This window comes from Arenimonas sp., assembly GCF_044348765.1.
Classification (GTDB): Bacteria; Pseudomonadota; Gammaproteobacteria; order Xanthomonadales; family Xanthomonadaceae; genus Arenimonas.
The window spans coordinates 1-55,781 of the sequence record NZ_JBIKSE010000008.1; the positions used below are offsets into that span (position 1 = coordinate 1).

General features: G+C 59.1%; 55 protein-coding genes and 1 other RNA gene (1 of these 56 running past the window's edge). 23 read left to right on the forward strand and 33 right to left on the reverse strand.

Annotated features, from left to right (window positions below; translation table 11 throughout):
* The coding region (locus tag ACIQ0Q_RS02495; protein WP_395771368.1) for a hypothetical protein at positions 1–180 on the reverse strand (180 nt) is incomplete at its 3' end.
* A 138-nt stretch (positions 181–318) separates the two neighbouring features.
* Here ACIQ0Q_RS02495 and ACIQ0Q_RS02500 point away from each other — a divergent pair.
* The 4 genes from ACIQ0Q_RS02500 to ACIQ0Q_RS02515 are packed head-to-tail and all read left to right on the forward strand — an operon-like array spanning position 319 to position 4,833.
* The gene (locus ACIQ0Q_RS02500) at positions 319–1,851 is read left to right on the forward strand and encodes an aldehyde dehydrogenase family protein (protein ID WP_395771369.1); all 1,533 of its coding nucleotides are present in this window, start codon (positions 319–321) and stop codon (positions 1,849–1,851) included.
* Positions 1,851–2,882, forward strand: a complete 1,032-nt coding sequence (locus ACIQ0Q_RS02505) for a quinone-dependent dihydroorotate dehydrogenase (protein WP_395771370.1) — start codon at positions 1,851–1,853, stop codon at positions 2,880–2,882. The genes ACIQ0Q_RS02500 and ACIQ0Q_RS02505 overlap by 1 nt, the downstream gene beginning before the upstream one ends.
* Positions 2,882–3,919, forward strand: coding sequence for a UDP-N-acetylmuramate dehydrogenase (gene murB, locus ACIQ0Q_RS02510; RefSeq protein ID WP_395771371.1), 1,038 nt, complete (start codon positions 2,882–2,884; stop codon positions 3,917–3,919). Before ACIQ0Q_RS02505 ends, murB begins: the two co-directional genes overlap by 1 nt.
* A gap of 44 nt (positions 3,920–3,963) precedes the next feature.
* Complete coding sequence (locus tag ACIQ0Q_RS02515) at positions 3,964–4,833, forward strand: DMT family transporter (RefSeq protein WP_395771421.1); 870 nt, start codon at positions 3,964–3,966, stop codon at positions 4,831–4,833.
* 12 nt (positions 4,834–4,845) lie between these two features.
* On the opposite strand, the gene ispG is transcribed toward ACIQ0Q_RS02515, so the two are convergent.
* Entirely contained in the window at positions 4,846–6,075 is a 1,230-nt protein-coding gene (gene ispG / locus ACIQ0Q_RS02520) for a flavodoxin-dependent (E)-4-hydroxy-3-methylbut-2-enyl-diphosphate synthase (RefSeq protein WP_395771372.1), read from the reverse strand.
* Positions 6,076–6,215: 140 nt separating this feature from the next.
* On the opposite strand from ispG, the gene xseA reads away from it, so the two are divergent.
* The 4 genes from xseA to ACIQ0Q_RS02540 all read left to right on the forward strand — a co-directional run bounded on the left by xseA (position 6,216) and on the right by ACIQ0Q_RS02540 (position 10,701).
* A complete protein-coding gene (gene xseA, locus ACIQ0Q_RS02525; protein ID WP_395771373.1) occupies positions 6,216–7,568 on the forward strand; it encodes an exodeoxyribonuclease VII large subunit in 1,353 nt (450 codons plus the stop codon).
* Entirely contained in the window at positions 7,561–9,324 is a 1,764-nt protein-coding gene (locus ACIQ0Q_RS02530; RefSeq protein WP_395771374.1) for an ABC transporter transmembrane domain-containing protein, read from the forward strand. Before xseA ends, ACIQ0Q_RS02530 begins: the two co-directional genes overlap by 8 nt.
* Positions 9,325–9,389: 65 nt before the next feature.
* Complete coding sequence (locus tag ACIQ0Q_RS02535) at positions 9,390–9,818, forward strand: META domain-containing protein (RefSeq protein ID WP_395771375.1); 429 nt, start codon at positions 9,390–9,392, stop codon at positions 9,816–9,818.
* A 19-nt stretch (positions 9,819–9,837) separates the two neighbouring features.
* Complete coding sequence (locus ACIQ0Q_RS02540) at positions 9,838–10,701, forward strand: neutral zinc metallopeptidase (protein ID WP_395771376.1); 864 nt, start codon at positions 9,838–9,840, stop codon at positions 10,699–10,701.
* A 65-nt stretch (positions 10,702–10,766) separates the two neighbouring features.
* Here the strand turns inward: ACIQ0Q_RS02540 and ACIQ0Q_RS02545 are convergent, their stop codons facing one another.
* From ACIQ0Q_RS02545 to hrcA, 5 genes are all read right to left on the reverse strand, one after another.
* Positions 10,767–11,459 (reverse strand): murein L,D-transpeptidase catalytic domain family protein, encoded by a 693-nt coding sequence (locus ACIQ0Q_RS02545; protein WP_395771377.1) that lies wholly within the window; start codon positions 11,457–11,459, stop codon positions 10,767–10,769.
* Positions 11,460–11,648: 189 nt separating this feature from the next.
* Complete coding sequence (gene dnaJ / locus ACIQ0Q_RS02550; protein WP_395771378.1) at positions 11,649–12,770, reverse strand: molecular chaperone DnaJ; 1,122 nt, start codon at positions 12,768–12,770, stop codon at positions 11,649–11,651.
* 74 nt (positions 12,771–12,844) lie between these two features.
* On the reverse strand, positions 12,845–14,752 hold the full coding sequence (gene dnaK, locus ACIQ0Q_RS02555) for a molecular chaperone DnaK (protein WP_395771379.1): 1,908 nt from the start codon (positions 14,750–14,752) through the stop codon (positions 12,845–12,847).
* Positions 14,753–14,830: 78 nt separating this feature from the next.
* Positions 14,831–15,361, reverse strand: coding sequence for a nucleotide exchange factor GrpE (gene grpE / locus ACIQ0Q_RS02560; protein WP_395771380.1), 531 nt, complete (start codon positions 15,359–15,361; stop codon positions 14,831–14,833).
* 57 nt (positions 15,362–15,418) lie between these two features.
* Positions 15,419–16,453 carry a heat-inducible transcriptional repressor HrcA gene (hrcA, locus tag ACIQ0Q_RS02565; RefSeq protein ID WP_395771381.1) on the reverse strand — a complete coding sequence of 345 codons (1,035 nt, stop codon included), beginning with the start codon at positions 16,451–16,453 and terminating at the stop codon, positions 15,419–15,421.
* Between the two features lie 111 nt (positions 16,454–16,564).
* Here hrcA and recN point away from each other — a divergent pair, with 111 nt between their 5' ends.
* Positions 16,565–18,235 carry a DNA repair protein RecN gene (gene recN / locus ACIQ0Q_RS02570; RefSeq protein WP_395771382.1) on the forward strand — a complete coding sequence of 557 codons (1,671 nt, stop codon included), beginning with the start codon at positions 16,565–16,567 and terminating at the stop codon, positions 18,233–18,235.
* A gap of 14 nt (positions 18,236–18,249) precedes the next feature.
* Here the strand turns inward: recN and fur are convergent, their stop codons facing one another.
* Positions 18,250–18,657 carry a ferric iron uptake transcriptional regulator gene (gene fur / locus ACIQ0Q_RS02575; RefSeq protein ID WP_395771383.1) on the reverse strand — a complete coding sequence of 136 codons (408 nt, stop codon included), beginning with the start codon at positions 18,655–18,657 and terminating at the stop codon, positions 18,250–18,252.
* Between the two features lie 76 nt (positions 18,658–18,733).
* On the opposite strand from fur, the gene ACIQ0Q_RS02580 reads away from it, so the two are divergent.
* Positions 18,734–19,117: an outer membrane protein assembly factor BamE gene (locus ACIQ0Q_RS02580; RefSeq protein WP_395771384.1), complete on the forward strand. Its 384-nt coding sequence runs from the start codon at positions 18,734–18,736 to the stop codon at positions 19,115–19,117.
* Between the two features lie 46 nt (positions 19,118–19,163).
* On the opposite strand, the gene ACIQ0Q_RS02585 is transcribed toward ACIQ0Q_RS02580, so the two are convergent.
* Both ACIQ0Q_RS02585 and ACIQ0Q_RS02590 read right to left on the reverse strand, forming a co-directional pair.
* Positions 19,164–19,457, reverse strand: a complete 294-nt coding sequence (locus ACIQ0Q_RS02585; protein ID WP_395771385.1) for an RnfH family protein — start codon at positions 19,455–19,457, stop codon at positions 19,164–19,166.
* 1 nt (position 19,458) lies between these two features.
* Positions 19,459–19,884 carry a type II toxin-antitoxin system RatA family toxin gene (locus ACIQ0Q_RS02590; RefSeq protein ID WP_395771386.1) on the reverse strand — a complete coding sequence of 142 codons (426 nt, stop codon included), beginning with the start codon at positions 19,882–19,884 and terminating at the stop codon, positions 19,459–19,461.
* Positions 19,885–19,923: 39 nt separating this feature from the next.
* Between ACIQ0Q_RS02590 and smpB the strand changes: the two genes are divergently transcribed.
* Together smpB and ssrA are read left to right on the forward strand one after the other, a co-directional pair.
* A complete protein-coding gene (smpB, locus tag ACIQ0Q_RS02595) occupies positions 19,924–20,424 on the forward strand; it encodes an SsrA-binding protein SmpB (protein WP_395771387.1) in 501 nt (166 codons plus the stop codon).
* Between the two features lie 124 nt (positions 20,425–20,548).
* Positions 20,549–20,901: a transfer-messenger RNA gene (gene ssrA, locus ACIQ0Q_RS02600) on the forward strand.
* 119 nt (positions 20,902–21,020) lie between these two features.
* Here the strand turns inward: ssrA and ACIQ0Q_RS02605 are convergent.
* The 5 genes from ACIQ0Q_RS02605 to ACIQ0Q_RS02625 form a co-directional block, all read right to left on the reverse strand.
* On the reverse strand, positions 21,021–21,518 hold the full coding sequence (locus tag ACIQ0Q_RS02605; protein ID WP_395771388.1) for a hypothetical protein: 498 nt from the start codon (positions 21,516–21,518) through the stop codon (positions 21,021–21,023).
* A 92-nt stretch (positions 21,519–21,610) separates the two neighbouring features.
* A complete protein-coding gene (locus ACIQ0Q_RS02610; protein WP_395771389.1) occupies positions 21,611–22,597 on the reverse strand; it encodes a zinc-dependent alcohol dehydrogenase family protein in 987 nt (328 codons plus the stop codon).
* A 55-nt stretch (positions 22,598–22,652) separates the two neighbouring features.
* On the reverse strand, positions 22,653–23,231 hold the full coding sequence (locus tag ACIQ0Q_RS02615) for a TMEM165/GDT1 family protein (RefSeq protein ID WP_395771390.1): 579 nt from the start codon (positions 23,229–23,231) through the stop codon (positions 22,653–22,655).
* A gap of 8 nt (positions 23,232–23,239) precedes the next feature.
* Positions 23,240–23,665, reverse strand: coding sequence for a hotdog fold thioesterase (locus ACIQ0Q_RS02620; RefSeq protein ID WP_395771391.1), 426 nt, complete (start codon positions 23,663–23,665; stop codon positions 23,240–23,242).
* A gap of 26 nt (positions 23,666–23,691) precedes the next feature.
* Positions 23,692–23,955, reverse strand: a complete 264-nt coding sequence (locus tag ACIQ0Q_RS02625) for a DksA/TraR family C4-type zinc finger protein (protein WP_395771392.1) — start codon at positions 23,953–23,955, stop codon at positions 23,692–23,694.
* 140 nt (positions 23,956–24,095) lie between these two features.
* Between ACIQ0Q_RS02625 and ACIQ0Q_RS02630 the strand changes: the two genes are divergently transcribed.
* The 3 genes from ACIQ0Q_RS02630 to ACIQ0Q_RS02640 all read left to right on the forward strand — a co-directional run bounded on the left by ACIQ0Q_RS02630 (position 24,096) and on the right by ACIQ0Q_RS02640 (position 27,514).
* Positions 24,096–25,784 carry a hypothetical protein gene (locus ACIQ0Q_RS02630; RefSeq protein ID WP_395771393.1) on the forward strand — a complete coding sequence of 563 codons (1,689 nt, stop codon included), beginning with the start codon at positions 24,096–24,098 and terminating at the stop codon, positions 25,782–25,784.
* A gap of 63 nt (positions 25,785–25,847) precedes the next feature.
* Positions 25,848–25,988 carry a DUF2256 domain-containing protein gene (locus ACIQ0Q_RS02635; RefSeq protein WP_395771394.1) on the forward strand — a complete coding sequence of 47 codons (141 nt, stop codon included), beginning with the start codon at positions 25,848–25,850 and terminating at the stop codon, positions 25,986–25,988.
* On the forward strand, positions 25,985–27,514 hold the full coding sequence (locus ACIQ0Q_RS02640) for a cryptochrome/photolyase family protein (protein WP_395771395.1): 1,530 nt from the start codon (positions 25,985–25,987) through the stop codon (positions 27,512–27,514). The genes ACIQ0Q_RS02635 and ACIQ0Q_RS02640 overlap by 4 nt, the downstream gene beginning before the upstream one ends.
* A gap of 60 nt (positions 27,515–27,574) precedes the next feature.
* Here the strand turns inward: ACIQ0Q_RS02640 and mnmH are convergent, their stop codons facing one another.
* Positions 27,575–28,666 carry a tRNA 2-selenouridine(34) synthase MnmH gene (gene mnmH, locus ACIQ0Q_RS02645; protein ID WP_395771396.1) on the reverse strand — a complete coding sequence of 364 codons (1,092 nt, stop codon included), beginning with the start codon at positions 28,664–28,666 and terminating at the stop codon, positions 27,575–27,577.
* On the reverse strand, positions 28,663–29,700 hold the full coding sequence (gene selD / locus ACIQ0Q_RS02650; RefSeq protein ID WP_395771422.1) for a selenide, water dikinase SelD: 1,038 nt from the start codon (positions 29,698–29,700) through the stop codon (positions 28,663–28,665). The genes mnmH and selD overlap by 4 nt, the downstream gene beginning before the upstream one ends.
* 98 nt (positions 29,701–29,798) lie before the next feature.
* On the opposite strand from selD, the gene ACIQ0Q_RS02655 reads away from it, so the two are divergent.
* The 3 genes from ACIQ0Q_RS02655 (at position 29,799) to ACIQ0Q_RS02665 (ending at position 33,418) form a co-directional block, all read left to right on the forward strand.
* Positions 29,799–31,991 carry a DUF5916 domain-containing protein gene (locus tag ACIQ0Q_RS02655; protein ID WP_395771397.1) on the forward strand — a complete coding sequence of 731 codons (2,193 nt, stop codon included), beginning with the start codon at positions 29,799–29,801 and terminating at the stop codon, positions 31,989–31,991.
* A gap of 106 nt (positions 31,992–32,097) precedes the next feature.
* Positions 32,098–32,568 (forward strand): LEA type 2 family protein, encoded by a 471-nt coding sequence (locus tag ACIQ0Q_RS02660; RefSeq protein WP_395771398.1) that lies wholly within the window; start codon positions 32,098–32,100, stop codon positions 32,566–32,568.
* 4 nt (positions 32,569–32,572) lie between these two features.
* Complete coding sequence (locus ACIQ0Q_RS02665; protein WP_395771399.1) at positions 32,573–33,418, forward strand: S1/P1 nuclease; 846 nt, start codon at positions 32,573–32,575, stop codon at positions 33,416–33,418.
* A gap of 3 nt (positions 33,419–33,421) precedes the next feature.
* Here ACIQ0Q_RS02665 and ACIQ0Q_RS02670 read toward each other — a convergent pair whose 3' ends face one another.
* Both ACIQ0Q_RS02670 and msrA read right to left on the reverse strand, forming a co-directional pair.
* On the reverse strand, positions 33,422–33,583 hold the full coding sequence (locus tag ACIQ0Q_RS02670) for a dienelactone hydrolase family protein (RefSeq protein WP_395771423.1): 162 nt from the start codon (positions 33,581–33,583) through the stop codon (positions 33,422–33,424).
* A 49-nt stretch (positions 33,584–33,632) separates the two neighbouring features.
* A complete protein-coding gene (gene msrA, locus ACIQ0Q_RS02675) occupies positions 33,633–34,262 on the reverse strand; it encodes a peptide-methionine (S)-S-oxide reductase MsrA (RefSeq protein WP_395771400.1) in 630 nt (209 codons plus the stop codon).
* Positions 34,263–34,390: 128 nt separating this feature from the next.
* On the opposite strand from msrA, the gene msrP reads away from it, so the two are divergent.
* Together msrP and msrQ are read left to right on the forward strand one after the other, a co-directional pair.
* Positions 34,391–35,344 (forward strand): protein-methionine-sulfoxide reductase catalytic subunit MsrP, encoded by a 954-nt coding sequence (gene msrP, locus ACIQ0Q_RS02680; protein ID WP_395771401.1) that lies wholly within the window; start codon positions 34,391–34,393, stop codon positions 35,342–35,344.
* A complete protein-coding gene (gene msrQ, locus ACIQ0Q_RS02685) occupies positions 35,341–35,946 on the forward strand; it encodes a protein-methionine-sulfoxide reductase heme-binding subunit MsrQ (protein WP_395771424.1) in 606 nt (201 codons plus the stop codon). Before msrP ends, msrQ begins: the two co-directional genes overlap by 4 nt.
* Positions 35,947–36,061: 115 nt before the next feature.
* Here the strand turns inward: msrQ and ACIQ0Q_RS02690 are convergent, their stop codons facing one another.
* On the reverse strand, positions 36,062–36,781 hold the full coding sequence (locus ACIQ0Q_RS02690) for a pirin family protein (protein WP_395771402.1): 720 nt from the start codon (positions 36,779–36,781) through the stop codon (positions 36,062–36,064).
* 95 nt (positions 36,782–36,876) lie between these two features.
* Between ACIQ0Q_RS02690 and ACIQ0Q_RS02695 the strand changes: the two genes are divergently transcribed.
* Both ACIQ0Q_RS02695 and ACIQ0Q_RS02700 read left to right on the forward strand, forming a co-directional pair.
* Positions 36,877–37,752, forward strand: a complete 876-nt coding sequence (locus ACIQ0Q_RS02695; protein ID WP_395771403.1) for a LysR substrate-binding domain-containing protein — start codon at positions 36,877–36,879, stop codon at positions 37,750–37,752.
* 12 nt (positions 37,753–37,764) lie between these two features.
* The gene (locus ACIQ0Q_RS02700; protein ID WP_395771404.1) at positions 37,765–38,859 is read left to right on the forward strand and encodes a succinylglutamate desuccinylase/aspartoacylase family protein; all 1,095 of its coding nucleotides are present in this window, start codon (positions 37,765–37,767) and stop codon (positions 38,857–38,859) included.
* Between the two features lie 115 nt (positions 38,860–38,974).
* Here ACIQ0Q_RS02700 and ACIQ0Q_RS02705 read toward each other — a convergent pair whose 3' ends face one another.
* Positions 38,975–40,846, reverse strand: coding sequence for an ATP-binding cassette domain-containing protein (locus tag ACIQ0Q_RS02705; RefSeq protein WP_395771405.1), 1,872 nt, complete (start codon positions 40,844–40,846; stop codon positions 38,975–38,977).
* 75 nt (positions 40,847–40,921) lie between these two features.
* On the opposite strand from ACIQ0Q_RS02705, the gene ACIQ0Q_RS02710 reads away from it, so the two are divergent.
* Positions 40,922–42,451 carry a DUF4080 domain-containing protein gene (locus ACIQ0Q_RS02710; protein WP_395771406.1) on the forward strand — a complete coding sequence of 510 codons (1,530 nt, stop codon included), beginning with the start codon at positions 40,922–40,924 and terminating at the stop codon, positions 42,449–42,451.
* A gap of 113 nt (positions 42,452–42,564) precedes the next feature.
* Here the strand turns inward: ACIQ0Q_RS02710 and ACIQ0Q_RS02715 are convergent, their stop codons facing one another.
* The 12 genes from ACIQ0Q_RS02715 to ACIQ0Q_RS02770 form a co-directional block, all read right to left on the reverse strand.
* Positions 42,565–43,326: an SDR family oxidoreductase gene (locus ACIQ0Q_RS02715; protein ID WP_395771407.1), complete on the reverse strand. Its 762-nt coding sequence runs from the start codon at positions 43,324–43,326 to the stop codon at positions 42,565–42,567.
* Positions 43,323–44,255 carry an alpha/beta hydrolase gene (locus ACIQ0Q_RS02720; RefSeq protein WP_395771408.1) on the reverse strand — a complete coding sequence of 311 codons (933 nt, stop codon included), beginning with the start codon at positions 44,253–44,255 and terminating at the stop codon, positions 43,323–43,325. Before ACIQ0Q_RS02720 ends, ACIQ0Q_RS02715 begins: the two co-directional genes overlap by 4 nt.
* Positions 44,239–45,714, reverse strand: a complete 1,476-nt coding sequence (locus tag ACIQ0Q_RS02725; protein WP_395771409.1) for a flavin-containing monooxygenase — start codon at positions 45,712–45,714, stop codon at positions 44,239–44,241. Before ACIQ0Q_RS02725 ends, ACIQ0Q_RS02720 begins: the two co-directional genes overlap by 17 nt.
* A gap of 67 nt (positions 45,715–45,781) precedes the next feature.
* Positions 45,782–47,062: an amidohydrolase family protein gene (locus ACIQ0Q_RS02730; RefSeq protein ID WP_395771410.1), complete on the reverse strand. Its 1,281-nt coding sequence runs from the start codon at positions 47,060–47,062 to the stop codon at positions 45,782–45,784.
* Between the two features lie 84 nt (positions 47,063–47,146).
* The gene (locus ACIQ0Q_RS02735; protein ID WP_395771411.1) at positions 47,147–47,776 is read right to left on the reverse strand and encodes a 4'-phosphopantetheinyl transferase family protein; all 630 of its coding nucleotides are present in this window, start codon (positions 47,774–47,776) and stop codon (positions 47,147–47,149) included.
* On the reverse strand, positions 47,766–49,127 hold the full coding sequence (locus tag ACIQ0Q_RS02740; RefSeq protein WP_395771412.1) for an NAD-dependent succinate-semialdehyde dehydrogenase: 1,362 nt from the start codon (positions 49,125–49,127) through the stop codon (positions 47,766–47,768). Before ACIQ0Q_RS02740 ends, ACIQ0Q_RS02735 begins: the two co-directional genes overlap by 11 nt.
* A 10-nt stretch (positions 49,128–49,137) precedes the next feature.
* Complete coding sequence (locus tag ACIQ0Q_RS02745; protein ID WP_395771413.1) at positions 49,138–49,983, reverse strand: ABC transporter permease subunit; 846 nt, start codon at positions 49,981–49,983, stop codon at positions 49,138–49,140.
* Positions 49,980–50,897: an ABC transporter permease subunit gene (locus ACIQ0Q_RS02750; protein WP_395771414.1), complete on the reverse strand. Its 918-nt coding sequence runs from the start codon at positions 50,895–50,897 to the stop codon at positions 49,980–49,982. The genes ACIQ0Q_RS02745 and ACIQ0Q_RS02750 overlap by 4 nt, the downstream gene beginning before the upstream one ends.
* Positions 50,894–52,039 (reverse strand): ABC transporter ATP-binding protein, encoded by a 1,146-nt coding sequence (locus ACIQ0Q_RS02755; protein WP_395771415.1) that lies wholly within the window; start codon positions 52,037–52,039, stop codon positions 50,894–50,896. Before ACIQ0Q_RS02755 ends, ACIQ0Q_RS02750 begins: the two co-directional genes overlap by 4 nt.
* A gap of 58 nt (positions 52,040–52,097) precedes the next feature.
* The gene (locus tag ACIQ0Q_RS02760; RefSeq protein ID WP_395771425.1) at positions 52,098–53,216 is read right to left on the reverse strand and encodes a polyamine ABC transporter substrate-binding protein; all 1,119 of its coding nucleotides are present in this window, start codon (positions 53,214–53,216) and stop codon (positions 52,098–52,100) included.
* 64 nt (positions 53,217–53,280) lie between these two features.
* Positions 53,281–54,639: an aspartate aminotransferase family protein gene (locus ACIQ0Q_RS02765; RefSeq protein ID WP_395771416.1), complete on the reverse strand. Its 1,359-nt coding sequence runs from the start codon at positions 54,637–54,639 to the stop codon at positions 53,281–53,283.
* A 14-nt stretch (positions 54,640–54,653) separates the two neighbouring features.
* On the reverse strand, positions 54,654–55,781 hold the 3' portion of the coding sequence (locus ACIQ0Q_RS02770; RefSeq protein WP_395771417.1) for a glutamine synthetase family protein. 369 nt of this gene lie beyond the right edge of the window; only the last 1,128 of its 1,497 coding nucleotides appear in the window; the start codon falls outside the window, past its right edge — the gene reads right to left on this strand; its stop codon occupies positions 54,654–54,656.

Below are 55,781 nucleotides of genomic sequence, written 5' to 3' on the forward strand. Positions count from 1 at the left end.
CAGATGCACCGCCCAGTGGATGCCGGCGATGAACGCGGCGATCACCGCGCCATAGGCCGCGGTCCATGGCTGCCAAGGCGCGGCCGCGGGCGCAAACAGCTGTCCGGCCAGGCCGATGGCAAACGGCAGAATGCCGGCGTAGGTCAGCAGACGTGCGGTGGCAGTCGAATTCGGCGACATGGCTTCTCCTTGGCAATGCTTAAGCATAATTCAGGCCGATGGGATTCGGCGTGAACCCCGGCGCAGCGGCGCTGAAGGATCGGAAAAGGCGGTCAAATCGGGTAAAATAGCGGTTTATTGCCCCTGTTTGGAGTTGTCATGACGCACCCCGTTCTCGCTGCCCTCGGCCTTTCCGACACCGAATCCGGCACCTACCTCGGCCGCGGCGAATGGTCCAAAACCACCGATGCCGGCGTGCTGGAACCGGTCAACCCGAGCACCGGCGAAGTCATCGGCCGCGTTTACGCCTCCAGCCAGAGCGATTACGACACCCTCATCGCCCGCGCCGAAGAAGCCTATGCCATCTGGCGCAGCACCCCGGCCCCGAAACGCGGCGAAGCCATCCGCCTGTGTGCCGACGCCCTGCGTGCCCACAAAGACGCGCTTGGTTCGCTGGTGGCCTTTGAAATGGGCAAGATCAAACCCGAAGGCGACGGCGAAGTGCAGGAAATGATCGACATCGGCGATTTCGCCGTGGGTCTGTCGCGCCAACTGTACGGCCTGACCATGCACTCGGAGCGTCCGGGCCACCGCATGTACGAGCAATACCATCCGATCGGTCTGGTCGGCATCATCTCGGCCTTCAACTTCCCGGTCGCGGTCTGGGCCTGGAATGCTTTTCTCGCCGGCGTGTGCGGCGATATCTGCATCTGGAAACCGTCACCGAAGACGCCGTTCTCGGCCATCGCCGCGATGAAGATCTGCAACGAGGCCCTGAATAAAGCCGGCTTCCCGGATCTGTTCTTCCTGTTCAACGATGCCGGCACCGAAATCGCCCAGAACTTCGTGGACGATAAACGCGTGGCCCTGATCAGCTTCACCGGTTCGACCCACGTCGGCCGCATGGTCGGCGAGCGCGTGGCGCGCCGCATGGGCCGTTCCCTGCTGGAACTGGGCGGCAACAACGCCATCATCGTCGACGACAGCGCCGATCTGAAACTGGCGATTCCGGCCATCGTGTTCGGTGCCGTCGGCACCGCCGGCCAGCGCTGCACCACCACCCGCCGCCTGTTCGTGCATGAAGCCCTGCGCGATGTGGTGGTCGAAAAGCTGGTCGCCGCGTACAAACAAATCGAAACCAAAATCGGCGATCCGACTCTGGCCACCACCCTGATGGGTCCGTTGAACTCGAAAGAAGCCGTGGCGCAGTTCCTGAAAGCCATCGACGGCGCGAAAGCGGCCGGCGGCACCGTGCTGACCGGCGGCGCGGCCATTGAAGGCCGCGGCAATTTCGTGCTGCCGACCATCATCGGCAACATCAAAAATTCCGATGCCGTGGTGCAGGCCGAAACCTTCGCCCCGATCCTGTATGTGATGACCTTCAAGACCCTGGATGAAGCCATCGCGCTGCAGAACGCCGTGCCGCAAGGCCTGAGCTCCGCCATCTTCACCCAGAACCTGAAAGCCGCGGAAGCCTTCCTGGCCGCCAGCGGCTCCGACTGCGGCATCGCCAACGTCAACATCGGCACCTCCGGTGCCGAGATCGGCGGCGCCTTCGGTGGTGAAAAAGAAACCGGCGGTGGCCGCGAGTCCGGCTCGGATGCCTGGAAGGTGTACATGCGTCGTCAGACCAACACCATCAACTATTCGGATTCGCTGCCGCTGGCCCAAGGCATCAAGTTCGACTTCTGATGTATTCCCTGGCCCGGCCCCTGCTATTCTGCATGGACGCCGAGCGTGCGCACACGCTCGGTCTGGCGGCGCTGGAAACGGCCTATCGCACCGGCTTGAACCCGCTGTTGGCAGTCAAACCCAAGCCGCTGCCGACCCAAGCCTTCGGCATCAGTTTTCCGAACCCGGTCGGCTGCGCTGCCGGGCTGGATAAGAACGGCGAGCACATCGATGCGCTGATGGCGCTGGGTTTCGGTTTCGTGGAAATCGGCACGGTCACTCCGCGCCCGCAGGCAGGCAACCCCAAGCCACGCATGTTCCGCCTGAAAGACGAGATGGGCCTCATCAACCGGCTCGGCTTCAACAACCACGGCGTCGATGCCCTGGTCAAAAACGTCGCGCGTTCCAAACGCGAAGGCATCCTCGGCATCAACATCGGCAAGAACAAAGACACGCCGAACGAGCGCGCCATCGACGACTATCTGCATTGTCTCGAGCGCGTGTACGACTACGCCGACTACATCACCGTCAACATCTCCTCGCCCAACACCCAGGGCCTGCGTGATCTGCAGGGCGAAGAAGCCCTGCGCGTGTTCGTCCACGAACTGCGTGCCGCGCAGGAAGCTCTGGCCGCCGTGCGCGGCCGCCGCGTGCCGATGCTGGTCAAGATCGCGCCGGATCTGTCGGAAGCGGAAATCGAAGGCATCGCCGGCGTGTTCAACGCCGCCAAACTCGATGGCGTGATCGCCGGCAACACCACGATCGACCGCAGCATGCTCGGTCCGAACCCGATTGCCGGCCAGGTCGGCGGCCTGTCGGGTAAGCCGCTGTACGAAAAGGCCACGCACACCCTGCGCCGGCTGCGTCTGCACTTGGACAACAGCATTCCGATCATCGGCGTCGGCGGCATCACCGAAGGTGCCGATGCGCTCGGCAAAATCTCGGCCGGCGCGTCCTTGGTGCAGATTTATACCGGTTTCATCTACCGCGGTCCGGAACTGATCGGCGAGTGCGTCAATGCCATGCGCCGCCACCGTCTGGGTGCAGACTGATGCAGCCCCTGCCATGGGCCGATGACGTCTCGCTGGCCGGCCGCAACACCCTGCACATCGCCGCACGCGCGGCGGCCATGTGCGATGTCCGCGATCCGTCCCGTATCGGTGAGGCTTTCGATCTGGCTGCGATGAAAGGCCTCGAGGTGCTGGTGCTGGGCGAAGGCAGCAATGTGCTGTTCGCCGCCGACTACCCGGGACTTGTGCTGTGCCTGAGCGGTGATGACTGCAGGATCCTGGAACAGAACGACAGCCAAGCGCTGATCCGCGCCGAAGCCGGCATGCTCTGGAACGAACTGGTGCATTGGACCCTGGCCCGCGGCTGGAACGGTCTGGAAAACATGGCATTGATTCCCGGTACGGTCGGTGCCTGCCCGATCCAGAACATCGGGGCCTACGGCGTAGAGGTGGGCGAGTTCATCGAGACCGTGGAAGCTTTCGACCGCGTCAGCGGGCGCATCAAACGCCTGAGCCATGCCGAGTGCGCGTTCGGCTACCGCGACTCGCGCTTTAAACGCGAACGCGATCAATGGGTGATTACCGCCGTCGAGTTCCGTCTGGATAAAACCCGGCCCTTGAAAATGGCTTACGCCGGCGTACCGGAAGAGCTGGCCGCGATGGGCATCAGCGAACCGAAAGCGCTGCATCTGGCCGAGGCCATCAGCCGCATCCGCACCCGCAAGCTGCCGAATCCGGCCCTGATCGGCAATGCCGGCAGTTTCTTCAAAAATCCGATGCTGTCCGATGCCGACGCCGATGCCCTGAAGACCACGCATCCGGAGTTGCCGGTGTTTCCCTCTGGCGTGGACGGTCATAAAAAACTCTCGGCCGCCTGGTTGATTGAAAAATCCGGCTGGAAAGGCTACCGCGAAGGCGACGCCGGCATTGCCGAACAGCACGCGCTGGTGCTGGTCAATCACGGCAAAGCGACCGGCGCCGAACTGCTGGCGGTGGCCCGCAAGGTGGTGGACTCGGTGCAGGCGCAATTCGGTGTGGCATTGGAACCGGAACCGCGCATTCTCGGTGCCGATTTTTGATTCCCGACAAACACACGCATCCGACCGCCCGTGCGGTGCTGTTGATGCTGTTCAGCACGCTGTTGTTCGGTTTGATGGCGGTGGTCATCCGCCTGGCCTCTGAAACGCAACATCCCTTCGAGATCGCGTTCTTCCGCAACCTGTTCGGTCTGCTGTTCACCCTGCCGCTGCTGTTCAAGCACGGCCCAAGCCTGCTGAAAACGGCCAAACTGCCCTTGTATCTGTTGCGTTGCGCGATCGGCACGGTCGGCATGCTGTCCGGGTTCTGGGCCATCGTGCATCTGCCGCTGGCGCAGGCCGTGGCGATTTCCTACTCGACCCCGCTGTTCGTGACCATCGGAGCGGTCTGGGTATTGGGCGAAACCGTCCGTGCCCGGCGCTGGGCGGCGGTCCTCATCGGTTTCATCGGCGTGCTGATTCTGCTGCAGCCCGGCGCCGACAGCTTCACCGGTGCCAGTCTGGTCGCCTTGCTGGCAGCGCTGATGAGCGCGAGCGTGGCGATCTCCATCAAATTCCTGACTCGCACCGAAAGCCCGGATGCCATCGTGGTGTTCACCACCGCCTTGTGGGTGCCGATGTCGCTGGTGCCGGCTCTGCTGTTCTGGCAAACGCCCTCGGGCATCACCTGGCTGTGGCTGGTGCTGGCTGGATTATTCGGCACCGTGGCGCACATGTGCTGGACCCGCGCCCTGCAGCTCGGCGATGCCTCCATCCTGACTCCGATCAGCTTCATGCAGGTGCTGGTGGTCGCCGTGTTCGGCTGGTGGCTGTTCGACGAAGGCGTTGATCACTACACCCTGATCGGTGCGCTGATCATCTTCGGATCCAACCTGTATCTGGCGCACCGGGAAATCACCCGCGCTAAACCGGCGGTGACCGATCCCGAGATCTTCTCGGACACGCTGCAGCGTTGACGGTGCTGAAGATTATCCGCGTTTGTATTTATGTTCGACGTAGGCATCGATCAGCGCGGTGAATTCCTGGGCGATGTTGTCGCCGCGCAGAGTCAGTTTCTTTTCGCCATCGATGAACACCGGCGCCGCCGGCGCTTCGCCGGTCCCCGGCAATGAAATGCCGATGTCGGCATGCTTGGACTCGCCCGGTCCATTGACCACGCAGCCCATCACCGCCAACGTCAGATGTTCCGCGCCCGGGTGGCTGATTTTCCATTCCGGCATTTTCGCACGCACGTGCTCCTGCACCGATTTGGCCAATTCCTGGAAGAACTCCGAGGTGGTCCGGCCGCAGCCCGGGCAGGCGGTCACCAGGGGTGTGAAGGCGCGCAAGCCCATGGTCTGCAAAAGCTCCTGGGCCACAATCACTTCCTGGGTGCGTGAAGCGCCCGGTTCCGGGGTCAGCGAAATGCGGATGGTGTCGCCGATGCCCTCCTGCAGCAATACCGCGAGCGCGGCGGTGGAGGCCACGATGCCCTTGCTGCCCATGCCGGCCTCGGTCAGGCCCAGATGCAAGGGATACGCGCAGCGTTTGGCCAGATCGCGGTACACCGCGATCAGCTCCTGCACGCCGGAAACCTTGGCCGACAGCAGGATGCGGTTGTGCGGCATGCCGAGCTGTTCGGCCCGTGCCGCCGAATCCAATGCCGAGCGCACCAGGGCCTCCTGCAGCACCCGGGCTGCACTCCAGGGCTCGGAGCGCAGTGCGTTTTCATCCATCATCTGCTGGGCCAGCGCCTGATCGAGCGAACCCCAGTTGACGCCGATGCGCACCGGTTTTTCATAGCGGTTGGCCAGATCGATGATGGCGCCGAACTGGCTGTCGCGTTTTTTTCCGAAGCCGACATTGCCCGGATTGATGCGGTACTTGGCCAGACGCTCAGCACAGGCCGGCTCGTCAGTGAGCAATTGATGGCCGTTGTAATGGAAGTCACCGACAAGCGGCACATCGATGCCCATCATCGCCAGTTTGTCAGCGATTTGCGGCACGGCTTTGGCCGATTCCGGATTGTTGACGGTAACCCGCACCACTTCCGAGCCGGCACGCCAAAGCTCGGCGATCTGCTTGACGCTGGCGGCGATGTCGGCGGTGTCGGTATTGGTCATCGACTGCACCACGATCGGCGCACCGCCACCGACGGTGGCGCGACCGACTTTCACGGCATGGCAGGGGCGACGGGGGATCGGGGAATCACTCTGCATGGAAATACCTGTTCAGCCCGGCTCGATGAGCAGGATGCAATCGCGGTTGACGCCCGGAGCTGCAGATTCCGTCAACGTCTGCTCAAGCCGATAGTCTAATGGAAATCGCGGAATTCCGTGCAGTCAGGTATCCTATACCGGTGATTTCTGCCCTTTCTCCCGCCACCGAACGCCGCATCTTCAAGCCGGCACAGCTCAATGCCTTGGCCCGCGATTTACTTGAATCCAACTTCAGCCAGATCTGGCTGGAGGGCGAAATCAGCAATCTGTCCCGGCCGGCCTCCGGCCACCTGTATTTCAGCCTGAAAGATGCATCGGCCCAGGTCCGTTGCGCCATGTTCCGCAACCGCGCCATGCTGTTGTCGGCACCAATCAAAGACGGCCAGTTGGTGCTGGTGCGGGCACGCGTGACGCTGTATGAAGCCCGCGGCGAATACCAGTTGTCGGTCGAGTCCATCGAGCCGGCCGGACAGGGCGCATTGCAATTGGCCTATGAGCGCCTGAAAGCCAAATTGGACGCTGAGGGTCTGTTCGCCACCGACCGCAAACGGCCGCTGCCACGCTGGCTGAAACGGCTGGGCCTGATCACCTCGCCCCGCGGCGCCGCTGTCCACGATGTGCTGTCGGTACTGGAGCGGCGTTTTCCGCTCCTGCCGGTGGAGCTGTGGCCGGTTCCGGTCCAAGGTGCCGAAGCTGCTGCCGAAATCCGTATCGCCCTGCAGGCCGCTCTCGCCAGCGGCCGCTACGATGCCATTTTGATTACCCGGGGCGGCGGCTCACTGGAAGACCTGTGGCCATTCAACGATGAAGCCCTGGTGCGCCTGGTGGCCAGCGCCCCGATTCCAGTGATTTCGGCCATCGGCCACGAGGTGGATTTCAGTCTGCTGGATTTCGCCGCCGATCTGCGGGCACCGACACCGTCGGCAGCGGCGGAGTTGCTGTCGCCGGATGCCGGGGAACTGCAACGGCGCCTGAATTTACTGGCACAAAAACTGCAGCAGGCCATGCGCGGCAGATTGCAGTCCGCAGCACAGCGCAACGACACCGCCCTGCTCCGTCTTCAGGCAGTCCGGCCGGCACAGCGTCTGCACAATGGCAGCCAACAGCTGCAGGCCCTGCGCGTACGTCTGCAACATGCCATGCAACAACGCCTGCTCAGTCCCGCCCAGCGGCTGCGCCTGGCCACGCACCGCCTTGACCGCGCCGGACCGCAGAACCGCATCGCCCTGCAACGCGCGGGCATCACCGCGCTGCAACAGAGCCTGCATCGCAATCTGCAACGTCAGCTGGACCGACGCATCGATCGTCTGAAACAGGCCGGCATCGGCCTCAATGCACTCAGCCCGCTGGCCACGCTGGCCCGGGGTTACAGCATCCTGCGCGATCACGACAGCCGCGTGATCCTGCGTCCGCAGCAGGTCAGGCCGGGTCAATCCTTGAACGCACAGCTCAGTGAAGGCCGCCTGCGCCTCCGAGTAGACCCCGATGAATGACAAACCGGCATCGGCCAGTCGGCCGATCAACACCCTGAAAGGCCTGCTGCCATTCCTGAAGCCGCATCGGCGCTTATTGCTGTTCTGGTTGCTGGCCTTATCGGTGTCATCGAGTGCAACCCTGTTTTTTCCGGTCGCCCTCAAACATCTGGTCGATCAGGGCTTTTCCCGGGACGGTGACATCGACCGCTGGTTCCTGCTGCTGTTCGCCGTCGCCTCCCTGCTGGCTCTGGCCACGGCCGCCCGCTTCTATTTCGTATCCCTGCTGGGCGAACGCGTCATCGCCGATCTGCGCAAGCAGCTGTACGCCCATCTGATCCGGCTCGACCAGCGCTTCTTCCATGAAACCCGCTCCGGCGAACTGATCTCGCGGCTGTCGGCCGATGCCGAGCTGCTGCGCACGGTGCTCGGCTCAAGCATGTCCATTGCCTTGCGCAGCGCCATCACCGTGGTCGGCAGTGCGGTGATGATGGTGATCACCAATCCACGGCTGGGCGCCTATGTCCTCATCGGCATCCCGTTGATGGTATTGCCGATGGTGCTGTCCGGCCGCAGTGTGCGCGGCGCCTCCAAAAACAGCCAGGACCGTCTGGCCGATGCCAACGCGCGTGCCAGTGAAACCTTCAATGCCGTGCACACCGTGCAGAGCTTCGTACGCGAAAATTATGAAACCGGACGCTTCACCGCCGCCATCGATTATGCCCTGGCGGCCGCGCGTAAACGTATCGGGCTGCAGTCGGCACTGACCGCATTTGCCATTCTGATTATTTTCGGAGGCATCACCCTGATTCTCTGGTCGGGGGCACGCAGTGTGGTCTCCGGCAGCATGAGCGCCGGCACGCTCACGCAATTCGTGTTCTACGCCATGATCGGTGCCGGCTCGGTTGGCGCCTTGGCGGAGGTCTGGGCGGAAGTGCAGCGGGCGGCCGGCGGCATGAGCCGCATCGCCGATCTATTCGCGGAGCACAGCGCACTGACGGTCGCCGAAAACCGGGCTGTCCAGGACGGCAAACAGGCGATTCATTTCGAACAGGTCGCATTCAGCTACCCGAGCCGGCCGGATGACAAAGCCCTGCAGGATTTCTCGCTGGCGATCCGTCCGGGTGAAACCGTGGCGCTGGTCGGGCCTTCGGGCGCCGGCAAGAGCACGGTGTTCCAGCTGCTGTTGCGCTTCTACGATCCGCAGCATGGCACGATCCGTCTCGGTGATGCGCCACTGGCGGCACTGGCGGTCGATGATCTGCGTCGGCAGATCGCGCTCGTGCCGCAGGACCCGGTGATTTTCGGCGGCAGCGCCCGCGACAACATCCGCTACGGCCATCTGGATGCCGATGACGACGCGGTCAAACGCGCCTGCATCGCCGCCGAAGCCTGGGAGTTCATCCAGGCTCTGCCCGAAGGACTCGACAGCGCGCTTGGCGAACATGGTGCCCGCCTTTCCGGCGGCCAACAACAGCGCATCGTCATCGCCCGTGCCCTGCTCAAAGATGCACCGATTCTGCTGCTCGACGAAGCCACCAGCGCGCTCGATGCACAGTCCGAACGGGCGGTACAGGTGGCGCTCGAACACCTTATGCAAGGCCGCACGACACTGGTCATTGCCCACCGGCTTGCTACCGTGCTGAAAGCCGACCGCATCGTAGTGATGGATAAAGGCCGCGTTATCGCCACTGGCACCCATCAGAGCCTGATGGCCGAGAACGGTCTGTACGCGGAACTGGCGCGCTTGCAGTTCAACGACTCCCATGCCGGCTGAGTCTCGCCTCATGGGAGTGTCCGTGGCATCATAAGACTGGGTTATCGAGAACTGGAGAGAACAGTATGCGTGGATTTATTTTTTCCATGATGATGTTGCTATTACCCGCCTGCGCCGGCACCACGATAACGACGCTGCCCGTACCCGATCCGCTGCGCGATACCCAATGGCAGTTGCTGGATATCCAGTACTTGGACGATACCGTGCTCAAACCCGATACGGCCGGCAAATATATCCTTCGTTTCACGAGTGATGGCAGCGTCAGCATCAAGGCCGACTGCAATATGCTCGGCGGCAGCTATACCTACACATCGCCGTCCGGCCTTGAATTCGGGCCACTGCGCAGCACCATGGCGTTCTGCGGCGAAAAATCCCTCTACAACCGATTCACCAAGGACATGCCGTTCGTGCGCTCGTTTGTGATCAAGGACGGCAACCTGCATCTGGCCCTGATGGCTGATGGCGGTATTTATCAATTCTCCCCGTTGCCCTGAGTCGGGCTGAGGACTTTTCATGAAATGGCGTGGGCAACGTGAAAGCAGCAATGTCGAAATCGGAAGCAGCAGCGGTCGCGGCAGCAGTATGAAAATGGGTCTGGGCGGCGCTGTGCTTGTCATTATTCTCGGCCTGATCATGGGCAAGAATCCGATGGAAATGCTTGGCTTTCTGGCGCAGATGCAAAGTGCCGCGCCACCGGCAGCAAACATACCGATTGATTCGAACGCTCCGGTCACCGAAGAACAGCAATTTTCAAAAGTGGTGCTGGCCTCCACCGAAGACGTCTGGGGCCGAATTTTCAGCGCCAGTGGCCAGCAGTATCCGGCACCGACCATGGTATTGTTCAGCGGTTCGGTTCAATCGGCCTGTGGCGGTGCCACCAGCGCTGTGGGCCCGTTTTATTGTCCGGGCGATCGCAAGGTCTATCTCGATACCCAGTTTTTCGATGAAATGACCGCCAAACTCGGCGGTGGCGGCGATTTCGCGCAAGCCTATGTCATTGCCCACGAAGTCGGCCATCACATCCAAACCCTGACTGGCGTCTCCGACCAGGTGAATAAAGTCCGCGCCAGAGGCGGTACCGTCGAAGGTGACGGCGGCCTTTTGGTGCGTCAGGAACTACAGGCCGATTGCTACGCCGGCCTTTGGGCGCATTACGCCCAACAGGAAAAACAATGGATGGAGTCCGGCGACCTGGAAGAAGCCATCAACACCGCCCAGGCCATCGGCGACGACACCCTGCAGCGTCGGAGCCGGGGCATGGTGATGCCTGATTCTTTCAGCCATGGCAGCGCCGAACAGCGCATGCACTGGTTCCGCCGGGGCTTCGATAGCGGCGATCTGGGCCAATGCGACACGTTCAGAGCCAGAACAATTTGATTGATTGCTCAACGGAACTGTAATCGCTTCCAGATCAGCGGGTAATCGGTTCCGAATGCCTTATCTCAGCGAGCACTTTGTGACGTACTATCCGGAGGCAGGGCCAACAGCGCCAGATTCTCGGTCTTGCACAGCGAGAGCTTCTCGGTGCCTGGACCGTGGGAATAGATGAATTGCCCCTGTTTGAGGGTGTCAATCATCGGTTGGGCGACTTCACGACGTACCGCCGGACAGCCCCAGGACCGACCCAGACGACCCATGGCCATGGCGGCGATGGGGTTCACATACGGCGCACCATGCATCACGATCAGACGCCGCAGCGCCGATTCGTTGAAGCCTTTGCTCAGGCCATGCAGTCGCAGGGAATAGCCGTTGCCGCCCTGATAGGTGCTGTCGGTCAGGAACAGGCCAAGACTGGTCTGGTGACTGCCTTCGCGGTCGGAGAATACATTGGGAATGTCATGTCCGGATCCTTGACCATGGGCGACGTGTTCTTCGAACAACAGTTTCTGCTGTTTCAGATCCAGCACCCACAGCCGCGGCAGGCGCGAGGGAATGGTGTAATCGATGATGGCGACCCTGCTGGCATTGATGCCAACCCCGTTCTTGCGGGCACAATTCATTGCGGAAACGGCTTCGTTGATGACTGAGGGTTTGATTTTCGGGGCCAGACGCGCGATTAACGAAGCGTCGATGGACTGGGCGTGGACTGGAATGGCGGAAAAAAGACCGAGGGCTAACAGGGACAGAAATCGCATCGGGTGCTCCAAAGGCTGAGAGACATCGCGAGAGTTTATCCACCTTAACGAAAACCCAGACTGAACACAAGTCCATTTAATGAACTAAAAATGAATCAATTCATAAAGATATGTTCAAATCCTGTTAAGTAACTGCAAGCTTGAGCGCAGCAGTAGAGCGGCTCTCCATCTTGGGCGCCATAATGCCCGCTAGGAAATGATCCGATCCAGAAAGGACTTCACACCATCGAAGAAGCTGCTGGACTTCGGGGAATGCTTGGCACCGGCGTCACCCTCGAAGGTTTGTTCGAAAGTTTCCAGTAATTCGCGTTGCTTTCCGGTGAGATTGACCGGGGTCTCCACCACCACCCGACACAAGAGATCACCGGTACCTTGGCTGCGCACCGATTTCACACCCTTGCCGCGCAGACGGAACACCTTGCCGGTCTGGGTTTCGGCGGGCACATTCACGAGGGCTTCGCCCTGAAGAGTCGGTACGCTCAGTTCGGCACCGAGCGCGGCCTGACTGAAACGAATCGGTACTTCACAGTAAAGGTCATTGCCTTCACGCTGGAAGATCGGATGCGGCCGGACATGGACTTCCACATACAGATCACCGGCAACACCGCCGGCCGGCGCGGCCTCGCCTTCGCCTTGCAGACGGATCCGGTCATCGGTATCGACGCCGGCCGGAATTTTGACCTGCAGGGTTTTCTGGCTCTGCTTACGGCCCTGACCATGGCAGGACTTGCAAGGCTTGGCGATGGTTTCGCCGCGACCGCCACAGGACGGACATGGCTGCTCCATGGCGAAGATGCCCCGCTGCATACGGACCTGGCCCCGACCCTGACAGGTTTTACAGGTGTCGCTCTTGCCATCTTCAGATCCCGAGCCTCTGCAGGGTTCACAGGCAATCAGAGTCGGGATGTCAACCTGCTTGTCGACACCGAACACCGCTTCTTCCAGGTCCAACTCGAGTACATAACGCAGGTCATTGCCTCGCCGGGGACCACGCTGACCGCGTCCGCCGCCGAAAATGTCACCGAAGATGTCACCGAAGATATCCCCCATGTCGGCATAACCGGCTCCGCCGCCACCCATGCCATGTTCGAATGCCGCATGGCCGTGGGCATCATAGGCGCGGCGCTTGGTGACGTCGCTCAACACCTCATAGGCTTCTTTGGCTTCCTTGAACGCGTGCTCAGCCTTGTCATCGCCTGGATTGCGGTCCGGGTGATGCTTCATCGCCAGACGGCGGTAGGCTTTCTTCAGGTCTTCCTCACTGGCATTCTTGGCTACACCGAGGACTTCGTAAAAATCACGCTTGCTCATGACGGACAATCCGGTTCTACTTCACGGAAAAACCCACACCGGCAACAGACCGGTGTGGGTCGGAATCAACATGCTTACTTCTGGTCGTCTTTGACTTCGGTGAATTCGGCATCCACCACGTCATCACCGGCTGGCTGCGCCTGGGCCGGACCTTCCGGCTGGGCAGCGGCTGAAGCAGCGGCATACAAGGACTGCGCGGCCTGACTGAGGGCCTCGGTCTTGGCCTCGATCTGGGCCTTATCGTCACCCTTCATCGCGGTTTCCAGATCGCTGAGCGCGGTTTCAATCGCGCCGAGCTGATCACCCGGCACTTTGTCGCCGTGCTCCTTGATGGCGGAGCGGGTGCTGTGCACGGCAGCATCAGCCATGTTGCGGGTGGTCACCAGCTCATGGAACTTCTTGTCATCTTCGCGGTGCGCTTCAGCATCCTGCACCATCTGCTGGATTTCCGCTTCCGACAGACCGGAACCGGCCTTGATCTCGATGCGCTGCTCTTTGCCGTTCTTCTTGTCCTTGGCCGAAACATGCAGGATGCCGTTGGCATCGATGTCGAAGCTGACTTCGATCTGCGGCATGCCGCGCGGCGCGGCATCGATGCCGGCCAAATCGAAGCGGGCCAGAGACTTGTTGTAGCGGGCCTGTTCGCGCTCGCCCTGCAGCACGTGCACGGTCACCGCCGACTGGTTGTCCTCGGCGGTCGAGAAGGTCTGCGAGGCCTTGGTCGGGATGGTGGTGTTCTTCTCGATGATCTTGGTGAACACGCCGCCCATGGTTTCGATACCGAGTGACAGCGGGGTGACGTCGAGCAGCAACACGTCTTTCACGGTACCGGCCAACACACCGCCCTGCACGGCGGCACCGATGGCGACGGCTTCGTCCGGGTTGACGTCTTTACGCGGTTCCTTGCCGAAGAATTCGGCCACGGCCGCCTGCACTTTCGGCATGCGGGTCATGCCGCCGACCAGGATCACGTCGGACACATCGGCGGCGCGCAGGTTGGCGTCTTTCAAGGCGATACGACAGGGCTCGATGGTCTTCTTGACCAGATCATCGACCAGGGCTTCCAGCTTGGCGCGGGTCAGCTTGATATTCAGGTGTTTCGGGCCGGAAGCGTCGGCGGTGACGTACGGCAGATTGATGTCGGTCTGCTGCGAGCTCGACAGTTCAATCTTGGCACGTTCGGCGGCGTCTTTCAGGCGCTGCAGGGCAAGCGGATCCTTGCGCAGGTCGATGCCCTGCTCCTTGTTGAACTCTTCCACCAGGAAATCGATGATACGGTTGTCGAAGTCTTCGCCGCCGAGGAAGGTGTCGCCGTTGGTGGCCAGTACTTCGAACTGCTTCTCGCCGTCGATTTCGGCGATTTCGATGATCGATACGTCGAAGGTGCCGCCACCGAGATCGTATACGGCGATCTTGCGGTCACCGCCTTTCTTGTCGAGGCCGTAGGCCAGAGCGGCCGCGGTCGGCTCGTTGATGATGCGCTTGACTTCCAGACCGGCGATACGGCCGGCGTCCTTGGTGGCCTGGCGCTGCGAGTCGTTGAAGTAGGCCGGCACGGTGATGACCGCTTCGGTGACCGCTTCGCCCAGATAGGCCTCGGCGGTTTTCTTCATTTTTTCCAGAACACGTGCGGAAATTTCCTGGGCCGCCATTTTCTTGCCTTCGGCGGTCTGCACCCAGGCGTCGCCGTTGTCATGCGCGACGATGCCATACGGCACCAGATCAATGTCTTTCTTGACTTCAGCGTCGGTGAATTTGCGGCCGATCAGGCGCTTCACTGCAAAGAAGGTGTTTTTCGGATTAGTCACGCCCTGGCGTTTGGCCGAGGCGCCGACGATGACTTCACCGTCCTTGGTGAAGGCCACGATGGACGGCGTGGTGCGATCGCCTTCCGCATTCTCGATGACTTTGGCAACGCCGCCTTCCATTACGGAAACGCAGCTGTTGGTGGTGCCCAGATCGATGCCGATGATTTTACCCATGTCTGTTTCTCCTCAGGATGTGTTGATTGGAGGCGTTATCGCCGTCTGTTTCAGGATGTGTGGGGCTTTTGCCGGATTTCAAGCGCCGGCGACCACGACCAAGGCCGGGCGCAGCAGGCGTTCATTCAGCAAGTAACCTTTCTGGAACACCTGCACCACGGTATCGGGTGCGGCATCGCTGCCGTCCTGCCGGCTGATGGCCTGGTGCTGATCCGGATTGAACGGCTGGCCGACCGGGTCAATCAGCTGCAGGCCGTTGTCGGCGGCGACTTTCAGCAGTTGTTTATAAGTCAGGTCAAGTCCTTCACGCAGCGGGCTGTCGTGACTGCCGGCCGTACTTAAACCGGCATCCAGGCTGTCGAACACCGGCAGCAGATCACCGAGCAGACGCTCGTTGGCGAACTTGCGGGCCATGTCCACGTCACGCGCCAGACGCTTGCGCTGGTTGTCGAGCTCGGCGCGTTCGCGCAAACGCTCTTCCTGCATCTGGGCCACGGCGGCCTTGAGCTGCTCGAAATCGGCCAGCAGTTGCTGCTGGGCATCGATTTCCGGGGTTTCAGGGCTGTCGGGAGTTTCCGGAGATTCCGGAACGGGATCGTTCGTATGCATGAGCCTTGTCCATGAAAAACCGCCCGAAATCCGGGCACAAGGCAGATTTGGGGATGCTCAGTCCAGTTTCAAGGCATCGCCGAGCAAATCGGCGGTGGCTTGGACAATCGGGATGACCCGTTCATAGGGCATCCGGGTCGGTCCAATCACACCCAGCACACCCAACACCTGACCCTGGCTGGAGTACGGCGCGGTAATCACCGTACAGGCCTGCAGCGGCGCCAGGCCACTTTCTTCGCCGATGAACACCCGCACGCCCTGGGCATCGGCGCAGGATTCGAGCAGGCCGAGGATTTCGCGCTTGCGGGAAAAGGCTTCGAACAAGCTCCGCAGACGGTCCATGTCGGACAGGCCCTGGGCGCCCATGAGCTGGGTCTGGCCGGAAAGCACCATGTCTTCCGGGCGCGGCTCGGCGGCGAGCAGCTGCTGGGAGATGTCAAGGGCGGCGCTCAGCAAGGTGTCCATTTCCGATTTGGCCTGCTGCATTTCGGCGACCAGTTGCCGGCGAATCTGGGCAAAGCCCTGGCCCGCGAAATGGCGGTTGAGATAATTGGCGGTCTGCTCCAAGGCCTCAGGGGAAAACGGGCGCTGCAACTGGACGATGCGGTTCTGTACCTCGTTGTCGGGAAAGACCAGGATGACCAGTACCCGATTGTCATCGAGCGCGAGGAAATCGATGTGCTTGAATGCCGACTGCCCGCGCTGTGGTACGGTCACCACGCCGACGAACCGGCTCATCGCCGACAGCATCTCGCTGGCCTGTGCCAACAGCGCCTGGGTTCCCGTACCGGGTGCCATCTGTTCGCGCAGACGTTCCAGCTCGGGTTCGCGCAAGGGCGCCACCTCCAGCAGGGAGTCGACGAACAGGCGGTAAGCCTGCGCCGTCGGTACCCGCCCGGCCGAGGTATGCGGGGCCGCCAGCAGACCGACATCCTCGAGGTTGGCCATGATGTTGCGGATAGTGGCCGGGCTCACCTCCAGACCCGCCTGCTTGGCCAAGATGCGGCTGGGCACCGGCGTGCCCTCGCGGATATGCTGGGCGATCAGGGTGTGCAACAAACGACGGGCGCGCGGGTCAAGCGGAAAATTCATGCCGTTAGCATAGGACAAAGCGGCCGCCGGGCATAGCATTGGCATGCATTCCGATTCAAAATTCGGAGATGCCTGCGTTATTGCCGGTACAAATCGGGCAAAATAGCCGCTATGTTGACGCAATTGCAACTCACCAATTTCGCCGTGGTCTCGGCCAATGATCTGGCTCTGTGCGCCGGCTTCACCGTCGTCACCGGCGAGACCGGTGCCGGCAAATCCTTGATGGTGGATGCCCTGCTCTGCCTGACCGGTGCCCGCGCCGACTCCGGCATGGTCCGCTTTGGCAGTGAACGCGCAGAACTCTCGGCCGTGTTCGATCTGGCCGATGCTCCGGAAGCCCTGGCCTGGCTGAAGCAAAACGACTGCGACGAAGACGGCGAATGCCAACTGCGCCGGGTCATCCGCGCCGATGGCGGCTCCAAAGCGTGGATCAATGGCCGTAACGCCACATTGTCCCAATTGGCGGAGTTGGGTGGGTTGCTGTTGGAAATCCATGGTCAGCATGAGCAGCAGAATCTGCTCGAACGCCGCAAACAGCTTGGTCTGCTGGATGAATTCGGCCAAGCCGGCAATCATCTCGCCCAGGTTCAGGACCTGACGCGCCGTTGGAATGCCTTGCAGCAGCAGATCGACCGGCTGCAAAGCCAAGGCGATGTCAGCGCACGCATTGCCGATCTGGAGCACCAGTTGCAGGAGCTGAACCGACAACCGATCGATCCAGCAGGCATCGCTGAAGCCCTTGCCCGGCACAAGCGCCATAGCCAATCCCAACAACTGCTTGCCGCCACCGCTTCGGCATTGGCGCAACTGGATGGAGATGAAGCCAGCAATGGTTTGGCTCTGCTGCAGTCCGGCGCCGCTCAGCTCGGTCGTTGGCAGACGGAAGAGCCGGCACTGGCGGGGGTCGTGGAACTGCTCGAATCTGCCAGTATCCAGGTCAAGGAAGCGGTATCCCAACTGCAGCAATGGCAGGATGGCATCGAACTGGATGCCGGCGAATTGGCCACACTGGAATCCCAGCTCAGCTATTGGCACGAACTGGCCCGCCGTCACCGCATCCCGATGGAATCACTTCGGGAAAAAGCCGATGCCCTGCAGCAGGAACTGGAGAGCTTGCGCGGTGCCGGCGAGACTCTGGAGGCCCTTCTGTCTGAACGCAAAACCGCCGCTGCCGAATGGCAGCAGGCCGCTATTATCCTGTCTGCAAAACGGCAACAGGCGGCTGATCGTCTGGGCGCCAATGTCAGTTCTCTGATGACGGAACTGGGCATGGCCGGGGGACAATTCCTTGTTGAACTCGAAACCAATGCCGATGCGCAACCCCAGCTTCATGGTGGCGAGCGTTGCGAATTCATGGTCTCGGCCAATCCCGGACAGCCGCCCCGGCCGCTGCGCAAAGTGGCTTCCGGCGGTGAGTTGGCACGTATCAGTCTGGCCATCGAAGTGGCCACACTCGGCCTTGACCCGATACCGACCATGGTGTTCGACGAAGTCGATGCCGGCATCGGCGGCGCGGTCGCCGAAGTGGTCGGGCAGAAGTTACGGGCCCTCGGCAAAGCCTGCCAGGTCCTGTGCGTAACGCACTTGGCGCAGGTGGCCAGCTTGGGCAACCAGCATCTGCGCGTGGCCAAACACAGTGACGGCAGCTCGACGCAAAGCCAGGTCATGCCGCTTGTGGGCGATGCCCGCGTACAGGAAATTGCACGCATGATGGGCGGTAAAACCCTTACGGCACAGACTCTGGCGCACGCCGCCGCGATGCTGGATCACGGACAAGCGTAAGCGCGGTTTGACGATTATTTTTTCGGACGCACGTACAGGACCAGACTGTGGTCCTCGATGTCATAGCCGTGTTCAGCGGCGATCTGTTTCTGCAGACGCTCGATCTCCGCGTTGCTGAACTCAATGACTTTGCCGGTTTCGACGCAGACCATATGATCATGATGCTGACCGCGGTCGAGTTCATAGACCGCGGTACCCCCTTCGAAGTTGTGCTTTTCGACCAGACCGGCGGCCTCGAACTGGGTCAGCACGCGGTAAACCGTCGCAAGGCCAATGTCTTCGCCGTCCGCCAACAGGCGGCGGTAAAGATCTTCGGCACTCAGGTGGCGCACCCCTTCCGAACCCAGAATTTCCAGAATCCGGATGCGCGGGTGGGTCACTTTCAGTCCCAGTTTCTTCAGGTCGCTGCTTTGTACAGGCATGGGCGTGCAACTTTTTCCGTCTACGGCGGTCGTAAGCTAGTGTATCATTGAGGTCTGAACAATTGTGAAGAGTGCCATGCGTAAGCTACTCCCCCTCGCCGTTGCCGTACTGCTGCTGAGCGCTTGCCGCTTCGTCTACAAACAACCGGTGTTCCAAGGCAATCTTCTGGACAAAGCCAGTGTCGAACAGTTGGCTCCCGGCATGACCCGTCCGCAGGTCTATGCTCTGCTCGGCTCTCCGGCAGTCGAAGACCCTTTCCACAAGAACCGCTGGGATTACATCGCGACCCAGCGCCGCGGTCACGGCCAGACCGACATCAAAACCTTCACCGTGCATTTCGACGGCGACACAGTGGCGCGCTGGGAAGGCGAATATTTCGCCGAACAGGATGCCCAGTTGGCCGCGGAAATGGCCAAGTTCGGCAATCTGCCGAAAGACGATAAAAAGAAGAAGCGCTGAGCGGCGCGGATTCCCAAATCAGGCGGCTGCGGCCGCCTTTTGCGTTTCAGCGTTTGGATTTCTTCACTGGATTGTCGGCAGCACGCAGGCGGCGGGTATCTTTCGGGTCACGGATGAGCGGACGCAACAACTCGATGCGGTCATTCGCATGCAGGGGTTCGTTCACGCGAACCATGCGGCCATACACGGCCAGAAATTCCGGCAATACCTTGAGGTTCGGTGGAAACAGACCCGGGTCCATGGCCGACAGGGCCTGCTGCACACTGGCGCCGGCCGGAAGCTGGAGCTCCTGACGCCAAACCCGATCCGGCTCGGCATAGACGATTTCGATTGCAATCATCTCAGTCATCGTGGTCGGCCTGCCGGCAGAAATCATCGACCATGCGGTCGGCCAAACCCTGGAAGCCCAAGGCGAAGGCGGGTGACAGCAGGCTGTTGGCCTCGAAATCGAGGCTCAGGCTGACCTTGCAGGCATCTTCGGCCAATGCGTGGAAAATCCATTCTCCGCGCAGATGACTGAACGCCCCCTCCTCCAACCGCATCTGGATGCGGCGGGGTGGCGCCAGGGTGTTTCGGGTGGTGAAGGCACTGCGGATGCCGGCAATGCGCAGCTCCAGACGCGCGCGCATCACGAATTCGGTATGTTCCAGCACTTCCGAAGCAGTGCACCAGGCGAACCAGTCCGGATAGCAGTCGACGGCGTTGACCAGCTCGTACATACGTTTCGCTGAATGACGAACCAGCGCGTGGCGTTGGATTTTCGGCATGACGTTCCTGCGTTCGGCAAAATCGGCGACAATAGCCGAATGGTGAAGAAGAATACCGACAAGAATAGCGCAAGCCAAGGTCAAAAGACGATTGCCCTGAACAAAACCGCGCGCCACGAATACCATCTGGAGGCACGCTTTGAAGCCGGCATCAGTCTGCAGGGCTGGGAGCTCAAGGCCATCCGTGCCGGCCGGCTGGCCATGAGCGAAAGTTACGCGGTAGTCAAAGGCGGCGAGATCCTCTGGTTTGGTGCGCAAATTACCCCGCTGCTATCGGCCTCGACGCATGTGATTGCCGACGACCGTCGCACCCGCAAACTGCTGCTGCACCGCCATGAAATCGACAAACTGGTCGGCAAGGTCGAGCGCGACGGCTATACCTTGATTCCGACCGCTTGCTACTGGAAAGGCAACAAGGTCAAACTGGAGATCGCGCTGGCCAAAGGCAAGCAGGCCCATGACAAGCGTCAGGCCAGCAAGGACCGCGACTGGCAGCGCGAGCAGCAGCGCGCGATGCGCCGCCACAATAAGAACGCCTGATCCGTCGAATGCGCCCAGGATCATATCGGCGATGATTTTTATGAATGCCGGTTCATCGGCCATTGAAAAAGCTATCGGGAAGCCGCATACTGGAGAGGTTGAATGAATTTGTTTGACCGCTTTCGGGGGTGTTCTGGCTTCGACGGGGGTTGCAAAGTTATTTGGCGCATGCCGAGGGGGCGACTTTCCTCGTTAATCCAGTAGCAAAACTCTAGTTGCCAACGACGACAACTACGCTTTAGCCGCTTAAGGCTTCGCCCCGAACCCACTTGTGTCCATGCTCGTCGGTGTAGGGTCATTATCATGGAACCGTTCCAGGTGGCGACCCGTCAGCCCGGAATCAACTAAAGCGGGTATGTTTGCAGGTGTGCTTCGTACGTTGTGTTGCCTGCCGACGAGACTGAACAACGGACTAAGCATGTAGTGCTGGAAATGGCGCGCTTTCGGACGCGGGTTCAACTCCCGCCACCTCCACCAATCACCCCCCGCCCCGGCGGGGGTTTGTTTGGAGGCTCCCGGTAAGTCATGACTCGTGGCAATCCGGCACAGAAACTCGTGCTACCCATCTGAAAAAGCAAGAACTGCGTCTCTAGGATTTATTTTTCGGAATCTTTTTTCATTTCACTGGCGATGACATTGGCTTGATGCGCCAAGCGTACCGCTTCCGCCGCAGCTTCAGCGGCAATACGTGAGGCATCCGAGGCTTCAGCGGAGGCCTTGAGCGATGCAGTCTCTGCTTGATGGGAAACGGCAGCGGCGGCGGCAGCGGCGGCAGCAGCGGCGGCGGCGGCGGATTCAACTGCAGCCATGGCGGCCATGGATGCAGCGGTGGCCGCTACCTGTACCGCGAGCATGATTTTCTCCGAGCGCGCTTCCTTGACCACTTCATTGGCATTCATAGCAGCAATACGGGACTGCTCGCAGGAACGGGCGGCTCGTTTGGCGGCTTCCGAAGCATGCATAGTCAGCAAGCTCAGACTGCTCAAGGATTCCTGGTAACGCGCATTGATACCCGTATAGATAGCGCGCAGGTCGGATAGCTCTCGCTCGAATTCTGCAAACTTGTCATCAATTGACTGAGGCTGTTCTTTCATTTGCGACCCTAATTGCGATATCGATTGAACTCTGTCGATTACCCTGACTTACCGAAATCATACACCCTGCTGAGATTAAAACATAATTCAGCTTATCCGTTCGGCACCAGCAGAATTTTGCCCTTGCGCTCGCCGGCTGCAGCGGCAGCTACGGCGTCTTTGATCTGATCAATGGGGTAAGTGGCCTGAATACGCGATTTCAGCCTGCCGGATGCGATCAAGCTGGCCACTTCATCGAAAACGACCGTGCGCTGGGCCGGCGTAGCGCGGATGAACCATTTCGACAGCCAGAAACCGCGCAGACTTAGGTCACGAAACACGAATGAGGCCGGCGACACCTGGCAGGGTTCGCCGCTCATCGCGCCGTAATTCACCAATACACCGCCATCGGCCAGGGCCATCGCCAGACGATCTGTGCTGGCACCGCCGACGGCATCGATGCCGAGCCGGATGGCAGCAGCGCCGGTAGCTTCCCGCACGCGCTTGGCCAGATCCGGTGCATCCACCAGCACCACATCGCCGCCGATCTCGCACACACCGGCCACCGCCGATTCGCGGCGCACTACATTCACCGTTTTCAGGCCACGTGCTTTCGCCAACTGGATCAGATAGGCACCGACGCCGGAATTGGCTGCATTCTGGATCACCCATTCGCCCGGTTGCAAGTCAACGAATTCACGCAACATCAGCAAAGCGGTCGGCGGATTGACCGTCATCATCGCCAGCTGCAGCGGATCGGCATCGTTCGGCAAAGGCATCAGGGATTTGGCATCGGCCAGAACATGCGTGGCCCAGGTGCCGCAGCCGACCGGCAACAGTACGGTCTGCCCGATCGCAGGCCCCTGGGTATCCGGCCCGAGTGCGAGCACCCGGCCTACACCTTCATTGCCACCTACTGCCGGCAACGCTGGCAACATGCCATACAGGCCGGTCAGGGTCAGTACATCGGAAGGATTGATCGGTGCTGCCAGTACCTCCAGAAGGGCCTGGCCGCTGGCCGGTTCGGGCGTCGCCGATTCAACCATGGTAATGGACGCCTGCGGATCGGGACCGCGTTCGGTGTATTGGGCTCGCTTCATGATTTGCTTCCTGTATCGGTGATGAGCACAGTCTAACGAAAACCTGGCGGTGGCATTAGAAGCCGAAGGATACCCCCATGCCGAACAGCGTCGCCAGTCCCATCACCGCGAACATGGCGGCGGCAATACCATGTACCAGCTTCATTGGAATCCTCGCGGCAAAGCGGTCCCCGATGAACACCGCCGGAACATCGGCAATCAGCATGCCGAGGGTGGTGCCGATGACCACCAAAACCGGATCGGGATAATGCGCCGCCATGGCCACGGTCGCGATCTGGGTTTTATCGCCCATTTCCGCCAGAAAGAAAGTAATCAACGTGGCGCCGAACACACCGAACTTCCGGGCAACCTGCATTTCCTCTTCTTCGATTTTGTCGGGGATCATGGTCCAGACTGCCATCCCGAGGAAGGACAGACCGAGAATCCAGCGCAGGATGTCCGGACTCAGAACCGCAGTAATCCAGGCACCAAGCGCACCGGCCAGTGCATGATTGAGGATGGTCGCCAGCAGAATGCCGGCAATGATCGGAACCGGCTTCTTGAACCGGGTGGCCAATAGAAAAGCCAGCAATTGGGTCTTATCGCCGATTTCGGCAAGGGCGACCACGCCGGTTGAAACGAACAGGGACTCCATGCGCTAATTCAGCCGACTTTGGGAACGACCATCACGGTCAGCCGCCCGGTGCAGACCAGTTTTCCGGTGGCTTCATCATGGATATCAACCTGCCACAGGTGCGTGCGTTTGCCGCCATGCACCAGTTTTCCGGTGCCGCGGACGTAACCCTGGGTCACGGCACGCACATGATTGGCGTTGATTTCCACACCGACCGGCTGTTCACGGTCCAGATCCAACAACAGACTGGACCCCATTGAACCGATGCTCTCGATCAAGGCCATGCTGGCGCCGCCGTGCAGCAGACCCATCGGCTGGTGCGTGCGGGCATCGACCGGCATGCGCGCCACCAGATAATCGCTTCCGATTTCAACGCACTCGATAGCCAGCGTCTGCATCAGGGTATTCCGGCTCCAGCCGTTGATGATTTCAATCGGAAGTTGTTTCAGGGTCATGGGGAATCCAAATAAGGATGGAAGAATCAACGCAACTGGCTGTCTTTACTGCCACGTCGGTTATAGCCGCCGTGCGAGCCATCGGCATCCTGGGCACACTGGCACTCAATGCAGAGACGTACGCCGGGGACGGCTTTACGGCGGGCTTCCGGAATGACGGCATCGCATTCCCCGCAACGCTTAAGGCTTTCACCGCGCGCCAGTTTTCCGCGCGCACGGGCAATCGCCTCTTCGACGCTAGCGTCGATTTGATCCTGCACCGCACCATCCCGGCTCCAACCTCCAGCCATGACACCCTCGCCGACCCCTCGAATATGTCAGTTTAAATCATCCCGACGCGTTATGTAAGTTTGCATCAGGCGATGGTCGGCCGATCGAAGCGAAGCTGAGGATGCTGTAGGATGATCCTTTCCGCTCAAGACCAACTCACGTGAAATCCGCCAGCACTGCCCTGCTCCTGTTCTTTTCCGTCTGCAGCCGCGCGGCCGAGCCGCCCACGCTGATTCTGATGGGCGGATCCTACCGCACCTGCTCGAGCCTGCTCGCCGATGATTGCCGGGTCGATCAACGTGATTTTCCCGGAGCACGCGGCGCTCCGGAATATCGTCTCGATACCGGGCGTTTTTCCGAAATCCTCGACCCGTCCTACTGGCAAGTCCAGCACGGGGCTCCTGGATTGGACGCTTTGCAGAGCATGCTCGAGAAAGCTCATGCGGTTTCAGGAAACAACCTGCTCGATGCCAAATCACTCAGTCGTGCATTCGAAAATGCCGACGCTGAAACTTGGAATCAATTATTGCGCGGTGAACAGGATCTGATTCTTTCGGCCTTCGAGCAGTTGCAGCAGGACAGCGGTGTGCGCAAACGCGAGCAGGTCCGATTGCATGGTGGTAATCGCCCATATGATGCGGCATTATTTCGACAACTGGTGGCCGAAGCTGGCAAGCGCAGCCCGGGCCGAAAACCGCGCATCGCATTTACAACCTCCGCCTCCATAAACGGTTTCGATGCCGTCGATTTTTACCGGGAATTGCTGGCCCAGGCGGGTGCTGAACCGGTCTGGTGGCCGGTGGATGCCGCAATGGCCGAGGCGCGCTTTAGCGGCGCCGGCAGCTGTATCTTGCTGCAGACGATGCGGCGCAATGCGTTTTCCATGCTGGGCCGCGAGCGGGTATTTCCCGATCTGGACGCAGAACAAAAAACCTCCTGCGCCAAGCCGACGGCCTTGGATGAAGTTCCGAACACCGTCCACGCCCTGTTTCTGGATGGCGGTGATCAATGGCTGCACCGTCAAACCTTTTTTACCCGCGACGGCACGCCGAATCCCTGGCTAAGAACGGTGCGTGCGGCGTTTCTGCGCGGCGATCTGGTCGTGGCCGGCACCAGTGCCGGGGCCGCGGTGCAGTCCGGTACAGCCGGCATGATTACCAACGGCACCAGCGTCAATGCCCTCGCCTATGGCGCCATCGCGTTCCATGGCAGCATGCCCGAAGGCTGTGAACGCGCCAAGCGCTGTCCGATACCGCTGCGGGAAGATGATCTGACCTGGTGGAAAGGCGGTGGACTCGATCTGTTCGGTAACTATCTGGTAGACAGCCATGTCTCTGAGCGTCGGCGCGAATTGCGTCTGATAACGCTCATGGAGGCGCTCTCCAGCAGCCAGGGCAAGGGGCCGATCGCCGGAATCGGCGTCGATGAAACCAGCGCACTGACCGTGCGACTGCTTGAAGGCGGTCTTGATCTGGAAGCCAGCGGTCAATCCGGCGTCTGGTGGTTTGAACGCCCCAGGTCGAGGACCGCATCCGGCGGCTGGTCTGTTCGCGGTCATTATCTCGCACCGGGTGCGCGCCTGTTCTGGCACAATGAGCATATGCAGGTGGAAACCGCATCGGAAGCGCTCTCGCCGAATGCAATCGCCAATACCGGTGGCGATGCGCTGCAACCGAAAATGCTCCGCGATGCGGTATGGCGTCTGGCGCGTGATGGTGCACAGAGTGCCGAGTTGGATGCACTCGATTTCAGATTGCGGATCAAGGTACTACCGGTTTCGCGCCGATGGCAGGGCCCGCAAGCCCAACAGGGCATCACCGACCTGGAGTTCACGCTGATCCGCCCCTGATAGGCGTTCATCCGGGCACCACCGGTGGATGCATAAACTGGATGCCCGTTTTGGAGTGTGTTGATGCATCGGAAACCCTTATTGCCCGGTAAGACCTGCCTGCATTGCAACCGGCCGTTTTCCTGGCGAAAAAAATGGGAACGCGATTGGGCTCAAGTCAAATATTGTTCCGAACGCTGCCGGCGTGAATCGAAAAAGCCATGAACATCATCCGATTGGTACTGGGCGACCAACTGAATCCGCTGCATCCCTGGTTCGACCGAATCGACCCGGGCGTGCTGTACGTGTTCATGGAAATCCGGCAGGAAACCGATTATGTGCTGCACCACGCACAGAAGATTCTGGCTATTTTTGCCGGTATGCGCGAGATGGCATGCAGACTTCGTGAGACCGGGCACGGCGTACACTATATTGCCATCGATGATGTCAGCAACTGCCAGAGTTTGACCGGTAATCTCGAGACCCTGATTGCCGAAACCGGCGCCAAGAGCTTTGAATGGCAGGCGCCGGACGAATACCGGCTGGATTACCAGATCGATCAGTGGTTCAAGGAATCCGGCTTAGCCGGCGGCAAGACCTCCAGTGCACATTTTCTTGCCAACCGATTCGAGGCCAGGAACCTGTTTGCCGGGAAAAAAAAGTGGCGCATGGAGAATTTTTACCGGCACATGCGCCGGAAACATGGCGTCATGCTGGAGCCCGATGGCAGCCCTGTTGGCGGACAGTGGAATTTCGATGCCGAAAACCGCAAGCCCTGGCGCGGGCAGCCACCCGAACCTGATGACCGTCGGCCGTATCATGACCACACCCTGCTCTGGCAAACCATATGCGATTCTGGGGTGCAGAGTCTCGGAGAGGATGCATCCGCTGATTTTCGCTGGCCCTTGCATCGGGACGAGGCCTTGGACATGCTCGAGGCTTTCATCCGCGATGCCCTGCCGCATTTCGGCGACTACCAGGATGCCATGAGTGCTAGCGCACCAAGACTGTTTCATTCACTGCTGTCGTTCGCGCTGAACGTGAAGATGCTGAATCCACGCGAGGTCATCGCCGCCGCTGAAAATGCCTGGCGCATCGGCCATGCCCCGCTGGCTGCCGTAGAAGGGTTCATCCGGCAGATTCTGGGCTGGCGCGAGTACATCCGCGGCGTTTACTGGGCGCATATGCCGGGATATGAAACCGCGAATGCACTGGAACACCAATTGCCGCTGCCCGACTGGTTCTGGACCGGAAAGACGAACATGCGCTGCCTGGCTGAAAGCATCGGTAATTCACTGGAATATGCGCACGCCCATCATATCCAGCGCTTGATGGTCATCGGTAATTTCGCCCTGCTTGCCGGCCTTGATCCGCATGCCCTGCACCGCTGGTATCTGGGCATCTATATCGACGCCTTCGAATGGGTGGAGCTACCGAATACGCTCGGGATGAGCCAATTTGCCGATGGCGGCCTGCTGGCCAGCAAACCTTATGCAGCCAGCGCCGCCTACATACATCGCATGAGCGATTACTGCCGCGGCTGCACATACAAGCGCGACCGGCGAACCGGGCCGGAGGCCTGCCCCTACAACGCACTGTACTGGGATTTCCACCTGCAGCATGCCGATCGCCTTTCCGCAAATCCACGCATCGGCATGGTCTACCGCAATCTGGCAGCCATGGATGCGTCTGAAATCGAAAACATCCGCTCCCATGCAGCCAATCTACGCGCCGATCTGGACGTGCTCTAGACCGAATGACCCGACAGGCAAGCGACGCACGCTGGCGACCAGAAAACCGGTATTGCGGAATTAGCGCTCCTCGCCAAGATAGGCGGCAACCTCGGCATAGCTGCCACGGAACACTACCCGCTCGGCCTTCAGGCCAAGCTGATAGGCATACATCGGATCGTAGTAATCACGCAACAATGGTTCGATCCAAAATCGGTGCGCGTCCGGATTGCCACGTGCATGCTCTGCCAAGGCTGCGTTCATTTCGGCCAGTAATTGGCTGTGGCGGTACCCTCCCAATCGCCGCTGGAGCGTGGCCAGATTTTGCCGTAGTTCTTCCGCAAACGTCGCGAAACCGGAAAGCTCACCGGCATATGCTTGCCAATCGGCAAGATTACGCAGGATGTAATTGTGGAAGGTATGCTCCACGCGCTCTGGCAATGGCATTTGTACCACCACTAGGGGCGCCTGCCTCAGGCTTTCACGCAGCACCTCGGGCACGGCGATGCGGCCGATCAGCCGACTTTCATCTTCCAGCACGATGGCCGCCTGCGGCGCGGCATGCCGGCGCTTCAGCAGAGCGATGGACAACGCATTCTCGAATCCGATTTGCGTCGGTTGCCCGCCGAGACGTTTGCCGAAGGCGCTGCCACGATGATTGGCCAGCCCCTCCAGATCCACGGCATCGGCAAGACCCTGCAGAAGCCGAGTTTTGGCGCAACCGGTCTGACCCGAGACAACGATGAAACGATGCTGTGCCGATAACTCCAGTTGATGGATCAGAAACCGGCGCATGGCCTTGTAACCGCCGATGATGCGCGGATAGTCAATGCCCGCTTCCTGCAGCCACTGCTGACTGATGCGGGAGCGCAGCCCGCCGCGGAAACAGTACAGATAACCTTCCGGATGGGTTTGGGCAAAATCCAGCCAGGCCGCTATCCGGGCTTTTTTGATGGCCCCTTGCAGCAACTGATGACCCAGCGCAATCGCCGCCTGCTGCCCTTCGTGTTTGTAACAGGTGCCGATACGTGCACGCTCATCATCCAGCATCAAAGGCAGATTGACTGCCTGCGGAAACGCGCCCTCGGCAAACTCTCCGGGCGAACGGGTGTCCATCATGGGCGTATCGGCCAGAAAAAGCCGTTTGAAATCGCGGTTATCCGGTCGACTCAACGCAGATGCACCCAGGGGCCATCGGTGCGCGCCTGCAGGCGTCCGATGCAATGAATGGGCACACTGGCAAGTTGCAATACCGCCTCAAGATCCTCGACGGCAGCAGGGTCAACGGCAATCAATAAACCGCCGCTGGTCTGTGGGTCGCACAGCAATGCTTTCTGATAATCATCCAGCGCGGCGACTTTGTGTCCGTAACTGGCGAAATTACGACCGGTACCGCCCGGCACACAGCCTTGGGCGATGTATGCGGGTACCGGATCCAGTACCGGGATGGCATTGACCTCAAGCTCGGCCTGAACACCGCTGCCCTCGCACATTTCCAGCAAGTGACCGAGTAGCGCGAAGCCGGTGACATCGGTCACGGCTTTCACGCCGGGCAAGGGGCCGAGCGCCGCACCCACCGCGTTCAAACGGCACATACTGGCGATGGCGAGCCCTTCGTGTTCGGGCAAAAGTTTTTTCTGTTTCTGGGCGGTAGTCAGGACGCCCACGCCAAGCGGTTTGGTGAGATACAACAGGCATCCGGCCTCGGCGGTATTGTTCTGCTTCAGATGCGCCTTGGCCACCTGTCCGGTGACTGCCAGCCCGAAAATCGGTTCGGGGGAATCAATGCTGTGGCCACCTGCCAAGGCAATGCCGGCATCCTGACAGGCCTGTCGGCCGCCATCCACTACCCGTTGCGCTACTTCCGGTGGCAGCAGATTGACCGGCCAGCCCAGAATGGCGATGGCCATGATCGGAGTGCCGCCCATCGCATAGATGTCGCTGATGGCATTGGTGGCGGCAATCCGGCCGAAGTCGAAGGGGTCATCGGCGATCGGCATGAAGAAATCGGTGGTACTCAGGATGACCCGGCCATCGCCCAGGTCGTAGGCCGCGGCATCATCCTTGCTGCTGTGTCCGACCAAAAGATTGGGGTCGGCTTTCAGCTTGAGCTGGGAGGCCAGGATGGTGTCCAGCACCTGCGGCGAAATCTTACAGCCACAGCCGGCACCATGGCTGTATTCGGTGAGGCGAATCGGGGAAGTTATCATGGCACCATGATAGCAAAGCCGGTAATGACTTATGGCACAGTCCATTGATCGCTACGTCGCCCATAATAAGCCCAGTCCCAGCAATGTATTCATTCATGAAAAAAATTTTCTTGGCCATCAATCTACTGACTATGGCCATCCCCGGTTTGCTCGCCGCTCAAGACAGCCCGGCATTGAGTATCCCGCGCATTGAGGGCGCCATGAAAGCTGACGGGAAGCTGGATGAGCCGTTCTGGCAACAGGCCGCGGTGACCGACATGCCCTATGAAATCGGTCCGGGCGAAAATATCCCGGCCGGCGCCGAAACCACGGTCTATATCGTCGATTCCGGCAAAAGCCTGCGGGTGGCCTTCAAAGCCAAGGATCCGGACCCGTCCAAGATCGTGGCCGTGCTGCGCGACCGTGACAGCGCTTTTCAAGACGACTTTCTGGGCATGCGGATCGACACCTTCAATAGTCAGCAGCGCGCATTGCAGTTCTTCGTCAGCGCCCGTGGCGTGCAGATGGACGTGACTTATGATGAGACTAACGGCGATGAAGACGATTCCTGGGACGCCATCTGGGATTCCGGGGCGCACATCGATGCCGACGGTTATACCGTGGAAATGGACATCCCCTACTCCAGCCTGAAGTTCAGGCATTCCACCGAGGCCCAGCTCTGGGGTATCCAGTTCCTGCGTATCCGTCCGCGCGAGAACCGCTTTGTCTATTCCGACCGAAAGGACGACCGCAACAACAAATGCGACCTGTGCCAGCAGAACACAATCAGCGGCTTCGCCCATGCCGACCCGGGCAGGAACATCCTGGTCAATCCGACCCTGACCGCGGGTTATGGCGAAAACCGCAATGCGCCCGGCCAGGACTTCAGCAGCGACGGCAGCAACATCGATTTTGGCCTCGACCTGACCTGGTCGCCGACGCCGAATAACACGCTTAGCGCGACCTACAACCCGGATTTCTCGCAGATTGAAATCGACGGAGCACAACTCGACGTCAATACCAGTTTCGCGCTGTTCTATCCCGAAAAACGGCCATTCTTCCTGGAGAGTGCCGATTTCTTCAGCACTCCGACGCAATTGGTGTATTCACGCAATATCGCCGACCCCGATTATGGACTGCGCTTCACCGGCCGCAGCGGCGACAACACCTACGGATTCTTCGGCGCCAGCGACACCCAGACCAATGTGCTGCGCCCGGGCCCTTTCGGCTCGCGTATCGGGTTCATCAATGCCGAATCGACCGATCTGGTCGGCACCTACCGCTACAACTTCAATTCGACCACCAATATCGGCACCCTGGTGACCCATCGCAGCGGCGGCGATTACCACAACACCTTGGTCAATCTTGACGGCAAGTGGCAGAAAGGCGGTCATACCCTGTTGACACAGTTTATGCATTCCGACACCGAAGACGCACTCGGCTATTCGGCACTGCCGTTCACCGGTAACGCTTATCTGGTCAATTATGAGTACCGCGATCGCGAAAAATCCTTCAATATCGGAAAACGTAGGAACGACCCGGGATTCCGCGCCGACATGGGCTTTGTCGGTCAGGTCGATTACGAACGCTGGGTCATCGGCGGATCGTACCGCTGGTACCCGAAAAACCATTTCTTCAACCAAATATCAGTCAACGGCGACTGGGACATCACCCATCAGCTCACCGTTGACCGGCTGACGGAACGGGAGATCGAAGCGTATATTAGCGCCAGAGGCAAGATGCAAAGCTTTATTCAGACCGGTGGCGGACAACGTGAGCGTTTCTGGCGCGGCATCAACTACGATGAAACCTACTACACGTTCTACGGCCAGTTCACGCCCTTCAAATCCTGGCAGTTCGAGCTGTTCTACCGCGGCGGCGACCAGATCGACTTCCGCAACAACGCCCTGGGCCGCATCACGACTTTCGAGCCGGGCGTGACCGGGAGCATCAACGACAACATCAGCCTGAACCTGAATTACGTGGATGAAGCGCTCCGCCGCGATGGCGACACGGTGTATCATGCCCGGCTGCTGGATACCCGGCTGTCCTGGCAGTTCAATCTGCGCCAGCGCCTGCGTCTGGCCCTCCAGTACGGCACCACCGACTTCAACCTGAGCCTGAACCCGGGCCAGACCGATGCCGAGCTGTCGGACTTCGGAACCCAGCTGGTGTATTCCTACAAGATCAATCCGCGCACGGTGTTCTACGCCGGTTACAGCGACAACTATATCGGCTCCGACAGCATCGACAGCTTCCAGACCAACCGCTCGCTATTTCTCAAGCTGGGCTACGCCTGGCAGCCGTAATCCACGCTTGAATCCGGGCTGAATGTGCGCTCCGGGCAGGTCGATTCAAGCCGCCGGTTGTCTCAGGCTTCGGGCATACTGTATCGAATCCCCCTGAACCCTGATTATGCTTTCCGCCCGCCTTTCCGCGTTCCGACTATTGCTCTCGCTGTTGACCCTGCTCATTCTGGTCGCTTGCGCCTCTGTCCCCAAGTATGATCCGCCCCGCATTGGGGTGGCCGGCATTGCACCGCTCGACGGCCAAGGCGGCGAGCTGCGCTTCACGGTCAAGCTGCGTATCCAGAACCCGAACCGGGTCGAGATCAACTACAAAGGCATGGTGGTTGATCTTTACGTCGAGGGCAAGCGCGTCGCGACCGGCCTCAGTGACCTGCCGGGCAAGGTTCCGGCCTACGGCGAATTGGTCTATGACCTGCCGGTGACCGTGTCAACCTTCACTGCGCTCGAACAGGCCTTTGCACTGATGCAGAAACCGCCACAGAATGGCATCGCTTACGAAGTGCGGGGGCGGCTCGACAGTGGTCTGTTCGGCACCGTGCGCTTCAGCGATAATGGACGCCTGACCCTGCCGAGATAAGCCGATGACCCGTGCAACCCGAATTCTGTTCTGCATCAGCCTCTGTCTGGCTCCGCAGCAACTTCTGGCCTGGGGTCAAACCGGGCACCGCGCCATCGGCGACATCGCCGAAGCGAACATGCGTCCGGATGCCCTAAAAAAAGCCCGCGCCTTGCTCGACGGCCATGATCTGGCCTATGCCTCCACCTGGGCCGATGAAATCCGTTCCGATCCCAAGCGTTACAGCCATACCTTCAACTGGCATTACACCACCTGGCAGGATGAAGACGAGCGCTTCCACTCGGCGGATGAGACCAAGGACACGGGCTTTCTGTTGACCCAGGTGGATAAGCAGCTGGCTATCCTGAAAAACAGCAAAGCCCCGAAAGCCGAACGCGCCGAGGCACTGCGTTTCGTCGTGCATCTGGTCGGCGATGCCCATCAGCCGTTGCATGTCGGTGGCGGCAACGACCGGGGCGGCAACACCTGCCGGGTGACCTGGTTCGGCAGGGCTACGAATCTGCATTCAGTCTGGGATGGGGAAATCATTGAAGGCAACGGGCTGAGCTATACCGAACTGGCCGCCTTCGTTAGCCAGGGCCGGACCGCCGCCGAGATCGCTGCGGCGAAACGCGGCGATATGCGCAGCTGGGCGCAGGAATCACGGAAACTGCGGAGCGAAATCTATCCGCCGGAAGTTCAGGCCCCGAGCACGCCAGTCACCTATTTGACCTATTGCCGTGAACCGGTGGCCGCCGAAGCGATGCCGAAACTGGGCTATGAGTACAGCTACCGCTTTTTGCCGGTGGTGCAGGACCGCATTTACGTCGCCGGAATCCGCCTGGCCCGCCTGCTCGATGAAGCCCTGTAAGCGTTAAAGGGGTTTTGAAAAAAGCGCGAGCGTGCGTGCCCAGGCAAGTTCCGCCGCGGCTTTGTCATAGCGCGCGGTATTGGTGTCGTTGTGGAAGGCATGCTGCTTGCCTTCATACTCAAAACTCTCGAACCGGATATTGGCGACTTTATAGAGAGTGCCGATGCGCCTCGATTGATTCTAAATGGACTATCTTTGCGATAACAGTCCAGAGCTACTGCGGCGATTTGAGTAATTCTGGAAAGTATTGACGCACCTTCGAGGCCTTAGGTGCGGAAACACCGCGGATATAGGGCTGGTCCGGATTCCGTGCGGCATAGTCGAAGTGGTAGGGCTCGGCCGGGTAAAAGATCTGGCCGGGCTCGATGGTGGTTGCAATCGGGGCCAGAAAAATACCGGCATCGCCCAGCTCCCGGATATAGGACCGGGCCATGTCTTCCTGGTGCGCATCCTGCGGAAATACCGCAGAGCGGTACTGGCTTCCGATATCATTGCCCTGACGGTTTAGTTGGGTGGCGTCATGGGCGACGGCAAAGAACACCTGCAGCAGCGCCGGAAACCCGATGACCGCGGGGTCGTAGTCGATCCGGATGGCCTCGGCATGACCGCTGACGCCGGTGCACACCGCCTCGTAATTGGCGCGCTCGGCACGGCCTCCGGCATAGCCCGGGGCGATGCCGCGAACCCCGTCCAGGGCGCCGAATACGGCTTCCGTACACCAGAAGCAGCCACCTGCCAATATGGCAACGCCGCAATCCATCGCCGGCGGCAACGGCATCCGCGGTGGCGGAACCTGCTCCGGGGAGACGCTCAGATTCAAGCCGGGGATGGCGCAGACGCTCATGATTCACAATTCCTTGCCGCTTTGACGGCATACTGGGACGGAAAAGCCACTGGATTGATTTGGCCCTCTAAGTTTAGCTCCGATAGCGCGACCAATCCGTGAAGCCACCGTCTGCATCAGGATAGACCATGAACGATATGAGCCGTATCCCCGCCTCCGAAATCACCCCCGAATCGGTGTATCTGCGGCGCCGGGAGCTGATCGGTGCCGGTCTGGCCTCCCCGCTGCTGGCATTAGCCGGTTGCAGCGAAGCCAAGGAACCTGCGGCCGTGAACCGTCCGAAGGACAGCCCAGATGGCTTCCGAACGGCGGATACCCTGACGCATTTCGAGGATGCCAGCAGTTACAACAATTTTTATGAGTTCGGCACCGGCAAAACCGACCCGGCTAAAAACGCCCATCGCTTGCGCACCCTGCCCTGGGTCGTGTCGGTGGAAGGCGAAGCGGAAATCACCGGTGCCTATCATCTCGACAAGTTGCTCAAAGGCATGGCCGTCCAGGACCGCATTTACCGTCTGCGCTGTGTGGAGGGCTGGTCGATGGTCATCCCCTGGCAAGGCGTTCCGCTGGCAGAGGTTATCAAACGCTTCAAGCCGACCTCGAAGGCCAAATATGTCGCGTTCTACAGCAAAGCCGACCGCGAACAGATGCCCGGCATGGCCTACGCGAGTATTCCTTGGCCCTACCGGGAGGGCCTGCGCATCGACGAAGCTATGAACCCATTGACGCTACTGGCCACCGGCATGTACGGCAAACCGATGCCGAACCAGAACGGCGCGCCGCTGCGTCTGGTGGTGCCCTGGAAATACGGCTTCAAGAGCATTAAATCGATCGTGCGCATCGTGTTCACCGAAAAAATGCCGCAAACCAGCTGGAACATGCTGCAGCCCGAAGAATACGGGTTTTATTCCAACGTCAACCCGGCGGTCGATCACCCGCGCTGGAGCCAGGCCAGTGAACGTCGCATCGCCGGCACCGACAGCAAGCTGTTTGGCCAACGCATCGCCACCCTGCCCTTCAACGGCTACGCCAAGCAGGTGGCCCATCTCTATAAAGGCATGGATCTGCGCAAGTGGTTCTGAGCCGCGTGGACTGGCGTTGGTTCGGTCTGAAGACGGTGGCACATGCCTTGGCTTTGCTTCCGGCCTTCTTGCTGATCACCGATGCCCTCCATGATCGGCTGGGCGCGGATCCGGTGGCGGCACTCACCCACCAAACCGGCGAATGGGCCCTGCGCCTGCTGCTGCTGAGCCTGGCCATGACGCCGCTACGGATGCTGGTGAAACAGACCTGGCCGATCCGCTTCCGCCGGCTGCTCGGCCTATATGCCTTTTTCTATGCCAGTCTGCATTTCGCGGTGTATTTGTTTCTCGATCTGGGCAGCGGCTATTGGTCGCAGATCGGTGTCGACATCCTAAAACGCCCCTTCATCACGGTCGGCTTCACGGCTTGGCTGCTGCTGTTGCCGCTGGCACTGACCTCGAACCGGTGGATGATGCGCCTGCTGAAGAAGAACTGGCAGCGCCTGCACCGGCTGGTCTATGCCATCGCCATTCTGGCCGTGCTGCACTACTGGTGGCTGGTGAAATCGGATATCCGCGAGCCCTTGCTGTATGCGCTTATCCTGGCGCTATTGCTTGCAGTCCGCATTACCGGGGCTGGACGCGCCCGCTTGCAGCGATGAAAAATTCCCGCAGGCATTCATGGCGGATCGGCCCAGTGCAACCGGCCGGTTGCAGTGAGTCATCCGGCGCCCGCATCTGCCGCCCCTCGTAAGCGGTAATGGCCATCCTGCCGGATCAATAGCCTGGCAGTTCGTTCGGCCGCAGATCCCAGACCAGAACTTCGGTGTTTTCGCCCTTGCTGAAATTCAGCGCCGTTTCCCGGCGAACGCGGGCGCCATCGCCGGCAACCAGACGCACACCATTGACCTCGAGCGCGCCGCGCGCGACATGCACGTAGACATAGCGGTCGGCTGCCAGCGCCAAATCAAAGCTTTCTTCGCCGTTGAACAATCCGGCATACACCCGCACATCCTGATAGACATTGAGCGAGCCGTCGGCTGAGTCCGGCGAAATGATCAGGCGCAGTTTTCCGCGTTTTTCGGAAGCGTCGAAATTCACCTGCTGATAGCGGGGCGCCACTCCGCGGCGGTCGGGCACGATCCAGATCTGCAACAGATGCACCAATTCAGCCTTAGACGGGTTGAACTCGCTGTGTTGGATGCCACTGCCGGCACTCATCATCTGCACATCGCCCGGACGGATGATTGAGCCAGTGCCCATCGAGTCCTTGTGCTCGAGCGCGCCGGACAGAATGTAGGTGAATATTTCCATGTCCCGGTGCGGATGGGTACCGAAGCCCATGCCGGGCTGGACCACGTCGTCATTGATGACCAGCAGGTCGGAGAAGCCCTGTTGTTTCGGGTCGCGGTAATGACCGAAGGAAAAACTGTGCCAGGTATCCAGCCAGCCGAAGTTGAAATGACCGCGTTCGCCGGCCTTGCGGATTTCAATCATGGCACACTCCAGATGTGGGTTATGCCGCATCTTCCATTAAAGCGGCAATCTGATAAAGTGGGATTCATCCAAATGATTGTTCCATCATTGCAACAATGCTGAACAACCTGAACGACATCGCCCTGTTCGTGGCCGTGGTCAAGGCCAAAAGCTTCCGTAAGGCTGCGGATGTCTTGGACATGCCCACATCGACCCTGTCGCGTCGGGTCAGTCATCTGGAAAAGAGTATCGGCATCCGCCTGCTGCACCGGACCACCCGTCAAATCGAACTGACTGAGCTGGGACGGACTTATTTCGAGCGCTGCCAGGGCATCATCGCCCAGGCCCAGAGCGCGCACGAGGAACTGAGTCATGCCGCCGAGTCGCCCAGCGGCCTGCTGCGGCTGTCGATGGTGGAGGAGTTCGCCGCCGATTATCTCATCCCTTACCTGCCCGAATTTCGCCGACTTCACCCCGGCATCCGTTTTGAATTCGATATCAATCCGCGCCGCGCCAACCTCATTTCCGATTCGGTCGATATCGCCTTCCGCATGGGACAGGTCAGCGATTCCGGACTGATTGCCCGTAAATTGGCGGTATTCAAGGTCGGGCTATATGCTTCCCCGGGCTACCTGAAGACAGCACCGAAGCTGAAGATCCCGGCCGATCTGGCGGCACACTGTTGCCTGCAATTGGCCGCGCTGGATTTCCAGCTGATCAAAGGCAGCCAGCGGGCCGTGCATAAAATAAAAAGTCCGGCTTACGCCTCCAACAGCATGACTCTGCTGAAAAGCATCGCCCTGCGCGATGCCGGCATCGCCATCCTTTCGGTGCCGATGGCCGAAGCGGCAGTTAGCCGCGGTGAACTGGTCCGGGTGCTGCCGGACTGGTGCCCGCCGGAGGTGCCGGTATACGCGCTGACCGAAACACGGCTGCTGCCGGCAAAAACACGGACATTCCTTGATTACCTGCAAGACCAACTCACCTCCTGATACGGAAACGACATGAAACGACTGTGTGCAAGCCTGCTTCTCTGCCTGACGGCAACCGGTGCCGGTGCCGCCACCGACTATACCGGCGACAGCATCGAGGGCGTCAAAGTCATCCGCAAACTGGATCTGGCCGATCTGGAGGCCGGCAAAACCCACCGTTTCTACCTGCAGGGTGCCAGCAATGGTGTCGGCCATCACTGGCTGGTTCCCGTCCTTGTGGCCAAAGGCAGCAAGCCGGGTAAACGGCTCGGTCTTCAGGCCGGGGTGCACGGTGACGAATTGAACGGCACGCGTCTGATCCATCGTGTTTTTGAAACCCTGGATCCGACCGCATTGAGCGGCAGCGTCATCGCCATCAACGGCGCCAACAGCACGGGACTGCTCGCCAACAGCCGTTATTACCAACTGCAACATGATAGCGGCGGCGGTGTCGATTTCAACCGCATCTGGCCCGGCAAAGCCGATGGCAATGCCGCCGAACAACAGGTACACCGGATTTTCAACGGGATCTGGTCCGGCAATGCCGATACCGTCATCGACCTGCATACCCAGAGCACCGGCACCGCCTACCCGCTGTACATCTACGCCGATTACCGTGTCGCCGGCGTCAAGATGCTAGCGGAACTGTTTCCGGCAGACATCATCAAAATCGATCCAGGAGAACCCGGCGCCGCCGAACAGGCCTTCAATGATGCCGGCATGGCTTCAATCACCCTCGAGATCGGTGCCGCGAAGGTCTATCAGCCGGAGTTGATTGCCCGTGCGGTGACCGGTGTCGACAATGTCCTGAAGCATTACGGCATGCTGCCGGGCAAACCCGGCCGCGATGCTAAGGCACAGCGTAGCTTCATCGGCAACCAGACCCAGAGCATCCGTGCCGACCGCGGCGGTTTCACGGAAGTCCTGGTGGCCTTGAATCAGGACGTCAACTCCGGGCAGCTGCTGGCCGTCCAGCGCAACGGCTTCGGTGACATCATTGCACGTTACACCGCGCCATTTGACGCGCGCGTGGCCTCCATCGGCACCGATCCGCTGCGCGAACCGGGCAGTCTGCTGGTCCGTCTGATTCGCGTCACTAGTGATGCCGCCTGCAGCGACGGCTGCTGAACACCCTGCACCTGATCACAGCTAGCCTGATTGGCTTCCGGCAAACCACCAACCCGTTTTAGTAAGGGCTGAGTGCGCTAATACGGGAAGCCCAAGCTCCGCGGGGCGACAAGGGCTAGGCGTCGAGCTCGGCCCAGCGCGCATAAGCGGCATTGAGTTCGGCCTGTGCGGCTTCCAGATCACGGCTGTGAGCAGTGATGCGGTCAGCCGGCTGGGTATAGAAATCCGCCTGCTGCATGCGCTCGGCCAAAGCACCGACGCGGCTTTCCAACTGTTCGATTTTCATGGGCAATGCTTCCAGCTCGCGGGCGTCCTTGTAACCGAGTTTCTTCTTGGCCGGTTCCGGCGCGGCGGATGTCTTGACGCCGGTGGCCGGCTTTGCGGATGGCGCAGGTTTTGGGGCAGACCGGCGACTCTGACGCAAGGCATCGCTATAGCCACCCACATATTCTTCGATTCGGCCATCCCCGCGAAACATCAGACAGGACGTAGCTACGGCATCGATGAAATCACGGTCGTGGCTGACCAATAGCAAGGTTCCGGTGTAATCATCCAGCAGTTCCTCGAGCAATTCGAGGGTTTCCACATCCAGATCATTGGTCGGCTCGTCCATCACCAACACGTTCGAAGGCTGGGCGAACAGCTTGGCCAGCAGCAAGCGGTTGCGTTCGCCACCGGACAGCCGTGTGATCGGCGCACGCGAGCGCTCGGGACTGAACAGGAAATCCTGCAGATATCCCAGAACATGCTTGCGCGAGCCATTGATGTCGATGAACTCGCGACCCTCGGACACGTTGTCGAGGGCGTTCCAGTCCTCGCGCAGGGTATTGCGGTATTGATCGAAATACGCGACCTGCAGGCGTGTACCCTGCTCCACGCTGCCTTGATCGGGCATCAGTTGGCCGAGCAGCAGTTTGATCAGGGTGGACTTGCCGGCACCGTTCGGGCCGATCAGGGCGATACGGTCACCGCGCAGGACGCGTGTGCTGAAATCGCGTACCAAGGGCCGGCCGTCATAGCCGAAGGAGATGTCTTTGACATCGAACACCCGTTTTCCGGAATTCTCCGCCTGTGCCGCCTGCATCTTGACATTACCGGTGGCTTCGCGCCGTTGCGCGCGCTCGCGGCGCATCGCTTCCAGACGGCGGACACGGCCTTCATCGCGGGTACGCCTGGCTTTGATGCCCTGCCGAATCCAGACTTCTTCCTGGGCTAGCAGTTTGTCAAAACGGGCCGTGTTCTGGGCTTCGTCATTTTGACGTTCAGCCAGCCGGCGTTGGTAATTACCCCAATCCCCGGGCCAGGAAGTGACCGCACCACGGTCGATTTCGACGATGCGTGTGGCTAGATTCTTCAAAAAACGACGGTCATGGGTGATGAACAATAGACAGCCTTCCCAATGCAACAGGGTTTTTTCAAGCCAATCGATGGCTTCGATGTCGAGATGGTTGGTCGGCTCATCCAGCAGCAGGATATCCGGCTGTGCGACCAAAGCGCGGGCCAGCAGGACCCGTCGTTTCATGCCACCCGAAAGGGAAGCAAAATCTAGCTCGGGATCCAAGGCCATGCGCTCCAAAGCGGTACTGACCTGTTGCTCCAGATTCCAGCCGCCAGCGGCCTCGATGCGTCCATGTACATCGGCCAGTGCGTCACCATCGAATTCTGCGGCATGGCTCAGATGATGATACAACGCCAGATCATCGCCCAAGGCACCCAGACCGGTGGCGACCACATCGAAAATACTGCCGCGCAGCTCCTCCGGCACTTCCTGCTCGAGTCGTGCGATCTTCAGACCTTCTTCTCGCACAATGCCGCCGTCATCGGCCTGCAGCTCACCGGCGATGAGTTTGAGCAGGGTCGATTTGCCAGCGCCATTGCGGCCAATCAGGGCGATGCGCTCGCCCTTGTCCAAACTCAAGCAGACCTTTTCCAGCAGTAAAGGGCCGCCGATGCTGAAATCAAGGTTATGAAGACTGAGTAGAGGCATGGCGGAACACCGTATAGGGACCGGTTATTGTAGGGGTTGCGTGCGGTGATAGCCAGCTTCGGCGATAATAGCCGCATGTCCGAGATTCTGCTTGCCACCCTGAACGCCCGTTATAGCCATGCCTCGCTCGGGCTGCGCTATCTGAGGGCGAATCTCGGCGCCCTGCGCGAACGCTCGAGCATCCGCGAATTCGTCATCGGCCAGAAAACCGAAGAAATCGCGGAAGTCGTATTGGCGGCAAATCCGATGATTCTGGGTCTGGGTGTATACATCTGGAACTGCGAAGAAACCCTCAAACTGGTCTTGATGCTCAAAGCCGTGCGACCGGATCTGATCATCGTCCTCGGCGGCCCGGAAGTCAGCTATGAAACCGGTGAACAGGCGATCTGTACCACCGCCGATTACACCATCACCGGTTGGGGTGATATCAGTTTTGCCCAATTATGCGCGCAGATTTTGGCCGGCGAAGCGCCGCAGGAGAAGATCATCCCCGGCATCCAGGCCAAACTCGACGATATCGCCTCGCCCTATGCCGAGTATACCGAAGAGGATATTCGGCAACGCCATCTGTATGTGGAGGCATCGCGCGGCTGCCCGTTCAAATGCGAATTCTGCCTTTCGGCACTTGATAAAACCGCATGGCCATTCGCCCTGGAAAACTTTCTGGACGACCTGGAAATGCTCTGGCAGAAAGGAGCGCGCCAGTTCAAATTTGTGGACCGCACCTTCAATCTAAAAATCGAAACCTCGCTGCGGATCATGGATTTCTTCCTCGGAAAGATCGCCGATAATCCCGAGGACCCGCCGTTCGCACATTTCGAATTGATTCCCGATCACCTTCCTGAAAAACTAAAGGACGCCATCCAGCGCTTTCCGGCCGGAACCTTGCAATTCGAAATCGGCATCCAGACCTTCAATACCGAGGTTCAGGCCCGGATTTCACGCAAGCAGAAAAATGAATTGGCCCGCGACAATATCCTGTGGCTGGCGCAGAACAGCGGCGCGCATCTGCATATCGACCTGATTGCCGGTCTACCGGGGGAGACCATACAAAGCTTCGGGGAAGGCTTCAATAAACTGGTGGCGCTGAATCCGCATGAAATCCAATTCGGCATTCTCAAGCGCCTGCGTGGCGCCCCGATTGCCCGACACACCAAGGATTTCGCCTTGCGCTTCAACCCAGCACCGCCCTACAACATCCTGTCGACCGATTGCATCGACTTCGCGGAAATGCAGCGCTTGTCGCGCTTTTCCCGCTATTGGGACATTTTGGCCAATTCCGGTCGTTATTCCCGGACTATGCCGGTGATACTCGGCGATTCCGCCTTCGATGGTTTTTCCAGACTGAGTGAATGGCTGTACGCGAGAACCCGGCAAACCCACGCCATCGCCCACGAGCGCATGGTGCATTTGCTGTATGACTATCTGCTAGAAACCGACCATGCCGAAGCCGATGTGGCTGCCGTATTGATTGCCGACTATCGCGGCACCGGTGGACGCAGCCGCCTGCGCTTTGAATCTACTGATGCCGAGCTGCCATTGCCGAAACCAGCAAAAGCGAAGAAGCATACCCCCGACCGGCAGACGCGCCACCTCCAAGCATAACAATCCGAGCAAGCCATTACTGTCCTTCATTTGCCATATGACACATGACCGTGACTTGCCGTGCAATCGGCTATAACCGCTCAGATCATCATCCTGGTAAAGGTAAGCGGGCCTTACTCGCGGCTTAACCATGCCATGATGCGACGCGTTATCGAGGGTGGCGTCAGTTGTCCGAACCAATACAGCAGATTGAATTGCAGGCTTATCGGCCGGTGAACCACACGGCTTTGGGTCTGCAGCCAGGCTGCCTTGGCTACGGCCTCGGCCTGCAGGTTAACACCCAAACGGCGCAAAATCGGCGCCTTAAACCGCTGATTATTGAGCATGGGTGTGCTGACAAATGGCGGCATCAGGTCGGCCACACGAATGCCGTGTTTGGCCCATTCTAGATCCAGTGCCTCGGTCAGCCCGCGCACGGCGAACTTTGAGGCTGAATAACTGGCCAGGTGGGGGACGCCATAATGTCCTGAAGCAGACCCCATATTGATGACCTGGGCATTGGCCGTGGCACGCAGAAAGGGAAATGCCACGTGCGTCATATTGAGCAGACCCTGCACATTGATCTGCAGGATACGCGCGTGCTCGGCCAAGCCGATATCCTCGAAATGGCCGCAGCGCAGAATCCCGGCTCCATTGAACAACAAACGCAACTGTCCATTATGCAGATTGCAGAACTCGCTCACCGCGCACTCAGCTGCCTGCGCATCAGTCACATCCAATGGAGTATGCCAGGCGTTATTCAACTCAGCAGCCAGTACTGCCAGAGCCTGCGGATTGATATCCAGCAGCCCCACCTGCCAGCCCTGACGGTGAAACAAACGCGCCGTTGCCGCGCCGATGCCGGATGCAGCACCTGTAATCAGAACAGTCTTCATCTGAACCCCTTCTGGCGCAAAAAGTTGACCACTTGGTCTATGGCGAAATCCGCCGCATTCAAGGTGCCGGCATGGGCTTGAAATACATGCCACAAGTTCGGATAGCGCTGCAGGCGGACATCCACTCCAGCGGCTTGTGCTTTCTCGGCAAAACGCAGACTGTCGTTAAGTAGAATCTCATCTTCGCCGACCTGCAGCAACAGCGCTGGCAGACCATGCAGATCAGCGAACTGTGGCGACAGACCGGGATCGTCATGGGCCACACCGGGCGGGCAATAGAACGATAATGCCTGTTGAATCCAGGTCCGATTAAGCAGCGGATCGCCGGCTGGCGGCTGATGCAAATGCGCGCAGGTAAAGTCGGTCAGCGGGGAGAAACACACTAGTGCAGCAGGCTGGGGCCATCCCAGGTCACGTAGGCAAAGACTGGTGATTAGGCTAAGATTGCCACCCGCAGAATCACCAGCCATCACGATCTGCTCGGGCGCATAACCTAGCGCAATCAAGTCTTCAAATGCGGCCAGGGCATCATCACGCGCCGCCGGGTACGGGTGTTCCGGAGCCAGACGGTAATCCAGTGCACACACATCCATTCTTCCGCGCTCGGCCAGATGTGCACACAGTGTCCGGTGGGTATTCGCTCCGCCGATAAGATAAGCGCCGCCATGCAGATAGAGCATCACCTTGCCGCGACCAGTTGGCGGTCTATGCCATTCGCACGGCCGACCACCCAAAGTTCCGGCACTCCGGGCAATCCCGCGGGGCGACTTGCCAATGGTGGTCAGCACGCGCAGTATCGCACGCTGTCCGACAATAGGCATGGGCGGCCGTACCAGACCATGGAAAAACACCCGCAGCAAGGTGCGCAACACGCTGCGCAGCAATGCCTGATCGATGGGTGGCGCTGTGAATTCAACGGATGCAGTCATAGTCGGCGGAATCCGGCGCATGGGTTTGCAAGCGGTAGGTAAAGGTGTAACCAGGCCAGTTATTGGTGCTTTTGCCAGAAGCCGTCCTGTACCAGCTGGTACAGCCCTGCTCCCAGATAGTCTGCTGCGAACGCAGCTGAATGCGCTGATTGAAACGCTGTTGCACCGTTGCTTTCACATCCATGTAGCGTGCGTTTCGCGCGCGCAGCAAGGCCAGGCAGCCGAGCACATAGCGGAACTGGCTTTCCAGCATGTAAATGATCGAGTTGTGTCCCAGATTGGTATTGGGGCCATACAGAATAAACAGATTTGGAAAGCCATTCACACTGATTCCCTTGAACGCTTCTGCGCCATCCTGCCAGGCCTGGTTTAGCTGTTGCCCGCCGAGCCCGCGGATCTGGATCGGAGCGAGAAAATCCGTAGCGGCAAAACCGGTCCCATAAATCAGCACATCACACGGGTGTTCGCGACCATCGGCAGTGATGATGGCATCGGCATTGACACGGCTGATGGCAGTGCTAATCACACTCACATTAGGCTGTGCCAAGGCCGGGTAATAGTCGTTGCTGATCAAAATGCGCTTGCAGCCCATGACGTAATCGGGCTGTAATTGCGCACGCAGGTGCGGATCCAGGATGTGATGATGCAAGTGACGCTCAAAGCTGAAGCGATACAGCTTCATCAGCCATGGCATGCTGATAAACGCCAAACCGCGCACTTCGTGATACAGGTATTGGAAGCCTCGGCTGATAAGCTGCAGCCAGGGCATACGCCCCATCAGCCTTAGCTCCCACGTCCGGTAGGAACGGTCGGGTTTCGCCAGCACATACGCCGGAGTGCGCTGGAAGAGTCGCAACTGCGCCACCTTGGGCTGGATTTGCGGCACGAACTGGATGGCCGAGGCGCCCGTGCCGATGACTGCAACTCGTTTGCCAGCAAGGTCGATATCGTGACGCCAGCGCGCTGAGTGGAAGGCTTGCCCCTGAAAATCGGCAATACCAGGCAGCGCTGGAAAAGCCGGCTGGTTGAGTTGGCCGCAGGCGCTGATCAAGACTGGGGCAGCCAATAGCTCGCCCGTGCTGAGGGTCACCCGCCACAGGCCGGCAGCTTCGTCGAAGTCGGCACAGCTGACTTCGCTGCGCAAGCGAACATGCTTGGCAAGGCCGTATTTGTCCACGCAATGCTGCATGTATGCGTGGATCTCTGCTTGCGGGGCAAACTTGCGGCTCCAGTCGGTTTTGGGCTCGAAGGAATAGGAATAAAGGTGCGAGGGCACATCGCAAGCCGCCCCCGGATAACTGTTATCGCGCCAGGTGCCACCAATGGCATCGGCCTTCTCCAGCAGTAAAAAATCACTCAGGCCACTTTTTTGCAATTGAATGGCCATACCCAGCCCACCGAAACCCGTGCCGATAATCAGCACCTGACATGTCTGAGAAGCCTGTGAATGGTTAGACATTACTATGATTTCAATTGAGCCAGTGCCGGCAACTATGTCCAAAGTATGATCCGTTTAATGTGCGGATTTATGGCTTTTTGACGACTTCCCCACCCTTCATGACGAAATCCATATGTTCAAGAAGGCTGACATCCTGCATCGGATTGCCTTTGACCGCGACCAAATCGGCATAGCGTCCCGCTTCGATGATCCCGATATCCTTGCGACCAAGAGCCTCGGCGGCATTGGCCGTAGCGGTCTGGATGGCCTGCGCCGGTGTCATGCCGTATTGAACCATCCATCGGAACTGCTTGCCGTTATCCCCATGCGGATGAACACCTGAATCGGTGCCATAAACCATTCTGACCCCCGCCTTGTGCGCTTTGCGGAAACCCTCGCGCTGAATATCGGCAACTTCGCGGTCTTTGCGGAGATTATCTTCGAGAACGCCGTTTTTCTGTCCTTCGGATTGTGTATATTCGGTATTGTATATATCCATCGACAGCCATGTGCCGTATTTCTTGGCCAGTGCGATACCCTCATCGTCGATAAGGCTGGCGTGCTCAATGGTATCAATGCCGGCCCGGATGGCATCCTTGATACCGGAGGCGCCATGTGCATGCGCGGCTACTTTCAGCCCGTACATGTGGGCATCATCGGCTACGGCTTTCATTTCCTCGTAGCTCATCTGCTGCTGTCCAGGTTCGGTATTGCGTGAAAAGACGCCGCCGGTTGCGCATATCTTGATGACCTGGGCACCATATTTCCGGATTTCACGAACTGACTTACGGGCCTCGGTCGTCGAATCGGCGTTATAAGCGTTTTTCTGATCCATCGAAGGCGGGAAGAAGGTCGAGTCGCAATGGCCGCCGGTCGCGCCGAAAGCATAGCCGGCAGGCACAATGCGGGGCCCGGTCACTTTGCCCTGATCGATGGCCTGCATCAGACCGACATCGTTCCAGGCTTCGGCACCGACATTGCGGATGGTGGTAAAACCGGCCTGCAGGGTTTTGATGGCGTTGGGAACGGCAATCATCGACCAGAAGCGATCGCTAAATTGCAGTGAATTGTAGCCGCCATAGGTCGGATCGGAGTCGATGTGGGTATGCATGTCAATCAGTCCGGGCAACAAGGTCATGCCTTTGAGGTCGATGACGCGTGCCGCCGGCGGCAGGACGCCGCCGGACTGCACCGAAATGATGCGTTCACCACGCACTACCACAAGGGGATTGGATAGCGTCATTCCGGTACGGCTGTCGAACAGCCGATCGGCGATCAGAACCGTATCCTGCGGCGGAGATTGGGCGGACAAAAGCGCCGGCAGCGACAGTGCCGCAAGCATGGCGACCCAGATTGGAGAAGTTTTCATTGGAATCCTTTGAGGGAATAGCATCGGCTAAAGACCGAGCCCGGCAAGGCTATCTAAGCAAAATCAGGATCTCTCTGCAAGTACTCAGACCCTGAGTGCCAGACTGAGAAAGCCATCGGCCAGCGCCAGAGTATGTACGTCGAATCGATAGTCGGTACCATCAATGCTCAGCACACTATCGAACTGCGTCGGATCGGCCATTCGGTAATTCCGGAAATATGCCGGTTGCGGCACTGGACAGGCTTTGTATACAGCTTCATTGACAGTCCAGAATCGTTGCAGGGCATGCGCCTGCAACGATTCCGGCAAATGCCGCCACCACTCCAGGGTATCATCCGCCAGAATCCGCTCCGCCATTTTGAACGGTGGCGTGCGTTGCAGCTGCAGGTCGATGCCTATGCCATGACCATCGGCAAGCCCTACGGCCACGGCATAGCCATGACTGTGACTCAGCGAACAAAAGGTGTTCGGCCAGACTACGGACGCGGTATCGTCACTTTTGCCAAGCGCGGCCAGCACGGCCTTCAATGCGGCGCGGCCAATCCGAAATTCGGCACGACGCTTTTCAGAAGACATGCCGGCATATTGGTTTTCTTCCGACGCACTGAGCTCAGGCGCCGGGCAGGACAAATCACGCACTTCCAACAGAATCGGCGTGGTACAGACCGCGCCGAGTGCAAGTTGCAACGATGGCCCGTTCAGATCAATCGACATAGACCGTTTTGATGTTCATGAACTCATGGATGCCATGCTCGGCCAATTCACGGCCAAATCCGGAGGTTTTGGTACCACCGAACGGCAAACGCACATCGGAGCGTACTAATGCATTGACAAATACAGCACCTGCCTGGATACGGCGTGCAAGGAGCTCGCCACGCGCCTTGTCGCGGGTCCAGACACTCGCGCCGAGCCCGAAAGCGGTGTCATTGGCAATACGGATGGCATCCTCTTCATCGGCTGCGCGGATGATGCTGGCCACAGGACCGAATAACTCTTCGGAATAGGCCGCCATGCCGGGCTTAACGGCATCGAGTATGGTGGCAGGATACTCACAGGGACCTGCTCCCTTCTTGCCCCCGATGATTAGCTTGGCGCCGGCAGCGATGCTGGCGTCAACCTGACGCTGCAGTTCCTCGCGCGCATCCGGTCGTACCATCGGTGCCAGTGCGGTGGCATCATCATTGGGGTCGCCGGGCTTGAGTGCTGATGCTGCCGTACTAAAGCGCGCCACGAATTCCTCTGCAATGCCCGGTGTCAGGATGAAACGCTTGGCGGCGATACAGGTCTGGCCGCAGTTGCCAAAACGCGACGCAATTGCTACCGGCACTGCTTTATCAAGATCGGCATCATCCAGAACTACGAACGGATCGCTTCCGCCCAGCTCCATGACGCACTTCTTCAGATTGGCCCCGGCATTGCCGGCTACTGATTTTCCGGCATGCTCGCTACCAGTCAGGGTAATGGCATGCACGCGAGGATCAGCAATGACCGAGGCAGCGCACTGGTTATCGATATGCAGGACGTCGAACACGCCTTCCGGAACTCCAGAAAGTCGCAGGATTTCGGCAATGGCATCGGCACAACGCGGAACATTGGTGGCATGTTTGAGCAGCGCCACATTGCCAGCCATCAGGCCGGGTGCCAGAAACCGGAATACCTGCCAAATCGGGAAATTCCAGGGCATCACGGCGAAGACACAGCCGATTGGCTCATAAGCGACGAAACTCCGGGAGGCTTCGGTCGCAATATGCTTGTCCTGCATGTAGGTTTCAGCCTGGCCGGCATAGAATTCGCAGGCCCCAGCCGACTTCTCAATCTCAGCCAGCGCCTCGCGGCGTAGTTTGCCCATCTCCGCAGTGATGATGCCGGCAAGGCGCTCCCGGTGCTCGCGCAAAAGCACTGCAGTGCGCCGAATATAATTTGCACGTTCGGCAAACGACAGCACCGACCAGGCCGGATAGGCGTATACGGCAGCCGCAAGGCGATGCTCGACTTCGTCATCGCTGAAGTACTCATAACGGTACTCGACGGCTCCGGTCCATGGATTGATAGTTTCTACGGTCATGAAAGCTTACTCAGTTCTGCTGCAGGGCAAGCTGCATGTCACGCTGGCGCCGTTTCTCGCTTCGGCGCATGGACCACCAGGCAATCAGGGCGGCGGCGGATACGGCCAAAATCATGAGTGAAGCCAGTGCATTGATCTTCGGACTGACGCCCATACGCACCGAAGAAAATATTTTCATCGGCAAGGTGGTCGAAGACGGACCTGAAGTGAAGCTGGAAATCACCAGATCATCCAGCGACAGCGTAAACGCCATCAGCCAGCCCGACAGCAGCGCCGGAGTGATGATTGGAAGCGTAATCACGAAAAAAACTTTCAGTCTGTTGGCGCCCAGATCCATCGCAGCCTCTTCCAAAGAGCGGTCGAGTTCACTGAGCCGGGATGAGATAATCACGGTCACGAAAGCCATGGTGAAAGTGACATGGGCGACCCACATGGTGGCCACGCTGCGCTGTTGGAAGATGCCAAACCAATCCCCGAGGGAAACGAACAGGAGCAGCATCGACAGGCCGGTAATGACTTCAGGCATCACCAGAGGTGCAGTAATCAATGCACTAAAAAGGGTTTTACCGCGGAAACTGCGGAATCGCGTCATCACCATGGCGGCCATGGTGCCCAGCACCACTGAGGCACAGGCGGTAAAAAACGCCAGTTGCAGACTGATTTTGGCGGCATCGATCATTTGCTGGTCGCGGAATAGCTCGAAGTACCATTTGGTGGAAAAACCAGCCCAGACCGTGACCAGCTTCGATTCGTTGAACGAATACACGATAAGGCTGAACATCGGCAAGTAGAGGAACAGGAAACCGACGACCAGCATTCCGATGCTGAATCGTGACACACGTGCATGTTGGCTCATACGAGTTTCGCCTCCATTTCCTTGGCTTGTGCACGATGGAAGATCATGATCGGAATGATCAGCAAAAGCAGCATGACGATCGAGACTGCCGAGGCCACAGGCCAATCGCGATTATTGAAGAATTCCTGCCAGAGAATCCGCCCGATCATCAAGGTATCCGGCCCACCCAGCATTTCGGGAATTACGAATTCGCCGACGACCGGAATCATCACCAGCATCGATCCGGCGATGATGCCGGCCTTGGACAGCGGCAACGTCACTTTCAGGAACGCTTTCCATGGACGGCCCCCCAGATCGCTGGCGGCCTCGAGCAGACGGATATCGAGTTTGACCAGATTGGCGTAGAGCGGAAGCACCATGAACGGCAAGTAGGCGTAAACAATTCCGATATAGACGGCCACCGGCGTATGCATGATGGCCAAGGGCTGGTCAATTACTCCGATCCACATCAGGAAATTATTGAGCAGGCCGTTATTCTTCAGGATGCCGATCCAGGCATAAATGCGGATCAGGAATGAAGTCCAGGACGGCAGCACCACCAGCATAAGTGCGATATTGCGGGTGGCAGGATCCATGCGGGCGATGGCATAGGCCATCGGATAGCCGATCAGCAGGCACAGGAAGGTCGAAATCACGGCGATCTTGATCGAACTCAGGTACGCGCTCACATACAGCGAATCCTTGATCAGATAAAGGTAGTTCTTGAGATGCACATCGAGCGCGGGGTGACCGTCAATCCACACCAGCAAGGGAGTGTAAGGCGGCATGGCGATGGCGGCCTGAGAGAACGAAATCTTGAAGGCGATGGCCAGCGGTATCGCGAAAAACAGCAGCATCCATATGTACGGCACTGCGATGACCAGCCAACGCGAACCCGGCAGACTTTTCTTCAGGCTGCGCAGCGCCCGGCTCATGAAGTCAGCACTACACCAGAGTTATCGCTCCAGCTCAGCCAAACCACGTCATTCCAGGTGAAGTTTTCCGAAGCCCAACGCTTCATATTGACGAAGTTGCAAAGCACCTTAGCGCCGCCTGGAAGACGCACATGGTATACGGAGTGCGAACCAAAATAGGCGATTTCCTCAATGACGCCGCGCACTTTATTGTATCTCTGCGCCGGCTCATCTTTCTCAATGCGTACCTTCTCGGGACGTATAGCGAACGATACACTCATGCCGTCATAGCCGGTTATGCCATGTCCGACGTAGATTGGAGCGTCCATTTGCGGTGAAAGGATGGTCACGTGGTCGATTTCGTCTTCACCGATGCGCCCTTCGAAAAGATTGACCGAACCGATGAACTCGGCGGTGAACCGCGAGTTCGGCTGTTCGTAGATTTCATCAGGCGTACCGACCTGGCGGATACGGCCGGCATCCATGACCGCCACGCGGTGAGCCATGGTCATCGCCTCTTCCTGGTCATGGGTGACCATGATGCAGGTCACGTTCAGGCGCTCGACGATGTTGACCAACTCGATCTGCATCTGTGAACGCAGTTTCTTGTCAAGCGCCGCCATCGGTTCGTCAAGCAGCAGTAGCTTCGGACGGGTGGCGACGGCGCGGGCCAGCGCAACACGCTGCTGCTGGCCACCGGACAGCTGGTGAGGCTTGCGCTTAGCGAACTTGCTCATCTGCACCAAGGCCAGCATCTCTTCGACACGGCGGGCGACTTCATCCTTGGGCATTTTTTTCTGGTTCGGACCGAACGCGATGTTCTGCTCGACCGTCATGTGCGGAAACAGCGCATAGGACTGGAACATCATGTTCACCGCCTTATCGTAGGGCGGAATATCGTTCATCGACTGACCATCAAGGATGATCTCGCCGGCGGTCGGCTTCTCGAAACCGGCCAACATGCGCAGCAGAGTCGACTTGCCGCAACCGGAGGCCCCCAGCAACGCGAAGATCTCGCCCTTGCGAATACTCAGACTGACATCATCGACGGCGACGAAGCCGTCGAATTCCTTACGGATACCCTCGATGCATACGTAATTGTCGGCTCTGGCCTTATCCGGCTTGCCATTGCCGGCAGACACGGTCTGAGTGGCTTCATTCATGGCGCTTCCATTTCCGTAAGAAGGGCAGGCTGAACGGCCTGCCCCGGTTGCCGCTTACTTATTTACCGGTTTTAAGTCCGGTCCAGATGCGGTTGAACAGACGGTCGACATCCGCCGGCAGCACGGCCAGACTGAACAGGCCCTTGCTCGCTTCCTCAGTCGGATAGACCCCTGTATTGGCCTTCAGCTCCGGTGAGATTTTTTCAAAGGCCGCCTGGTTGGCGCTGGCGTATGACACGTAGTTAGAAATTTCAGCAGCCACATCCGGACGCAGGAGATAGTTGATGAAGATGTGGGCATTGTTCGGATGCTTGGCATCTTTCGGGATAGCCATCATGTCAAACCACATCGGGGCGCCTTCTTTCGGAATCACGTAGGCGATTTCGACACCATTGTTAGCCTCTTCAGCACGATCCTGGGCCTGCAGAATATCGCCGGACCAACCCACCGCGACGCAGGCATCGCCGTTGGCGAGGGCGTTGATGTATTCCGAGGAATGGAACTGGGTAATCGAGGGGCGCAGCAGTTTGAGGCGCTGTTCAGCCTTGGCGATAACCGCCGGATCGAAGCTGTTGGGCTCTTCACCGAGGTAGTTCAGCACCGGCGGAATCATTTCGGAGGGAGTGTCGAGGAAATAGACGCCGCATTCCTTCAATTTGGCCAGATTTTCCGGCTCGAACACCATCGCCCAGCTGTCGGTCGGGACGGAATCACCGAACACTTCCTTGATCTTGGCGACGTTATAACCGATTCCGGTGGTGCCCCACAGGTAATTGACCGAGTACGTATTATCCGGGTCAAGCTTGGCGATGTTGGCCTGGATGGCGGGATCCATATTGGCCAGATTCGGAATCTTGGATTTATCCAGCGGCATGAACACGCCGGCCTGGATCTGCCGGGCCAGGAAAGTCAGCGAGGGAACCACCACGTCATAGCCGGTATTGCCGGTGACCAGCTTGGTTTCCAGCACTTCATTGCTATCGAACACGTCATAGGTGACTTTGATGCCGGTTTCTTTTTCGAAATTGGCAAGAGTGTCCGGCGCGATGTAATCGGACCAGTTGTAGACGTTCAGGACTTTCTCTTCTTCAGCCGCGACGGCCGGGGCGGCATCCTTCTTTCCGCAGGAAGCAAGAATCAGCGCGCTAACCGCAATACCCAACAGTTTCAGTTTCATCATTCAACCCTCTCTATTGAAGTTTAATGTCTGCATCCTGCCGATATGGCAGGCCCTCCCCCGTTCAGGCCAAGGCCTTTGCGGTTTCATTCAACGACTTCCACGCTTTTTCGAACAGCTCATCGATTTCATTGCGACTGATGACCAAGGGTGGCGACAGCAACATGGAATCATAGGTTGCCCGAAGGATGAGTCCGTTATTCAAGGCAATACTACGACATAATCCGCCCACCTTGCCACGGTCGGCGAAAAACTTGCGTTCGGCTTTGTTCGGGACCAGTTCCAGGGCGCCGATCATACCGGCGATGCGGGCTTCGCCGACCAAGGGATGCTCGCCCAGGGCCTGCCAACGCTCGGCCAGATAGGGGCCGGTGTCGTACTTGCAGGTCTCGATGATTTTTTCGTCCTGCAGAATGCGGATGTTCTCCAGGGCCACCGCGGCACAGACCGGGTGGCCGGAGTAGGTGTAGCCGTGCGCCAGCTCGCCACCCTGCTGGCGTAGCACCGAGGCCACACGCTCGCTGAACAACACCGCGCCCATTGGGATGTAGCCCGAAGTCAGGCCTTTGGCGGTGGTCATGATGTCCGGGGTGAACCCGAAATACTGGGCACCGAACCACTCGCCGGTTCGTCCATAACCGCAGATGACCTCGTCGGCACACAGCAGGATGTCGTATTTGCGGCAGATGCGCTCGACTTCGGGCCAGTAGGTCATCGGCGGGATATACACACCGATGGCACCCATGATCGGTTCACCGATAAAGGCGGCCACGCGATCGGGGCCGAGCTCGAGAATTTTCTCTTCCAACCGGCGTGCCGCGACCAGTCCGTATTCCTGTTCCGAATAATCGCCACCGTCGGCAAAAAAGAACGGTGGTTCGATGTGGTGGATGTCCGGAATCGGCAGACCGCCCTGGGCATGCATGCCCTTCATGCCGCCGAGACTGGCGCCGGCCATGGTCGAGCCGTGGTAGCCGTTATGGCGACCGATCACGATGTTTTTGTTAGGCTGGTCCTGCACCGCCCAGAAATGCCGTACCATGCGCAGCACGGTGTCGTTGCCTTCCGAACCGGAGTTGGAATAGAACACGTGGTTGAGATCAGCCGGCGAAATTTCGGCCAGCTTGGCGGCCAGATGAATGGCCGGCTCGGTAGTGCACTGGAAGAAGGTGTTGTAGTAAGCCAATTCGTCCATCTGATGGGCGGCCACCTGCCCCATCGATTTGCGGCCGTACCCGATGTTGACGCACCATAAACCGGCGAAGGCATCGAGCAGCTTGTTGCCCTCCTTGTCCCAGACATAGCAGCCCTCGCCACGGGCCAGTATGCGGGTACCTTTCTTGGCCAGCTCGGCATTGTCATTGAACGGATGGATGTGGTGGGCGGCATCGAGCTGCTGCAGGCGTTGATAGACTTCGGACATGGCAGGCAATCCGGTTAGACGTTGAGCAACAAGAATTCGCGTTCCCAGGAGCTGATGACGCGGAAGAAAGTTTCGTATTCCTTGCGCTTGATGCAGACATAGGCACGGCAAAAGCGTTCGCCGAGGATAGCCGAAAGCGCTTCAGAACGTTCCAGGAACTCGAGCGAGTCCTGCATCGACTTGGGCAGCTCGAAACCGGAGGTATGCGTGTAACCGGTCGAGGGCTCGGTCGGCTGCAGCTTCTGTTCGATGCCGAGCAGGCCACAGGCGAGCGAGGCAGCGATGGCCAGATACGGATTGACGTCGGATCCGGCGAAACGGGTTTCCACCCGCATGTTCTCCGGGGTATCGAACGGCACGCGTAGACCGCAGGTACGGTTGTCATAGCCCCACTGCACATTCTTCGGCGATACCTCTCCGTAGATCAGGCGGCGGTAAGAGTTCACGTTCGGCGCGAAGAAGGCCATAGCTTCGGGGATATAGCGCTGCAGACCGCCGAGGTAGTTCATGAACAGTTCGCTATGGCGGGCGCCGCCCTTGCCGATGAACATGTTCTTACCGGTTTTGGCATCGACCAAGCTCTGGTGGATGTGCATCGAACTGCCCGGTTCGTTTTCCATTGGCTTAGCCAGGAAGGTGGCGTAGATGTTATGGCGCAACGCGGCTTCGCGCATGGTGCGTTTGAACAGAAACACCTGGTCGGCGCGTGACAGCGGATCGGCGTGGATGAAATTAATCTCAAGCTGGGCCGCACCGGATTCATGGATCAGCGTATCGACGTCGAGCTCCATGGCCTCGCAGTAGTCGTACATCAGATCAAGAATCGGATCGAATTCGTTGACGGCATCGATCGAATAGCTCTGTCGCGCCGTTTCCGGGCGGCCACTGCGTCCGGCCGGCGGTTGAAGCGGAAAATCCGGATCGGTATTCTTCTGTACCAGAAAGAATTCCAGTTCGGGAGCGATGATTGGTTTCAGTCCGAGCGCATCGTAGCGCTCGATGACCCGCCGCAGCACATTGCGCGGCGCCAGGTCATGCGGCTTGCCTTCCTTGGTGAAGCAGTCATGGATGATCTGCACGGTCGGGTCAGAAGCCCAGGGTACGGTGCGAACGGTATTCGGGTCGGGTCGCAGGTACATGTC

Excerpts from the sequence above, each read along its gene's own strand:
- ACIQ0Q_RS02750 (WP_395771414.1), bottom strand. The coding sequence starts at position 50,897 with ATGAGCCGGGCGCTGCGCAGCCTGAAGAAAAGTCTGCCGGGTTCGCGT.
- ACIQ0Q_RS02530 (WP_395771374.1), top strand. The coding sequence starts at position 7,561 with ATGAATGACAAACCGGCATCGGCCAGTCGGCCGATCAACACCCTGAAA.
- ACIQ0Q_RS02730 (WP_395771410.1), bottom strand. The coding sequence starts at position 47,062 with ATGAAAACTTCTCCAATCTGGGTCGCCATGCTTGCGGCACTGTCGCTG.
- ACIQ0Q_RS02540 (WP_395771376.1), top strand. The coding sequence starts at position 9,838 with ATGAAATGGCGTGGGCAACGTGAAAGCAGCAATGTCGAAATCGGAAGC.
- ACIQ0Q_RS02700 (WP_395771404.1), top strand. The coding sequence starts at position 37,765 with ATGAAACGACTGTGTGCAAGCCTGCTTCTCTGCCTGACGGCAACCGGT.
- ACIQ0Q_RS02500 (WP_395771369.1), top strand. The coding sequence starts at position 319 with ATGACGCACCCCGTTCTCGCTGCCCTCGGCCTTTCCGACACCGAATCC.
- ACIQ0Q_RS02725 (WP_395771409.1), bottom strand. The coding sequence starts at position 45,714 with ATGTCTAACCATTCACAGGCTTCTCAGACATGTCAGGTGCTGATTATC.
- ACIQ0Q_RS02665 (WP_395771399.1), top strand. The coding sequence starts at position 32,573 with ATGACCCGTGCAACCCGAATTCTGTTCTGCATCAGCCTCTGTCTGGCT.
- ACIQ0Q_RS02585 (WP_395771385.1), bottom strand. The coding sequence starts at position 19,457 with ATGATTGCAATCGAAATCGTCTATGCCGAGCCGGATCGGGTTTGGCGT.
- dnaK (WP_395771379.1), bottom strand. The coding sequence starts at position 14,752 with ATGGGTAAAATCATCGGCATCGATCTGGGCACCACCAACAGCTGCGTT.
- ACIQ0Q_RS02620 (WP_395771391.1), bottom strand. The coding sequence starts at position 23,665 with ATGACCCTGAAACAACTTCCGATTGAAATCATCAACGGCTGGAGCCGG.
- fur (WP_395771383.1), bottom strand. The coding sequence starts at position 18,657 with ATGCCTGTACAAAGCAGCGACCTGAAGAAACTGGGACTGAAAGTGACC.
- ACIQ0Q_RS02660 (WP_395771398.1), top strand. The coding sequence starts at position 32,098 with ATGCTTTCCGCCCGCCTTTCCGCGTTCCGACTATTGCTCTCGCTGTTG.
- dnaJ (WP_395771378.1), bottom strand. The coding sequence starts at position 12,770 with ATGAGCAAGCGTGATTTTTACGAAGTCCTCGGTGTAGCCAAGAATGCC.
- ACIQ0Q_RS02690 (WP_395771402.1), bottom strand. The coding sequence starts at position 36,781 with ATGATTGAAATCCGCAAGGCCGGCGAACGCGGTCATTTCAACTTCGGC.
- ACIQ0Q_RS02740 (WP_395771412.1), bottom strand. The coding sequence starts at position 49,127 with ATGACCGTAGAAACTATCAATCCATGGACCGGAGCCGTCGAGTACCGT.
- ACIQ0Q_RS02695 (WP_395771403.1), top strand. The coding sequence starts at position 36,877 with ATGCTGAACAACCTGAACGACATCGCCCTGTTCGTGGCCGTGGTCAAG.
- smpB (WP_395771387.1), top strand. The coding sequence starts at position 19,924 with ATGGTGAAGAAGAATACCGACAAGAATAGCGCAAGCCAAGGTCAAAAG.
- ACIQ0Q_RS02605 (WP_395771388.1), bottom strand. The coding sequence starts at position 21,518 with ATGAAAGAACAGCCTCAGTCAATTGATGACAAGTTTGCAGAATTCGAG.
- ACIQ0Q_RS02715 (WP_395771407.1), bottom strand. The coding sequence starts at position 43,326 with ATGAAGACTGTTCTGATTACAGGTGCTGCATCCGGCATCGGCGCGGCA.
- ispG (WP_395771372.1), bottom strand. The coding sequence starts at position 6,075 with ATGCAGAGTGATTCCCCGATCCCCCGTCGCCCCTGCCATGCCGTGAAA.
- ACIQ0Q_RS02735 (WP_395771411.1), bottom strand. The coding sequence starts at position 47,776 with ATGTCGATTGATCTGAACGGGCCATCGTTGCAACTTGCACTCGGCGCG.
- ACIQ0Q_RS02755 (WP_395771415.1), bottom strand. The coding sequence starts at position 52,039 with ATGAATGAAGCCACTCAGACCGTGTCTGCCGGCAATGGCAAGCCGGAT.
- msrP (WP_395771401.1), top strand. The coding sequence starts at position 34,391 with ATGAACGATATGAGCCGTATCCCCGCCTCCGAAATCACCCCCGAATCG.
- ACIQ0Q_RS02545 (WP_395771377.1), bottom strand. The coding sequence starts at position 11,459 with ATGCGATTTCTGTCCCTGTTAGCCCTCGGTCTTTTTTCCGCCATTCCA.
- msrA (WP_395771400.1), bottom strand. The coding sequence starts at position 34,262 with ATGAGCGTCTGCGCCATCCCCGGCTTGAATCTGAGCGTCTCCCCGGAG.
- ACIQ0Q_RS02760 (WP_395771425.1), bottom strand. The coding sequence starts at position 53,216 with ATGAAACTGAAACTGTTGGGTATTGCGGTTAGCGCGCTGATTCTTGCT.
- ACIQ0Q_RS02720 (WP_395771408.1), bottom strand. The coding sequence starts at position 44,255 with ATGACTGCATCCGTTGAATTCACAGCGCCACCCATCGATCAGGCATTG.
- ACIQ0Q_RS02590 (WP_395771386.1), bottom strand. The coding sequence starts at position 19,884 with ATGCCGAAAATCCAACGCCACGCGCTGGTTCGTCATTCAGCGAAACGT.
- ACIQ0Q_RS02535 (WP_395771375.1), top strand. The coding sequence starts at position 9,390 with ATGCGTGGATTTATTTTTTCCATGATGATGTTGCTATTACCCGCCTGC.
- ACIQ0Q_RS02710 (WP_395771406.1), top strand. The coding sequence starts at position 40,922 with ATGTCCGAGATTCTGCTTGCCACCCTGAACGCCCGTTATAGCCATGCC.
- ACIQ0Q_RS02625 (WP_395771392.1), bottom strand. The coding sequence starts at position 23,955 with ATGGCTGGAGGTTGGAGCCGGGATGGTGCGGTGCAGGATCAAATCGAC.
- ACIQ0Q_RS02745 (WP_395771413.1), bottom strand. The coding sequence starts at position 49,983 with ATGAGCCAACATGCACGTGTGTCACGATTCAGCATCGGAATGCTGGTC.
- ACIQ0Q_RS02615 (WP_395771390.1), bottom strand. The coding sequence starts at position 23,231 with ATGGAGTCCCTGTTCGTTTCAACCGGCGTGGTCGCCCTTGCCGAAATC.
- ACIQ0Q_RS02705 (WP_395771405.1), bottom strand. The coding sequence starts at position 40,846 with ATGCCTCTACTCAGTCTTCATAACCTTGATTTCAGCATCGGCGGCCCT.
- ACIQ0Q_RS02635 (WP_395771394.1), top strand. The coding sequence starts at position 25,848 with ATGCATCGGAAACCCTTATTGCCCGGTAAGACCTGCCTGCATTGCAAC.
- ACIQ0Q_RS02580 (WP_395771384.1), top strand. The coding sequence starts at position 18,734 with ATGCGTAAGCTACTCCCCCTCGCCGTTGCCGTACTGCTGCTGAGCGCT.
- murB (WP_395771371.1), top strand. The coding sequence starts at position 2,882 with ATGCAGCCCCTGCCATGGGCCGATGACGTCTCGCTGGCCGGCCGCAAC.
- grpE (WP_395771380.1), bottom strand. The coding sequence starts at position 15,361 with ATGCATACGAACGATCCCGTTCCGGAATCTCCGGAAACTCCCGACAGC.
- ACIQ0Q_RS02505 (WP_395771370.1), top strand. The coding sequence starts at position 1,851 with ATGTATTCCCTGGCCCGGCCCCTGCTATTCTGCATGGACGCCGAGCGT.
- ACIQ0Q_RS02655 (WP_395771397.1), top strand. The coding sequence starts at position 29,799 with ATGAAAAAAATTTTCTTGGCCATCAATCTACTGACTATGGCCATCCCC.
- recN (WP_395771382.1), top strand. The coding sequence starts at position 16,565 with ATGTTGACGCAATTGCAACTCACCAATTTCGCCGTGGTCTCGGCCAAT.
- ACIQ0Q_RS02640 (WP_395771395.1), top strand. The coding sequence starts at position 25,985 with ATGAACATCATCCGATTGGTACTGGGCGACCAACTGAATCCGCTGCAT.
- ACIQ0Q_RS02515 (WP_395771421.1), top strand. The coding sequence starts at position 3,964 with ATGCTGTTCAGCACGCTGTTGTTCGGTTTGATGGCGGTGGTCATCCGC.
- hrcA (WP_395771381.1), bottom strand. The coding sequence starts at position 16,453 with ATGAATTTTCCGCTTGACCCGCGCGCCCGTCGTTTGTTGCACACCCTG.
- ACIQ0Q_RS02765 (WP_395771416.1), bottom strand. The coding sequence starts at position 54,639 with ATGTCCGAAGTCTATCAACGCCTGCAGCAGCTCGATGCCGCCCACCAC.
- ACIQ0Q_RS02610 (WP_395771389.1), bottom strand. The coding sequence starts at position 22,597 with ATGAAGCGAGCCCAATACACCGAACGCGGTCCCGATCCGCAGGCGTCC.